Annotated in this window: 45 protein-coding genes (1 of these 45 running past the window's edge); 17 read left to right on the top strand and 28 right to left on the bottom strand. The window is 38.8% G+C overall.

The genetic code is table 11. The features are described from left to right. The first annotated feature begins 509 nt into the window (after positions 1-509). The 3 genes from ACT29I_RS21670 (at position 510) to ACT29I_RS21680 (ending at position 7,509) form a co-directional block, all read left to right on the top strand. Positions 510-2,663, top strand: coding sequence for a T9SS type A sorting domain-containing protein (locus ACT29I_RS21670; RefSeq protein WP_444794393.1), 2,154 nt, complete (start codon positions 510-512; stop codon positions 2,661-2,663). Between the two features lie 215 nt (positions 2,664-2,878). Then, complete coding sequence (locus ACT29I_RS21675) at positions 2,879-5,812, top strand: glycoside hydrolase family 2 protein (RefSeq protein WP_444794394.1); 2,934 nt, start codon at positions 2,879-2,881, stop codon at positions 5,810-5,812. 77 nt (positions 5,813-5,889) lie between these two features. Then, on the top strand, positions 5,890-7,509 hold the full coding sequence (locus ACT29I_RS21680) for an apiosidase-like domain-containing protein (protein ID WP_430933346.1): 1,620 nt from the start codon (positions 5,890-5,892) through the stop codon (positions 7,507-7,509). 98 nt (positions 7,510-7,607) lie between these two features. On the opposite strand, the gene ACT29I_RS21685 is transcribed toward ACT29I_RS21680, so the two are convergent. The 3 genes from ACT29I_RS21685 to purB all read right to left on the bottom strand — a co-directional run bounded on the left by ACT29I_RS21685 (position 7,608) and on the right by purB (position 12,076). Then, a complete protein-coding gene (locus ACT29I_RS21685; protein ID WP_430933345.1) occupies positions 7,608-8,759 on the bottom strand; it encodes a WD40 repeat domain-containing protein in 1,152 nt (383 codons plus the stop codon). Positions 8,760-8,826: 67 nt separating this feature from the next. After that, positions 8,827-10,647, bottom strand: coding sequence for an ABC transporter ATP-binding protein (locus tag ACT29I_RS21690; protein ID WP_430933344.1), 1,821 nt, complete (start codon positions 10,645-10,647; stop codon positions 8,827-8,829). Positions 10,648-10,729: 82 nt separating this feature from the next. Beyond that, a complete protein-coding gene (gene purB / locus ACT29I_RS21695; RefSeq protein WP_430933343.1) occupies positions 10,730-12,076 on the bottom strand; it encodes an adenylosuccinate lyase in 1,347 nt (448 codons plus the stop codon). Between the two features lie 190 nt (positions 12,077-12,266). On the opposite strand from purB, the gene ACT29I_RS21700 reads away from it, so the two are divergent. The 5 genes from ACT29I_RS21700 to ACT29I_RS21720 all read left to right on the top strand — a co-directional run bounded on the left by ACT29I_RS21700 (position 12,267) and on the right by ACT29I_RS21720 (position 16,200). Then, positions 12,267-13,058 (top strand): EI24 domain-containing protein, encoded by a 792-nt coding sequence (locus ACT29I_RS21700; protein WP_430933342.1) that lies wholly within the window; start codon positions 12,267-12,269, stop codon positions 13,056-13,058. A 74-nt stretch (positions 13,059-13,132) separates the two neighbouring features. Then, the gene (locus ACT29I_RS21705) at positions 13,133-14,527 is read left to right on the top strand and encodes an NfeD family protein (protein WP_444794395.1); all 1,395 of its coding nucleotides are present in this window, start codon (positions 13,133-13,135) and stop codon (positions 14,525-14,527) included. 168 nt (positions 14,528-14,695) lie between these two features. Beyond that, the gene (locus ACT29I_RS21710) at positions 14,696-14,905 is read left to right on the top strand and encodes a hypothetical protein (protein ID WP_430933339.1); all 210 of its coding nucleotides are present in this window, start codon (positions 14,696-14,698) and stop codon (positions 14,903-14,905) included. Positions 14,906-15,268: 363 nt separating this feature from the next. After that, on the top strand, positions 15,269-15,511 hold the full coding sequence (locus ACT29I_RS21715; protein ID WP_430933338.1) for a hypothetical protein: 243 nt from the start codon (positions 15,269-15,271) through the stop codon (positions 15,509-15,511). A 110-nt stretch (positions 15,512-15,621) separates the two neighbouring features. Then, positions 15,622-16,200, top strand: a complete 579-nt coding sequence (locus ACT29I_RS21720) for a DNA-3-methyladenine glycosylase I (RefSeq protein ID WP_430933337.1) — start codon at positions 15,622-15,624, stop codon at positions 16,198-16,200. Between the two features lie 69 nt (positions 16,201-16,269). Here ACT29I_RS21720 and ACT29I_RS21725 read toward each other — a convergent pair whose 3' ends face one another. The 5 genes from ACT29I_RS21725 to ACT29I_RS21745 all read right to left on the bottom strand — a co-directional run bounded on the left by ACT29I_RS21725 (position 16,270) and on the right by ACT29I_RS21745 (position 23,459). Beyond that, a complete protein-coding gene (locus ACT29I_RS21725; RefSeq protein ID WP_430933336.1) occupies positions 16,270-16,884 on the bottom strand; it encodes a fumarylacetoacetate hydrolase family protein in 615 nt (204 codons plus the stop codon). A gap of 122 nt (positions 16,885-17,006) precedes the next feature. After that, positions 17,007-17,774: an exonuclease domain-containing protein gene (locus ACT29I_RS21730; protein WP_430933335.1), complete on the bottom strand. Its 768-nt coding sequence runs from the start codon at positions 17,772-17,774 to the stop codon at positions 17,007-17,009. A gap of 338 nt (positions 17,775-18,112) precedes the next feature. Then, positions 18,113-19,672: a hypothetical protein gene (locus ACT29I_RS21735; RefSeq protein WP_444794396.1), complete on the bottom strand. Its 1,560-nt coding sequence runs from the start codon at positions 19,670-19,672 to the stop codon at positions 18,113-18,115. 165 nt (positions 19,673-19,837) lie between these two features. After that, positions 19,838-21,496, bottom strand: coding sequence for an alpha-amylase family glycosyl hydrolase (locus ACT29I_RS21740; protein WP_444794397.1), 1,659 nt, complete (start codon positions 21,494-21,496; stop codon positions 19,838-19,840). A gap of 238 nt (positions 21,497-21,734) precedes the next feature. After that, entirely contained in the window at positions 21,735-23,459 is a 1,725-nt protein-coding gene (locus ACT29I_RS21745) for a T9SS type A sorting domain-containing protein (protein ID WP_444794398.1), read from the bottom strand. A 294-nt stretch (positions 23,460-23,753) separates the two neighbouring features. Here ACT29I_RS21745 and ACT29I_RS21750 point away from each other — a divergent pair, with 294 nt between their 5' ends. Further along, positions 23,754-24,140, top strand: a complete 387-nt coding sequence (locus ACT29I_RS21750; protein ID WP_444794399.1) for a BlaI/MecI/CopY family transcriptional regulator — start codon at positions 23,754-23,756, stop codon at positions 24,138-24,140. A 78-nt stretch (positions 24,141-24,218) separates the two neighbouring features. After that, positions 24,219-26,111: a M56 family metallopeptidase gene (locus ACT29I_RS21755; protein WP_444794400.1), complete on the top strand. Its 1,893-nt coding sequence runs from the start codon at positions 24,219-24,221 to the stop codon at positions 26,109-26,111. A gap of 37 nt (positions 26,112-26,148) precedes the next feature. On the opposite strand, the gene ACT29I_RS21760 is transcribed toward ACT29I_RS21755, so the two are convergent. Further along, complete coding sequence (locus tag ACT29I_RS21760) at positions 26,149-26,532, bottom strand: DUF423 domain-containing protein (protein WP_430933329.1); 384 nt, start codon at positions 26,530-26,532, stop codon at positions 26,149-26,151. Positions 26,533-26,540: 8 nt separating this feature from the next. Continuing rightward, positions 26,541-26,759 (bottom strand): putative signal transducing protein, encoded by a 219-nt coding sequence (locus ACT29I_RS21765; protein WP_430933328.1) that lies wholly within the window; start codon positions 26,757-26,759, stop codon positions 26,541-26,543. A 175-nt stretch (positions 26,760-26,934) separates the two neighbouring features. On the opposite strand from ACT29I_RS21765, the gene ACT29I_RS21770 reads away from it, so the two are divergent. Continuing rightward, positions 26,935-28,629 carry an RluA family pseudouridine synthase gene (locus ACT29I_RS21770; RefSeq protein WP_430933327.1) on the top strand — a complete coding sequence of 565 codons (1,695 nt, stop codon included), beginning with the start codon at positions 26,935-26,937 and terminating at the stop codon, positions 28,627-28,629. A 34-nt stretch (positions 28,630-28,663) separates the two neighbouring features. On the opposite strand, the gene ACT29I_RS21775 is transcribed toward ACT29I_RS21770, so the two are convergent. The 3 genes from ACT29I_RS21775 to ACT29I_RS21785 form a co-directional block, all read right to left on the bottom strand. Continuing rightward, on the bottom strand, positions 28,664-29,575 hold the full coding sequence (locus tag ACT29I_RS21775) for a spondin domain-containing protein (protein WP_444794401.1): 912 nt from the start codon (positions 29,573-29,575) through the stop codon (positions 28,664-28,666). Positions 29,576-29,868: 293 nt separating this feature from the next. Continuing rightward, entirely contained in the window at positions 29,869-30,600 is a 732-nt protein-coding gene (locus tag ACT29I_RS21780; protein WP_430933325.1) for a lysophospholipid acyltransferase family protein, read from the bottom strand. A gap of 86 nt (positions 30,601-30,686) precedes the next feature. Next, positions 30,687-30,926, bottom strand: a complete 240-nt coding sequence (locus ACT29I_RS21785) for a YkgJ family cysteine cluster protein (RefSeq protein WP_430933324.1) — start codon at positions 30,924-30,926, stop codon at positions 30,687-30,689. A gap of 181 nt (positions 30,927-31,107) precedes the next feature. Here ACT29I_RS21785 and sfsA point away from each other — a divergent pair, with 181 nt between their 5' ends. Next, complete coding sequence (sfsA, locus tag ACT29I_RS21790) at positions 31,108-31,800, top strand: DNA/RNA nuclease SfsA (protein WP_444794402.1); 693 nt, start codon at positions 31,108-31,110, stop codon at positions 31,798-31,800. Between the two features lie 36 nt (positions 31,801-31,836). Here the strand turns inward: sfsA and ACT29I_RS21795 are convergent, their stop codons facing one another. The 11 genes from ACT29I_RS21795 to ACT29I_RS21845 all read right to left on the bottom strand — a co-directional run bounded on the left by ACT29I_RS21795 (position 31,837) and on the right by ACT29I_RS21845 (position 45,348). Beyond that, positions 31,837-32,970 carry a DUF4857 domain-containing protein gene (locus ACT29I_RS21795; RefSeq protein ID WP_444794403.1) on the bottom strand — a complete coding sequence of 378 codons (1,134 nt, stop codon included), beginning with the start codon at positions 32,968-32,970 and terminating at the stop codon, positions 31,837-31,839. Positions 32,971-33,067: 97 nt separating this feature from the next. Continuing rightward, positions 33,068-33,739 carry a hypothetical protein gene (locus tag ACT29I_RS21800; protein ID WP_444794404.1) on the bottom strand — a complete coding sequence of 224 codons (672 nt, stop codon included), beginning with the start codon at positions 33,737-33,739 and terminating at the stop codon, positions 33,068-33,070. A 3-nt stretch (positions 33,740-33,742) separates the two neighbouring features. Next, positions 33,743-34,627, bottom strand: coding sequence for an ABC transporter ATP-binding protein (locus ACT29I_RS21805; protein WP_444794405.1), 885 nt, complete (start codon positions 34,625-34,627; stop codon positions 33,743-33,745). 3 nt (positions 34,628-34,630) lie between these two features. Then, positions 34,631-36,172, bottom strand: a complete 1,542-nt coding sequence (locus ACT29I_RS21810) for a DUF6850 family outer membrane beta-barrel protein (protein ID WP_444794406.1) — start codon at positions 36,170-36,172, stop codon at positions 34,631-34,633. 1 nt (position 36,173) lies between these two features. Further along, positions 36,174-37,367 carry a DUF4876 domain-containing protein gene (locus ACT29I_RS21815; protein WP_430933317.1) on the bottom strand — a complete coding sequence of 398 codons (1,194 nt, stop codon included), beginning with the start codon at positions 37,365-37,367 and terminating at the stop codon, positions 36,174-36,176. Positions 37,368-37,371: 4 nt separating this feature from the next. Continuing rightward, a complete protein-coding gene (locus ACT29I_RS21820) occupies positions 37,372-40,143 on the bottom strand; it encodes a TonB-dependent receptor (protein ID WP_444794407.1) in 2,772 nt (923 codons plus the stop codon). 176 nt (positions 40,144-40,319) lie between these two features. Next, positions 40,320-41,942, bottom strand: coding sequence for an AMP-binding protein (locus ACT29I_RS21825; protein ID WP_430933315.1), 1,623 nt, complete (start codon positions 41,940-41,942; stop codon positions 40,320-40,322). A gap of 159 nt (positions 41,943-42,101) precedes the next feature. Then, on the bottom strand, positions 42,102-43,394 hold the full coding sequence (locus tag ACT29I_RS21830; RefSeq protein WP_444794408.1) for a DUF445 domain-containing protein: 1,293 nt from the start codon (positions 43,392-43,394) through the stop codon (positions 42,102-42,104). Positions 43,395-43,708: 314 nt separating this feature from the next. Then, positions 43,709-44,077 (bottom strand): DUF6616 family protein, encoded by a 369-nt coding sequence (locus ACT29I_RS21835; RefSeq protein ID WP_430933313.1) that lies wholly within the window; start codon positions 44,075-44,077, stop codon positions 43,709-43,711. Between the two features lie 97 nt (positions 44,078-44,174). Further along, complete coding sequence (locus ACT29I_RS21840; RefSeq protein ID WP_444794409.1) at positions 44,175-44,687, bottom strand: hypothetical protein; 513 nt, start codon at positions 44,685-44,687, stop codon at positions 44,175-44,177. Positions 44,688-44,976: 289 nt separating this feature from the next. Next, positions 44,977-45,348: a VOC family protein gene (locus ACT29I_RS21845; protein ID WP_430933311.1), complete on the bottom strand. Its 372-nt coding sequence runs from the start codon at positions 45,346-45,348 to the stop codon at positions 44,977-44,979. Positions 45,349-46,091: 743 nt separating this feature from the next. On the opposite strand from ACT29I_RS21845, the gene ACT29I_RS21850 reads away from it, so the two are divergent. The 4 genes from ACT29I_RS21850 (at position 46,092) to nhaA (ending at position 51,913) form a co-directional block, all read left to right on the top strand. Beyond that, positions 46,092-46,766, top strand: a complete 675-nt coding sequence (locus tag ACT29I_RS21850) for a hypothetical protein (protein ID WP_430933310.1) — start codon at positions 46,092-46,094, stop codon at positions 46,764-46,766. 1,249 nt (positions 46,767-48,015) lie between these two features. After that, positions 48,016-49,440 (top strand): RapZ C-terminal domain-containing protein, encoded by a 1,425-nt coding sequence (locus ACT29I_RS21855; protein ID WP_444794410.1) that lies wholly within the window; start codon positions 48,016-48,018, stop codon positions 49,438-49,440. 357 nt (positions 49,441-49,797) lie between these two features. After that, on the top strand, positions 49,798-50,529 hold the full coding sequence (locus ACT29I_RS21860; protein WP_444794411.1) for a nucleotidyltransferase family protein: 732 nt from the start codon (positions 49,798-49,800) through the stop codon (positions 50,527-50,529). A 13-nt stretch (positions 50,530-50,542) separates the two neighbouring features. Continuing rightward, positions 50,543-51,913: a Na+/H+ antiporter NhaA gene (gene nhaA / locus ACT29I_RS21865; protein ID WP_430933307.1), complete on the top strand. Its 1,371-nt coding sequence runs from the start codon at positions 50,543-50,545 to the stop codon at positions 51,911-51,913. A 161-nt stretch (positions 51,914-52,074) separates the two neighbouring features. Here the strand turns inward: nhaA and ACT29I_RS21870 are convergent, their stop codons facing one another. After that, complete coding sequence (locus ACT29I_RS21870; RefSeq protein ID WP_444794412.1) at positions 52,075-52,344, bottom strand: DNA-binding protein; 270 nt, start codon at positions 52,342-52,344, stop codon at positions 52,075-52,077. Positions 52,345-52,645: 301 nt separating this feature from the next. Next, positions 52,646-53,341, bottom strand: a complete 696-nt coding sequence (locus ACT29I_RS21875; RefSeq protein ID WP_444794413.1) for a phosphatase PAP2 family protein — start codon at positions 53,339-53,341, stop codon at positions 52,646-52,648. 114 nt (positions 53,342-53,455) lie between these two features. Between ACT29I_RS21875 and ACT29I_RS21880 the strand changes: the two genes are divergently transcribed. After that, positions 53,456-54,439 (top strand): diacylglycerol/lipid kinase family protein, encoded by a 984-nt coding sequence (locus tag ACT29I_RS21880; RefSeq protein ID WP_444794414.1) that lies wholly within the window; start codon positions 53,456-53,458, stop codon positions 54,437-54,439. Between the two features lie 74 nt (positions 54,440-54,513). Here ACT29I_RS21880 and yidC read toward each other — a convergent pair whose 3' ends face one another. Both yidC and ACT29I_RS21890 read right to left on the bottom strand, forming a co-directional pair. Continuing rightward, positions 54,514-56,376: a membrane protein insertase YidC gene (gene yidC, locus ACT29I_RS21885; RefSeq protein ID WP_430933303.1), complete on the bottom strand. Its 1,863-nt coding sequence runs from the start codon at positions 56,374-56,376 to the stop codon at positions 54,514-54,516. 37 nt (positions 56,377-56,413) lie between these two features. Next, a protein-coding gene (locus ACT29I_RS21890; RefSeq protein ID WP_444794415.1) for a CTP synthase crosses the window boundary here: on the bottom strand, positions 56,414-57,671 show its 3' portion. The gene runs 344 nt beyond the window's last position; the window shows 1,258 of its 1,602 coding nt (coding positions 345-1,602); its start codon lies beyond the right edge, outside the window; it ends in the stop codon at positions 56,414-56,416.

Raw genomic sequence — 57,671 nt, forward strand, 5'->3', positions numbered from 1 at the left:
CGCTTTGCAACTCAGAAACAAATACAGCAAGGAAACCATGTTACTTATATTTCGTTTTTGCTTGCTGAGTAGTAACTGCATTTTTACCCAAAGTCTTTTAAAAACACAAACTCAATTCACGGGAACGCGATAGCTATTGATAAACATTGTGATATTGCCATAGGGTTAGTTAACTATGGTTTGATATATCACAAAAATGGTTCCTGCTACCGGCGTTGAATTGCCAAGAATTAGAAAAGGTGGACGCTAATATTCTTCGCCATCTTCATCGTACTGAAAAAAACGTATTCCTGAAATAGAAGGAAGGTTACCATTTGATACAGGTGGGAATTTTCCATAAAAAAAAAGAAGAGTAGAAACTAAGTAAACGGATAGGTTTGTGATAAAAGAAGGTAATCCAGGGGATTGTTGATCCTTGTATGAAAATGCCCCGTTTAATTTATACAATATTTCAACCTCCCCTTGTCCCTGATAGCTTAACTTTATAACCTATCACAAAAAGTTAAAATATGAAGCTAAATATACTAGTAGGGGCTTTATTGTTATGTTTGTCTGTCAACATAAACGCTACAGATTACTATGTTGCAAAAACAGGGGATGACAGTAATCCAGGAACATTAGACCAACCTTTTTTAACAATTTCAAAAGCAGCGTCTATCATGGTTGCCGGAGACATTTGTTACATTAAGGAAGGAGTATACCGAGAAATACTTAGTCCAACCAATTCAGGTACTGAGGGGAACCCAATTACATATACCACTTTTGAACAGGATAATGTAGTAATAGATGCCACTGAAATACTCGATAACTGGACGAACCATTCAGGAGATATCTACAAAGCCAATACTACCCTGAATTTAGGGGTAGAATACAACGTTTTATTCTGTAATGATAGTATCTTAGATATTGCCAGATGGCCAAATAATGAGGATAACGACAGGTTATCATTCGATGGACACGAAGCAACAGGAGGCTCTGGTTCACATATTACAGCCAATGGACTGCCTTCTGTTGACTGGACCGACGGTTATGTTTGTTATTTGGGGGCCCATTCGGGGATGAGCTGGACCAGGGAGATCACTTCATCTGGAAGTGGTCAGTTTAGCTTTACAGGGGTAGATATTAGCAAATGGCCTTTTAATCCGCACAATCCTACCGTATACAGAAACGAAAACAGAGGTAGGTTTTATTTATTCGGAAAATTAGATGCTCTTGACTATCCGGGTGAATGGTTTTACGATGGTCAAGATCAAACGGTATATTGCATGTTACCCGGTAGAGCGAACCCAGAAGATGTGACGTTAAAAGCAGGTGCTAGGCTTTACACCATGCAAATTAACAAAGATTACATACATATTGATGGTCTATCCTGTTTTGGAGGAACAGTGGAGGTTAAGGGGAATTATTGTGTTATCAAAAACGGAAAATTCCAAAACTGCTTGCAATCGTTAGATGAACTGGATAATACTGATGCGCAAATTGGTAATGCTGCCATAAAGCTTGAAGGGAGCAATATTACTGTAGAGAATAACCTTATTGAATATGGTTCGGGCAATGGAATTTCAATGTTAACAGCCTGGAAAGGAAGTAAAAATTATACCATCCATAACAATGTGGTTCGACATTTTAATACAATAGGAGTTCATGCCAATCCAATACGTTCCAATTGCCCGGGTGCTACGATTACCAATAATACCATTTATTCCTGCGGAAGGGATGGCATTTATACCAGTGGTGCAAATTCAACCGTGGCTTACAACGATGTATTCGATTGCATGAAAATAAATAATGATGGTGGTGTATTTTACACAGTAGGCAATACCGATTTAAAAAACACAGTAATCCACCATAATTGGTTTCACGATTCTTATGGGCCTGATTATGCTGATGGCAGGGCAGCAGGAATTTACCTGGATAACAACAGTAAAGGTTACGATGTGCATCACAATGTAGTATGGAATATTACCTGGAACGGGCTAATGATAAACTGGTACAATACCGACATCAACTTTTACAACAATACAATATGGAAAGCCGGTCATGGTATGGGGCGATGGGCCAACGGTTATAACATGGAAAGAATCAAGGTTTACAACAACTATTCTGACACCAGCTCCGACGGTGCTGAGTGGATCGGAACCAATATTGGGTCAAATATTATCAATGGCAACCAACCATTTGTTTCTGTAGAGGATACTAACTTTGTTCCCTCTGCAGATTCATACTTGATTGATGCGGGCACCGAAGTTGCTGGGATCACAGATGGATTTAATGGCTCAAAACCGGATATTGGCGCATATGAATATGGCCAGGATAGATGGATTGCAGGGGCCGATTGGGCAAGAGAAGTTGTTGAAAAGGATGACCAAGATCCTGATAGTGGTATTTTTAATCTTACCTCCAACCATGGAACTTTAAAAATATTCCCTAATCCTGCACACCACGATTTTAGAATTGTTGTAGAAGAGGTTGTCACCGGAAATGCCCAAATTACGGTGTATGCGATAAACGGAAAGCCAATGTACAACAAAGTGATTTCAGATGCGTACGAGCTGAATAACGAAGGAGTTTATTTTTCAGATTTAAATTTGATACAAGGTGTTTATATGATCAGAATTTTAGGCAACAGCAAAATTTATGTTGGAAAGTTAATGATTAAATAATTCAAGTATGTTTCTCATATAATGTTAGATTTTAGTTAAAAGCCACTCTTTTATAAAGGTGGCTTTTAAAATATTTTACAGTTATATTAAACGATTATTGATGTGCTTAACCTCCTTTGCAAAGTAATCCTCCCCTTATTTGTAATTAATTTTTAACCCCAAGATTTTTGAAATAGCCATAACTTGAACTCATAAAATAATCTTAATTCAAAATAATGTTTAAAACAAATCTACTTTTTGCTTTGCTTGTTTTGGTAACATCCGTATTTACGCAGAATAAGCAACTACCATATGGTTACCCGGATTCAAACCGAAAAAAAGAATGTATCAACACGGGTTGGAAATTTCATTTAGGAGATCCCGGAGCCAGTTTTTACGCTGAAGAAACCGATGATTCAAAATGGGAAAACATCAGCATACCCCATACGTTGAAACCAACCTCGTTAACCTTGGATTTTTGCAACGATGCAAAAGATCAACCAACTTTCCATAGAACCGTTGGTTGGTACCGAAGAGATATTCTGATAACTTCCGGTGCAGATAAAAAAGTATATCTTGAATTCGAAGGAGCCCACCAAGTTACCGATTTATGGGTAAATGGAAAACATGTGGGTCAGTTTGCGGTTACCGGTTATTCCCCATTTCACTTCGATATCTCTGAATTTGTAGTAAGAGGAAAAGCCAACCAGGTTACCTTATTGGTGGATAACCGAAGAAACGAGAATATACCTCCCGATGCCGGCCCGTTCGATTATGTCAAGTTTAGTGGTTTGTATCGTGATGTTTATCTGGTAGAAACAGATCCGGTACATATCACTTACAACTGGGAAAAAGCCAATGCGGGTATTACCATAACTACCCCCAGTGTTGACCCGGTCAATATGAATGCGACCATCAACATAAAAACATTTGTTCGCAACGAGAATAACACCGCAAAAAAGTGTGAAGTCATTAACAGGGTGATTGATGATAAAGGCATCGTGGTACTCAAGTTGGTTTCGGAACAAAGAGTAGAAGCAGGTGCTGATGTTGAATTCAACCAGATTGGCGGGATCGAAGACAACCTGCAATTATGGGATACGGAAAATCCTTACTTATATCGTGTTAACACCGAAGTAAGCGTGGATGGCAACAGCGCAGATTGTGTTGAAAACAAACTAGGCATCAGGACTTTTAGGTTGGATAATGAATTGGGCTTCATGCTTAACGGAAAGCCGATTGATTTGATTGGTTTTAACCGTCATCAACATTATGGATACCTCGGCGATGCTGTGCCCAATTCTTTGCATTATAAGGACATGCTTCAATTTAAACAGTTAGGCTTTAACGTAATGCGTACCGCTCACTACCCGCACGATAATGCTATTATGGAAGCCTGTGATGAATTGGGCATATTGGTTTACGAAGAAGCACCTACCTGGATTACTATGAACAACACCAAACTCTGGTTCCAGAACCTGGAGACAGCTGCCCGCATAATGGTTCGTAATCACCGCAATCACCCTTCCGTTGTAATTTGGGGTGCAGGTATCAACCATCGAGGTTATGTCCCCCAGGTACACTACGCCATCAAACAAGAAGATCCAAACCGCTTGACCGCATCGCAAAGTGCCCGCTGGACAGGCTGGCAAGCATCAGGTTTAACGGATATCAATGCCAATATGCTTTACGGTCCGTTTGTTTGGGACAGGTCGGAAACCATGCTTGCTATGGAAGGTCATTCTGGGCCAAAGGAAGTAGCCATTCACAAACGCGATCCTAAAATGACTGGAATCATCTCATGGACAGCCCATGCATATTATACCTTCCATCCTACTCATGCCAAATACAAAAGCATGAAGGACAGAACCAGAAGTGGGGCGATGACTATTTTCCGTCAACCTAAAAAAGGACTGCTTTGGTATCCATCGGAAATGAGAAAAGAACCTTATTTGCATATTGAACAGGATTGGAAAAGTGGAACCAAGCAACTAGACGTTTTTTCGAATGCGGATGAAGTAGAATTATTCATAAATGGAAAACCGTTTATGAAACAAAAGCCTTCACGCGATTCTGTTTATTTCGGGTTAGATCATCCTCCTTTTCATTTCACAATATCCAATTATGAAGATGGAGAATTAAAAGGAGTTGGATATAAAGATGGCAAAGAGTATGTTTCAAAAACAATACGCACACCTGAAAAAGCCAGAAGCCTTCAGCTAATTATTGATACGGTTGGCCGCAAATTCGAAGCGGATGGTTCAGATATTTTAGTGGCTTATGCCAGGGTGTTGGATAAAAACGGAACCTGGGTAAAGGATTCCATTGGAGAGGTAAAATTCTCCATTGCGGGTCCTGCTGCAATTTATGGTGATGATGCCGACATAAATGCCAACCCTATGTTTATTGAAACAGGAGAAGCACCAGTGTTAATTCAAGCGGGAACAACCCCCGGTGAAATAAAGCTAACAGCCAAAAGCAAAGGTTTAAAATCAGCTACAGCCACATTCTATTCCGTTGCTAAAGAGAACGATATGATACTTGCCAACGCTAAACCCATATACGATTTCGAAAGAATAAGGGTTGATATGGGCGCTAAAGACCAGTTGATTCAATTTGGCTGGATACCTTGGAATGCTGAAGACAACAAACCATCTTCTATTCAATTGGATGCCTTCGGAGGCATTGATGCCAGTATTAAAACAAATTCGTCCAATGGAGTACTTCGCTGGTTGGGCGAGATGAACGTGATTGGGAAATACGGTTTTGCGTATGGTGAGGGTGTAATCGGCATCGACAAAGAAGGTATAACTCTTGAGTTTGCTCAATTACCCAAAGGAACTTATAAACTGACCACCTGGCATCATGCCCCGCGCACAAACAGCGACCTTATGGATACCAATGTAGATAAACTCAAAAAGCTACAAATCCATAAATTGCCGTATGGCAAAGAAATCAGCATTGAGACAGGGGGCTCCTCTGAACTTGTTAAAGCTAAAACGACAGAAGGTAAAGACATGCAATTTGTTCCTGCTGCAACAGCTGAAACCATTATTGTTTCAGATGGAACAAACCCGGTAGCAGTTGTGTTTAAAGATGCCCAAAGCAACAAAGGGGTTTGGTTAAATGCCTTTGAACTATCCGAATGGTCATCAGACATTAGTCAATAATTAATCAGTCATTGTTAAAAGTAAATTCACCATTGAGCGCAGGCAATAACCAATGACTTTTAAAATTTTATACGTATATGAGAAAAACAATAATATTCCTAATAATTTCTTTTGGAGTGCTTTTACACCCATCAAAAGCTGAAATTTTAAAAACCAACTATTCTTCGAGAAAGATGACCTCCATTAAAAAATGGGAAGTTATCGACATCGCTTTCAAAGGCAAATCCAAAACACCTTTTGTAACCGATTTTTACGCCACTTTCACTTCCCCTTCAGGTAAAAAACAAAAAGCACCCGGCTTTTACAATGGAGGTAACGAGTGGTTGCTTCGTTTCTCTGGTTCCGAAACTGGAACCTGGAGTTATATCACCACATCGCAGGTGAAATCATTAAACGGTAAAAAAGGAAATATAACCATTCTTGACAAAACTGCAGATGGTGCAAAAGGAGGCATTGTAATCCCCGAAAAGGATATGCGTCATTTTTACTACGAAGATGGTTCTCCTTATTTTTTGATGGCTTTTGAATGCGATTGGCTCTATGCTTTGGATTACCATAACGAAGAGGGGTTACCTAAGACCAACCATCTTTTAAATCTGCTTCAACAAAATGGATTAAACCAGGTAGTGATGAACGTTTTTTCGTTCGACGTAAGTTGGAAAAAAGATGAATTATTGTTGAAACATCCCGAGCACGAATTTGGTGGCCCCAAAAATATCTTCCCATTCTTGGGGGATAACAAAAACCCTGACTATTCCTCGTTAAATGTGGACTTCTTTAAAAAATTTGACCGTACAATCGATCTAATGAACCAAAAAGGAATCATATCTCACCTGATGATTTACGTTTGGAACAAGCTGGTAGCCTGGCCGGAAATGAATTCCGAAGCTGATAATATGTATTTCGATTATGTGGTGAAACGTTATGGAGCCTTCCCCAATATCATGTGGGATGTTTCAAAAGAGGCCTTGTTCTACGGTAGGGCTGATGACAAATATATATTGGAACGAATTGAGCGACTGAGAAACGCCAACTACTTTAAACGTCTGGTAACAGTTCATGATTATGGTTTCTGCAAGCGCCATCCTGAATCTGTGGACTATATTTCACGCCAGGATTGGACTTATGCTTTGTACACTAACATGCTTAATGATTTTAACAAATACAAAGACAAACCTGTTTTCAATATTGAGCATGGCGGCTATGAAGAATCTCCTTATGTGGTTTTCCCTGGCAGTTACATCAGTGCCGAGCAATGTTTAAAGCGTAATTATCAATGTGCTTTTGCAGGGGTTTATTCTACCTACTATTGGCAAGGAACATCGTGGAATGCAATAATATATAATCCTTTTGAGCAGGAAGATAGTTTCTATAAGCCAAAATTCGAGTATTTTAAACACATGACTCAGTTGTTTACGGATTACCCATTTGGCGCGTACAATCCTGTACCCTGGCATAATCAGGCAGGTTACTGTTTAAAACACAAGGATAAAGAGGAATATTTAAACTATGTACCCAAAGAAACCTACCAATATCGAAAAGAATATATGTTTAAGGATAAAAAGCCAGTATACTTTAAGTGGTTTAATACTTTAACAGGGGAGTATTCACAAGAGACTAAATTCGATAAAAAACAGGAGTTTATCAGTCCTTGGTATGGCCAGGCTGATGCAATATTGATTACATGGAAGTTGTAAGATTTAAAGAGACCATTTTTTTTGTTAAAAGATGGTCTCTTTAGTTTGCCTTTACTATCATTATACACCACCAAAAAATATTGTCCCCAGCAGAACCCTCAATTACCAATTACAAACGTTTTCTGCAGTTCAAGATACTTTAGGTAATATTTATCCCGTAATTGAGATTTCAGTTTTTCGGCCCTGGCCTTTCTGGCTTTAAAGCCATCTTTCGGTTCACCCTTCTTTCTGGGCAAAACCAATTTACTTGCTGTAATTTCGGTGCCAATCTCTTTCCCAAAATAAAAATCCACAAATACTTTATCGGGGACAGACCATTCAATAATATTTCCTTCCTTATCGCACGAGTAAAACCCATCTCCTTTGGTATTCCATGCTACATCCAGCACAGGAAATTCATGGTACACATATGTATGTATTTTTTCTCCGGTTGCAATATTAAACAGTCCGATGGTATGATCAAATGACGCCATTAGCAGGTATTTTCCATCTGGACGCACTTCTATGGAACTAATAGGTTCGGTGTGTCCCAGGTACATTTTGATTGGTTCACCGGTTTCTGCGTCCCAAAGCCTGGCATTCCCATCATGCGAGGCCGAGATAATATGATTGTTTTTGTTTACAAATTCGAGGCACGAGATGGGGCGAGAATGTGCCAACATCAAATGTTTTCTTACCGCAGAATCCGTATGCCATATTTCAATTGAGCTATCCAGTGCCCCAGTAGCCACTAACTTGTTGTCATTGCTTATTGCAACGGCTATAATGCTTTTTTTGTGGCCTGTTTCTACCGTTTTTATGGCTTTAAGCTGAGAAGCATCCCAATAACGATATTTTTTATCGTACGAAGATGCCACAAAAAAAAACTCCCCGGGCGTATAATCGCAAGATGTAATGTTGGTATGCGTTCCGGTGTATATTTTTTCCGGCTTCTCCCCTCCTATTTTCCATAATTTGATGCTTCTATCTCCAACGGAATAAAAAGTATTCTCTACCGCAGAAAATTTTACGCTGATCACTGGTTGATAATGTGCCTGGACTTCGAAAACTGTCTTTTTGCTCGCCAAGTCATACACTGCAACCAATTTATTTTCTGCGCCAATCAACAGTTGGGTATTATCCCTATTAACATCGATGGTGTTGGTTCTATATTCACCTTTTTTAATTAGATCCACGAAATATTCGTCATCCTGCGCCCAAACCATATTTGCAGTGCATAGAAGTACGAATATTACAAAAAGGGTTTTCATCCTAACTCAAATGGTTTTAATGGCTTTAGATTTCAAACTCAGATTAATAAAAAGACAAACATGGCCATTACCTTACCTGCAACTGATGCAGTTTACTATACGTACCTCCATTTTGCAACAGTTCTTCGTGCGTTCCTTTTTCCACAATCTCACCTTCGTTAAATACACAAATCAGGTCTGCATTTCTAACAGTTGAAAGCCTGTGCGCAATCACAATGGAGGTTCGTGAGCTCATCAGGTTCTCCAATGCCTCCTGCACCAGTTTTTCAGATTCTGTATCTAAGGCAGAAGTAGCTTCATCTAAAATCAGGATATCCGGGTTTTTTAACACGGCACGGGCAATGCTGATTCGCTGCCGTTGACCGCCGGAAAGTTTACCACCCCTATCTCCCACCAACGTTTGATAACCATTTTCGGTAGCCGAGATAAAATCGTGTGCATTGGCCACTTTGGCAGCCTTTTCCACCTGTTCCTGTGTCGCATTTTCTACTCCAAAAGCAATATTGTTATAAAAGGTATCATTGAACAGAATAGCTTCCTGGTTTACATTTCCCATCAACCCGCGTAAATCGTGCACCTTCATATTTCTAATGTCAACACCATCAATGGTTATGCTGCCTTCCTGGATATCGTGAAAACGTGGCAATAAGTCCACAAACGTAGTTTTACCCGATCCCGACTGACCAACCAAGGCCACCATCTTACCTTTTTCAATGGTCAACGAAACACTCTTAAGCACCTGGTGCTCGTTGTAGCCAAAACTTACGTTTTTATACTCTATTTTTTTATGGAAGGCTTTTACCTCTTCGGCCCCATCTTGCTCCATTATTTTATTGTCGGCCAATAAAATTTTATCGATACGTTCCATGGCAGCCAATCCCTTTTGGATATTAAAAAATGCCGTGGAAAACTGCTTTGCGGGATTAATGATTTGATAGAATATACCTAAATACGCAATAAATGCGGCCCCATCGAAAGTAGCGTTTTCACCAGTGGCGATATACGAGCCAAACCATACTAGTATTACAACCACAATAGTACCCAGAAACTCGCTTAGCGGATGTGCCATCACATATCTGCGACGCACCTTGTCCATAATCTTTCTATAGTCTTCCGCTTCTTCCTCGAAACGTTGTATCATTTTTTTTTCCGCATTAAAAGCCTTAACAATGCGCAAACCCCCAACGGTTTCCTCAATGGTTCCTAATATGCTCCCCATCAACGACTGCGAAACCCTGGACTTAGATTTTAACGACTTGCCCGTTTTTCCGATAATCCAGCCTGCTATTGGCAACATTACGAACACAAAAAGAGTTAGCTGGTAACTAATGCTAAGCATAAAACCAATGGATACAATAATGATAATCGGATTCTTTATAAACATATCCAGCGACGACATGATTGAATTCTCCACCTCGGTAACATCACCCGTTGCACGTGCCATTACATCGCCCTTTTTTTCATCGGAATAAAACCCTAGTGGCAATGCAATCAGTTTTGTAAAAATCTGCATACGGATATCTTTCACAACACCGTTTCGAATAGAAACCGTCTGGTGCGAAGCCAAATAAGCAAAGCCAACTTTTAACAGGGTGGCAAAAAGTAACAAGGCACCAACAAAAGGCATTACCGACATCATACCATACTCGTTCTTAAATTCGGTAACGTAGTAATAAAAGTTATTCACCAACGCATCCTGAGTAAGTTCCCAGGCAACCAAATCACTCACCTCTTTGGTTTTATCAAAAAGAACCTGAAAAATGGGGATTGAAAACAACATGGCCACACTCCCAAAAATGGAATGCAACACGTTAAATATTAATGTCAACACCAGATGGTGTTTATAGGGAGGGATAAATCTTTGTAAAACTTTAAAAAAATCCTTCATTCTTGAATTTATGCATTAAAAAAAGTCAGCTGCTAAAGTAACTTTAACACAGCTGACTTCAAAGAAAATTGTTCCGAAACGCTTACATTCCGGTATAAGATTGAGGAGAGATAGAACGAAGTTCGTCCTTGATATCCTCCGAAACGTCTAACGTATTAATGAACTCGGCAATGGTTTTAGCATTTATTCCTTCGTTGGTGCGGGTTAATGCTTTTAATGCCTCGTATGGGTTTGGATAGGCCTCGCGACGTAAAATAGTCTGAATAGCCTCCGCAACCACAGCCCAATTGTCTTCCAAATCTTGCTGTATGGCAACTTTATTCAACAATAGTTTACCCAAACCTTTTTGTAACGATTTGATAGCAATTACGGTGTGGGCAATAGGCACCCCAATGTTTCGTAGCACTGTTGAATCCGTTAAATCGCGTTGCAACCTGGAAACCGGTAATTTAGCCGACAGGTGTTCGTATATTGCATTGGCAATACCCAGGTTACCTTCTGCATTTTCAAAGTCGATAGGGTTTACTTTATGTGGCATAGCACTGGATCCCACCTCTCCTTTTTTAATCTTTTGCTTAAAGTACTCCATCATGATGTAAGTCCAGAAATCTCTGGAAAGGTCCAGCATAATGGTATTCAGGCGTTTTAAATTATCAAAGATAGCTCCTAAATTATCGTAATTCGAAATCTGCGTGGTATATTGCTCCCTATCTAATTTTAAAATATCGTTCACAAAATGGTTTCCGAAATCAATCCAGTTTATCTCCGGGTAAGCCACTTTATGCGCATTAAAGTTTCCTGTTGCACCGCCAAACTTGGCCGAACAAGGAATGCCTTTCAACAATGACAATTGTGTTTTTAAACGATCCACAAAAACCATCATCTCCTTACCTAAACGCGTTGGCGAAGCAGGCTGACCATGTGTTTTGGCTAACATTGAAATTTCTTTCCATTCCTCGGCCAATTCTGCCAATTGATCGATTAACTCTTCCAGCAACGGATAATAAATATCGTTAACGGCATCTTTCAACGAATAAGGTATAGCCGTGTTGTTAATATCCTGGGATGTTAAGCCAAAGTGAATAAACTCTTTGTACTTCTCTAGTTTTAGAACATCAAACTTTTCCTTGATAAAATACTCAACAGCCTTAACATCATGATTGGTGACACTTTCAATTTCCTTGATACGTTCCGCATCTTCCAATTGAAATTCCTTATAAATTTTCCTTAAATCATTATAAAGCTTTTTGTCAAATTCAGACAACTGCGGCAATGGTTGCTCACAAAGTGTTATAAAGTATTCTATCTCAACCAATACACGGTATCTGATTAATGCATATTCCGAAAAATAAAGTGCCAACCCATCCACTTTACTTCTATATCTTCCGTCGACCGGAGAAATTGCCGTTAATAACTGTATGTCCATCATCAATATTTATATTTTAAGCTGCAAAATTAGCAAAATTTGGGTAACGGAAAATTAGAACTTTATGATGAAGTTTAAAAAGGTTTTAAAATTCAATTTTTTATTCCGCCTTCCGGGTCAGTTTTCTTTCTTGTAGCTGCGTTTTGCCAAATCATATTCTTTAATAATTTTGTAGGGAACTAAAACCGCTAAAATGACTTTTAAAAAGGGATTCGCATTAGGGATAAATAGCTATTCACGGGCGTTTAATTTTCTTAAAAAAAATAGGTTGACCTGGTATTTTCTGTTTCCTCTATTGCTTAATATTGTATTATTTATTTTGGGATATACTTCCACTATGAATTTAAGCACCAGATGGTTCGTTTATGTTACCGATTGGATCAAGATGGATAGTTGGGAATTCTGGGGATCGGGCTTTTTAAGTTCCACCATCGAATTCGTTATGTTTATCGTGATTCGGATCATGTTCTTTTTAATGTTTGCCTTTATTGGCGGATACATTGTTATCATACTCCTCTCACCCGTATTTGCATTTCTCTCCGAAAAAGTGGAAAGCATTTTAACAGGGGAAGATTTTCCCTTCAACTTTAATCAATTGATAAAAGATATATGGCGGGGCGTACGATTGGCGCTTCGAAATTTGGGGGTAGAGCTGCTTTTAACAGTGGCATTATTTACACTAAGCTTTGTTCCTATTGTAGGATTTTTTACCGGATTAACTTTGTTTTTTATCTCCGCGTATTTCTATGGCTTTTCTTTTATCGACTTTTCTTTGGAACGAAAAAGAATGGATATCACCGAGAGTGTTGCCTTTGTGCAAAAGAATAAGGGCCTGGTAATCGGTAATGGAACGATTTTTTCGCTGGTATTGTTAATCCCATTTATTGGAGTACTCATTTCCAGTTTCGTGTCAATCGTTAGTGTAACAGCAGCCACTATTTCCATAACCGAATCGATGATCAACAAAGATTTAAACGCTTCATAAATAAAAAGTGATTATTATTCTTTCATTGTTCTTAAAATAATTACTTTTAATTGAAGAAACTTAATAGAATTAAAATGAAACGACTCACATATATTATTGCACTTTTTCTTGTTGCGACGGTAACTTTTTCCCAGAATGATACTATTCCGAATCAAGCCATTGTGTACAAGTTTGATATCAAGCGCGAGATCGGAAGCACATCATGGATTCATACCCAATATGCCTTTGAAGAAGCCAATGATATAGGCGCGGACATGATTCTTCTCCATTTGAATACCTACGGAGGCCAGGTAGTCTTTGCCGATTCCATCCGAACAAAAATATTGAACAGTAAAATTCCGGTTCACGTTTTTATAGATAACAATGCGGCCTCGGCCGGAGCACTTATTTCCATTGCTTGCGATAGAATCTTTATGCGTCCCGGCGCAAATATTGGAGCGGCAACCGTAGTCAATCAGTCAGGTGAAAAAATGCCCGACAAATACCAGAGTTACATGCGCTCCACCATCAGAGCCACAGCGGAAGCACATGGTAAAGACACTATCGTTACGGGAACAGATACCACTTATGTTTGGCGAAGAGATCCGCATATTGCAGAAGCCATGGTGGACGAAAGCATCTATATCGCAGGAATAATAGACACAGGTAAAATACTGACATTCACCACCCTTGAAGCTATTAAACATGGTTTTTGTGACGGCACGGCCGAAAGTATAAATGATGTAATTGAAAAACTCGGATATCGTGAATTCCAGATTATCACCTACAAACCTACGTTTTACAGCGGCCTGAAAGGATTTCTGACCAATCCTATTTTTCATGGTATTTTAATATTGGTGATTATTGGAGGATTATATTTTGAGCTTCAATCTCCGGGTGTAGGTTTTCCGTTGCTTGCATCGGCCATTGCAGCCGTACTTTATTTTGCACCTCTGTATATAGATGGCCTGGCTGCCAATTGGGAGATTATCCTGTTTATCATTGGTGTGGTCCTGATTGCACTGGAAATATTTGTGATTCCCGGATTTGGGATTGCAGGTGTTTCAGGAATAATCCTTGTGTTTACAGGTCTTACCTTAAGCTTAGTAGACAATGTAGTGTTTGATTTTTCTAATGTACCTGCAAAAGAGTTGTTTATGTCACTCATCATTGTATCCGCCGGAACGTTTCTTGCCTTTATTGTGGGCATCCCATTGAGTCAAAGACTATTCACTACCGGACCATTGGCTAAGGTTGCCTTACAGACCACCCAGGATATGGATCTGGGTTATATCAGCGTAGATGAGGAACCTCAAAACCTTGTTGGCTCAGTCGGAATTGCTCAAACTACATTGCGCCCTTCGGGAAAGATAGAACTGGACAATGAAGTATACGATGCTGTTGCGGAGATCGGGATGATAGATAAAGGAGAAAGAGTCAAAGTTATAAAATATGCGTCCGGTCAATTATATGTTGTCAGGGACGTTTAAAAAAACAGCTTTAACAAAAAATTGTTTGGGGTTGATAAAAAATATTGAAAAAAAAATTTAAAAACAAAACTTTTTAATGTAGATTCGAGTAATATTTATATAGAAAATTGACTAATTTGAGAATCGTAATATAATACACGTACAACATAAAGTATAGGAGGATTTGTTATGAAATCGAGAAAAGTTGAAACAAGAAAACCTAACGTTTCTTCATATGAGGATTTTGAAGAAAAAAAAGGAAATCGTCCTAGTCCTGTTAACAGAAACAAGACTACGAAAATCCAGGAAGAGTTAGCCGATGACTTCGGAGAAGTTCTCGGGGAAGGTTTTCATGGTTTGGATGATGACTATTACTTTGATGAAGAGGATTTGTATTAACAGATGATCACATCAAAAAGCAGAAGGTTTACCCTAAAATGCTTTCTGTAAGTCATGAAACTGGCCATTTTAATAAGATACCGGATGAAGATTTCAACCGGCTTAAAAAGACTCTTATCCCATATTGGTCTTAAGGCTAAATATACCCGCCATTGTGAACTTTGGCACACCCGACTCAATTTATTTAACATTCCAAATTATTTTTATTCTTATACTTTTAACCCGAAAATTATTATTTTGAACCGAGCATATTATGCTGATTTGGTTACTTCAAATAACACTTTAGAATTGTATTTTATAAATCGGCCTCACCCGGCCCCAATATATAAAGGGTGATTAGTGAAATTTAGTGGCTTAATTATTATGAAATCAAAACAGAATTTTAATAAGAAGAGTGGTAAGCGCTCCGCTAATAATGAATTTGATGACAAAATCGGATTAAAACCGGTTAAATCTAAATCAGGAAAAATCAGCAAGAAAATTTCTATTTACGACGATTTGGATGATGATTTTGATGAAAACGATCTTGAAAATCTTGATTATGACAAAGTAGACTTTGATTTCGATCAAGATTTTGAAATAGAGGACGAAGACGATGAGTATTAGCAGGAGCTGGTTTGTCTCCAAATAATATTCATTGTATAAACTGATGCGGAACAGCAAGCCCTAACTTGGCCAAGCCAAAACCAAGCAGGACTTGCTGTAAATTAATTGCTATGGACAAACACGAAACGTGTCAATGGGGTACCACATCCGAAATAATGCTACAATATCACAATACGGAATGGGGTGTGCCCGTACATGACGATCGTAAACTATTCGAGTATTTAATACTCGATGCTTTTCAAGCCGGCCTATCTTGGAGTACAATTTTAAACAAACGGGAAAACTTCAGGAAAGCTTTCGATCATTTTGATTGGAAAAAGATAGCTCTTTATTCGGAAAGTAAGGAAGCAGAACTGCTTCAGGACAGTGGGATTATACGTAACAAACTCAAAGTAAAAGCGGCCATAACCAATGCCCAAGCTTTTATGAAAGTAATTGAAGAGCATGGTTCCTTTGATGCATATATCTGGCGTTTTGTTGGTAACAAACCCATTGTTAACCAGTTTAAAACCATGAGCGATATCCCTGCCGTTAGCCCTGAAGCGGAAGTCATGAGCAAGGATCTTAAAAAAAGAGGTTTTAAGTTTGTGGGCCCCACCATTATTTATGCCTTTATGCAAGCTGCCGGCATGGTCAACGATCACATTATCAACTGCAAAAGACACGAGGAGGTAAAAGCATTATATTAGAAAATCGAAAAAACAACAATGTCAATCCATGATTGTCATTAAATTGCAACAGACAAGATATTACTATTATCATTTAATCAAGAAATCCATCATTTTTTCATTTTCGAGGAAAACTTCGAAGCGCTCACCTATATTTACTTTTCCAACACCAGCAGGAGTGCCGGTATAAAGCAAATCCCCAATCTTAAGGGTAAAGAATTTGGAAACATAGGCAATAATGTCATCCACCTTAAACAACATATCCCCGGTATATCCTTTTTGCCGTTCTTCCCCGTTCACCAGCAACTTAAAATTCAGGTTTTGAATATCTTTAAAGCGATGCTTCGATATAAAGTTTTTAGAGATACCAGCCGACCGGTCAAATGCTTTGGCCCGCTCCCACGGCAATCCCTTGGTTTTTAATTTACTTTGTAAATCGCGTGCGGTAAAATCAATGCCCATGCCAATTTCCTCATAATATCTGTGTGCAAACCGGGCAGCAATATTCTTACCCAGACGATTTATTTTAACCACCATCTCTGTTTCGTAATGAAACTCTTCCGCAAAGTCGGGCACAAAGAAAGGTTCGTTGTTTCGCAGCAATGCAGTATCCGGCTTTAAAAAAATAACCGGCTCTTCAGGAACTTCGTTTCCAAGTTCTCTGGCATGATTGACATAATTGCGTCCAATACAAATAATCTTCATTACAATATTTGATCACTAGATTTTTAGATAAGATATGACAGATATGTCTACAAGGCTAATTCACATTAGTCACACTCAAATTACCAATACTCATTTAATTTGAAACATAAAGAACCAACCAATTACCTATTAAACGCTCTTAATTTAATATTGGTAAATACTTTTTTGGTGTACAGCGGAAAGTCACCTTGCATTATCCAACCGTAATACCCGGGGTCCGTATCTAAAACATCTTTAACTTTCCTGCCTTTGTGCTTTCCAAAGTTAATACATTCGTCTCCGTCCTCATCAAACACCAATCTACCCGCAAAATCTGCATGCTTGTTGTAGGAAGAGAACTCGGCCAAATAATCAATATCATTTTTCAAATCGGGATACCTGTCCAACTGAGCCTTAAGCACTTCATAGGTAGCACGCGTGTCTGCCTCGGCACTGTGTGCGTCCTCCAATTCTTTTGCGCAGTAAAACTTGTATGCGGCTTCTAAAGTCCTCTTTTCCTTTTTGTGAAAAATGGTTTGCACATCCACAAATTTCCTTTTTTTCATTTCTATATCTACACCGGCCCTGATAAATTCTTCGGCCAACAATGGAATATCAAATTTATTGGAGTTGTATCCTCCCAAATCACATCCCTCAATAAACTTAGCCACTTTTTTTGCCACTTCTTTAAAAGTAGGACAATCTTTTACGTCCTCATCATAAAAACCGTGAATCTCAGATGTTTTTTTGGGGATATGCATCTCGGGATTAATCACATACCGTTGTGTTTCTTCCGAACCATCCAGATTGATTTTTATGGCGGCCAATTCTACAATTCTATCAGTAGATACGTTTATTCCGGTAGTTTCTAAATCCAGGAATACTATGGGATTCTTTAAATTAAGCTTCATTCTTACAATTAAAAAAATTAAGTACCAAGTATTAAGCCGCAATACTATTACATCTCTTTATACCTGACACTTCCAATAAATATAAACTGCCTGATTCATAAATTATCTGATATATGAATTTCATGTACGGTAATCCCGACAGCGAACAAGTAGGATTAAGCACAAAAATAAAGGAAATGTAGTTGTATACAACTTTTCCCCCAATAATTCAAGAATTATTTCTGTCTCCGACAGCGGCTAAGCCTCAGTAAAAACTTTTTTTTAAAGTTTAACTTCACCTAGGTCAGGGTTAAACTGAACTTGATTCTTGTGAAAGTAGATATATGAATAGTTCAGGTTCACTTGCTTACTTTTTCCGATTTCGACTTTTTCTTTGGCAAAATAAATTCTTTATCCTGCGGTATATTATCAAACCATGCTTCCGGGATATTTAAGGGAGTTGAAAGCAACAACGAGTCTTTGTTATAAAAATTTAGCAAATACTTTCCTGGCTCTAGAGCAATCGCAAATTTAGCTGAATCTGCAGATGAGGCGTATCGGCCGACCAAATCACCGCTGATAGAATCATGTAACGCTGCCCTTAAACTATATGGGGGTACTATGTTTCCGGAATCAGTTTGTAGACTAGCCTTACAACGCAAAATCATATTCGGCGCACTATGCTCGTTAAAAACCAACTTATAAATATCTCTTTCCCCGTATCCTTCTGGCCGTATTGCCGCTACGTAGGCATACCTTGCGCCATTGGTGTGCGTAATGGTATAATTGTCATAAGCATCATTGACAGGATATCCCAGGTTTATCGGTTCGCCCCATTCGTTTTTATCTTCATCCCAATCGGAATAAAATAAATCATACCCTCCCATTGAAGCACTTCCGTTGGAAGAAAAATACAAGCGCTTTCCATTTTCGGTCAATACCGGAAAATCTTCGTTTGCCGGGGTATTAATTCTTCCTGGAACTGCTCTTGCTGCTCCATACGCTCCATTAGGTAATTTTAACACATAAAAAATATCCGTGTTACCGGTTTCTGTTTCGCCTACAAACAATAACGTGTCCGTTGATGAAGATTGCCAAACACCAAAAGCGCCTTTCTTTCGGCTCCACCGGTCATCAAAAGGTTCCATTCTTGAAAATTTATTGTTCCCAAGATAGCTGGCGTACCCTATTTGTTCTATCCAATCCCTATTATGGTGAATAAAAAGGGTTTTACCATCTTTTGTTAATCCGGAAACAATTTCATCGTAACCTGAATTAATGGAACTACCGATGGTTTTGGCTTTGCTCCATTCTAAATTATGATTCTCGGAAACACAAATATTATAATAATAAATGCCAATTTTGGAATGGTAACGCTTGTTGTTGGAGTACATTAAAAGTTTATCATTTCCAGCAACCATGGGATTCAGCTCGTCCTTATCGGTATTTATTTTTTTTCCAACATTGATAAAACTAACATCTACAGGCTTGTTTTTGTAGGCCTGAGCATTGATTAACCACTCAGAATACTGTTGAGCCTCCTTGAATTCTTCCGAGTCGGATTTTGTCTTCTTTTTAACTTCCTCAAACTGTTCTAACGCTAATCGATATTTATCGGAGTAAAAAAGTGCTTTCCCGTACATCAGTACATCTGGTACCGATGGATCTTTCTTGACCAATTCAGTAGCATAGGGCAAGGCAAGCGCCCTGTTCAGGTTTGATTTTAAATAGGAATCGGCTAACTTTGCCAGCAAGTTCTCATCATCGGGATTTTTCTTTAGTTCCCTCTCAAAACCTTTGATAGCCCTATCGTAAGTCTTCAACTTATAATAATAATTTCCATTTTTGCTTTTGCTCTGTGTATGCACATCTTGCATCACCACAAATAATAATAACAACCCCAGTAGAAACTTGCCCATATACCAAATAGTTAAATTCGGTAACTAAAATATAATGTTTTACGCTAAGGTCATTAATTAATCAGAATTAATTTGAGCTCCATGTAATTTAGTATCATTTCCAATGTCAATCAGAAGAGGGCACCCAAGTTTATGGATGCCCTATCATATTGTCCTTGTTCAATTTTATAGAGACAGCAGCACTATGTCAAATTCAGTTTCTATAGTTACTTTGTTATCTTTAACTTTAGCGGTCGCACCCGAATAATTATCCTTTACAACTGTACCGTTTTCAAAAACATCACTAACCGAAATTTCCTTTTTCCCAAGCGGTAATTCGAGTCCGACCACAACCTTATTGATATATGCACCATTGTTATATTCTCTTTTAAAAACATATGGCTCCTCCGAAATTTGCGTATGAACACCCGCTCCAACCGAGGGATTGGCAGCCCTGAATTTCCCAAGCTTTTGATAATGCGTAAGTAAATCATAGGCACCAACCCCGTTTACAACCGTGTTGGCCAAAATATCATTCCAATTCATAAAAGAACGTAAGGTCGCATCGCCAACCGTTCCTTCTATAATTAATGAGCGATTGGTTTCATCGCCATAGTATATTTGTGAAGCTCCCGGGCAAAGTAGTAAACTGTTAGCTCCTTTAAAGGACATTTTTCTTTCCTTATCGAACGAATGACTGTCATCATGCGAAGCCAGGTAGTGCAATAATGATTTACCTTTCAACTCATTATTCAATATTTTGGAATACTTCGAGAATATAAATTCATACTCTTTTAAAGCATCGCCTTTTAGTTCAAAATTGATTAACGCATCCATACCATTGGCAAAATAATCAACCTGAACCCCTCCATTATCAAACATTCTTCCGGTTGAGGCACCATAGTTATACACCTCACCTACCGTATAAAACTCATTGTCATCTAACACCTGATCGGGATGTGCAGCTTTCCAGTCGGCAAATGCCTTCTTGGCCACCTCGTACAACTCTCCCCAAATGGATTCTTCGGTGTGCTTGGCTGTATCAATCCTATATCCATCAACGCCATATTTACGCACAAAATCAGTCAACCATTTCATGATATAAAATCGTGGTGCGCGAGGATAACCCGTCTCTGCAAAAAAGGCATTTAGTTCCTCCATTTCTTCTTCCAGACGCCCTTCCTTTGTCCACTTATCAATTAAAACGTCGGGCAGATTAACCTCTTTGTCACTTTCTGTTTTTACATCGGGTAGGTTTTCCACCAAAGTACATGTTACGGTAGATTCATAAGTCTTGTACTTACATTGTGGTTTGGTTCGAACCCAGCTATCTCCATACACAGGATCTTTGTCTGTCACAGGTCCGGTATGGTTGATCACCACGTCCATCACTATCCTTATTCCTCTTTTATGGGCAACATCCACCAACTCGGCAAAATCCTCTTCGGTACCCCAGTTAGGATCTATACGGGTCCAGTCCTTGGCCCAGTAACCATGATAACCATAAGTATTTCCGGTACCCTCGTCAACACTGCCATGGACTTGTTCGGCAATAGGAGAAAACCAAAGGGCGTTCACCCCCAAATCGTTGAAATACCCTTCATTTATTTTATTGATAATCCCTCTAAAATCACCGCCCATAAAACCTCGCAAAACGCCTGTTTCTTCATCTCTTTCAAAATTGACATCATTGGTTGTGTCTCCATTATTGAAGCGGTCAGTCAATAAAAAGTAAACGTTGGCATTCTCCCATACAAAAGGAGCTTCTTGCACTTGTTGTTGTTTTTGCGCACAACTACTCAATAATAAGATAGCTAGCCCAATAAGTAGATTTCTTGTAGTCATCGGTTTTTTTTTGATTTTATTTATTCAAAGGTAACAATATCCGACTGCTCTCAAAACCGCTACACTACTACAATACATACACTTACAACAGGATCATCTTATTTCAACCGTTTGCGATAAATGCCATTTTTTTTGAAAAAACATTAGGCAAGTAACGAAAAAATGCCGAATCGGCGCCTTTTTCTCCATTTCGGCTTATATTTTCCGGAAGCTTTATACGCTTCTTTTTAGCCAAATTTTAGTGTCGTACCTGTATTTTTTTAGTGATCGTAATACTTCCGGATGTTATTTGAACAAAGAACAATCCATTGGGTAAAGCACTCAAATCAAACTTCCTTTCGTTACCAAAAAAATTAAATTCCGTCACCTTTTTTCCTGATAAATCAAAAAAGCGGATTGTTTTATCCGTTACGTCAGGGACCGATATTGTAATTTGTCCTGTAGTTGGATTTGGGAAAATACCAACCTGACGGGCATACTCTTCCTCTATCCCGTTTTCTTCTTCCACCATAAAGGTTTGCGTTACTTCGGGTGCTGCATTATATTGGTCATTACCTTCTTGCATCGCTTTAATAACTACTTCGCCAACCTCTTCCAAAGTCACTTTTTTACCACTTAAAGTTACACCTCCCGATACCACTTCGAAACTTACCGACAACCCTGATGTTGCCGTGGCACTAATGTAAAATGGATCATCACCAATTGTTTTGGTTGTAATTGGATCGAATGTTATCGTTTGATCCTCCTTAGTCACACTTATATAAACGGCATCTGAAAAAGCAGGTGCATATTGCGCATCTCCTTTCTGAACCGCCTGAACAACGATTGTTCCATAACCTGTTACTTCCAGCATATCGCCATCAATGGCAGCATTATCGGAAATCACCACATATTCCACGGGTAAACCTGAACTTGAAGCGCCTGACAACTGAATTTTATTACCATACTGCTGTTCTGCCACTGAACTTAAAGTTACTGATTGTAGTTCTTTTTCAGAATCCAACAAAAGTCTTATCATCACCGGATCATGATCGGATATGGTAACTTCTTCCGAATATTCATTATTTAGTAAACTATTAAATTCAGGATATAATTCGTTGGATACACTGATATGATCTATCCCATCTCCGGCAACATCGAGAAAATGAAGATTATCGTTTGCGTACCATATGTTGTATGGACTGTTCGTTGAACTGGTTTCATCATTATAATCACCCAGCATAATCAAATTATCATCACCATAATGGCTGATCAAGGCATTATATAAGTAATCGCCATCATCCTCTCTCCTTTTCCAATCTTCCGAATAGGCTTTAGCATGAATATTAATAAAATTGACCACCTCACTCTTGCCATCCACGGAAACAATGGCTTCCATAAAATAGGGTAACCTACCACTACTCCAAAACATGCTTGCAGTTCCATCGTACCCTTCAATGGATTGCGTAGAATTATCCTGATAAACATCACCAAACATGGCGAACCTATTTATCACTCCCACTGTGTTTGTATTAAAAATATAACACACACATTGCGAAGGAAAATCATTAGAGGGCGTATTCCACGAAAAGCTGTACCTGTCGGAAACAATGCCCCAATATTTGTTTTCCGATGATTCGGTGTTTAATTGTTCGATCAGCTCGGTTAAGAAATATCCGTTTACTTTGTCGGAAACCACTTCCTGAAGGGCATACACATCCGCATTCATGGCTAAAATCTTGTCACTAACATAAGTTAACTGTTCCTCAAAGGTTCTCGCATTACTTGATTTATAAGGAGCTCCAAACCATTGCAGATTCCAGGTAACCACATCCAAGGTTTTATCCTTTCCCAAAGTATTAGCATCCTGTGGGTCCGAATTTGCAATAACCGAGGTGATGTAAAAACATAACAGAAAAGAAGTGGACATCCACTTGAACAGACTTCTTTTGGCTGATAATATATTATGTAACAGTATCATCATAATCATTAATTTAGCACTACAAAATTACAACAATAACAACATAATACCTTAAGATGGCCTTATGAATTTACGTGAAACTGTTTTTAATCGAAAAAAAAATATCCTCTAAACTTTTTAATAACCAACACCTTTCAATTACCTTCCTGATATATTAATACAATACTTACAACCCCAAAAACCGTCCAATCGGTCGAATATGTTCCGAATGCAACAAACAAGAAATCAAAAGAAAATTTGCAATTACGACAAATGTCGTATATATTTGTACGACAAGAGTCGTAACAAATAAAGAAGATGGAAAAGATAGCACCTACAGCAGCGGAATTGGAAGTTTTAAATATCCTATGGAAGACAGAACCATTAACCGTAAAGGAGATTCACGAGTTAATATGCAAAACTAAAGATGTTGGTTATACCACCACATTAAAGATCATGCAAAAAATGACTGCAAAAGGACTGTTGAGAAGGGAACCCAATGGAAAAAGCCACCTGTACTTTAGCAATTACGAAAAGGAAGAAACCAGAGGACGTTTGCTGGATCGTTTTGTGGATTCCGCGTTTGGAGGGTCTGCCAGTTCATTGGTAATGCAGTTATTGGGTAATAAAAAGACTTCGAAAGAAGAATTGGATGAGATAAAACAAATTATTGAACAAATGGAAAATAAATCATCTTTGAAATAGAACGATAAATAATTCATTTCGTTCGCCTAAAAAAACACGAACTTACACTTTACTCATTTCAACTTAACCTGATTTGTCATGAATTCAATGCAAAGCATATTTTCACCAGCCATAACTGAAGCCCTTGGATGGACAATTATTCATGCGTTGTGGCAAGGATTTATTATTTTAATCGGTTTACTTATTCTATTGGCCTTATTAAACAGACACAGTGCCCAGGTAAGATATTTTATCTCGTTTACCGCATTGGTTATATTTTTGGGCTGGTCAGTCTCTACGTTTGTACACGCTTACAGTTATGCGCAGGAAAAGCAAATGCTTAAAAGCGAGTTATTAAGCAACCCCAATTATTTTAAAAATGCAAATCAAAACATGGGTCAGGAAACAACAGCATCTGTAATGACCTCAAACTACAACATTAAATTAGTGAAGGTAAGAGCCTGGTTCCAGCGAAACTTTCCCTTATTCTTAAGCATTTGGCTTATTGGAATAGGACTATTCACGGTCAGGCTGCTTGGAGGATTGGCCTATAACAGGCGGTTACGAACCCTTCAACTCCTTCCTTTTGAAGAAAAATGGATGGAAAAATTAAAAGGATTTGCTACTGTTTTAAATATTTCAAGAGAGGTCGAAGCGTATAAATCGCCTCATACCAATACTCCACTTACACTTGGATTTTTAAAACCTATCATTCTATTTCCGGTTAGGGCATTCTCCGGTTTAACCGATAAAGAAATAGAAGCCATTATTGCACATGAACTGGCTCATATCGTACGTAACGATTACTTGTTCAACATTATTCAATCGGTCATTGAGATCTTATTCTTTTATCATCCCGCCGTCTGGGCTATTTCGAAACATATTAGAGCAGAGAGGGAGCATGCATGCGACGATATCGCCATTATTATTACGGGCGACCAGGTTACCTATGCCAAAGCGCTTACCCAAGCTCATATTTTCAGTTATCAGCAAGAGAATCTTTCAATGGCTTTCAGTAAGAAAAAAGGAAGTTTGTTAGAAAGAATTAAACGTATTCAAAAGCGAAGAGTTATGAAAACAAATATTTCAGAAGGTCTTATAGCGGCCTGTATTATCATCAGCAGTATACTTTTGGTTTCGTTTTCAGTTGGGAATCAGTATAACGAGAGTATTTATCCTGTAAACCAAAATAAAGAAGCCGTAAAGGAAGCGGTTACACCCAATCCACCTGCAACACCATTGCCTCCCCAAAAAGCAAAAGCACTAAAAGATAGTATTTTGCAAGAAGTTGAAAAAAACGTGGAATTGGCCAGGGAAAAAGAAGAGTTGTCGGAGGAAATAGAACGAGCCATCGAGATAGCACTTTCGGAAAAAGATCAATCACTTTCCTCCGAGATAATGCAAGAAATTAATCTCGCATTACAAGAAATCAACTTCGAACATATTCAGGCTGAGCTCAAGGATGCGCGAATAGAAATTGATGCAGCCATCAGCGAAATAAATTCCGATTCTATCCAAAAAGAAATACGAGCAGGCCTCAAAGTAGCCAGGGAAGAAATAAGACAGGCTATAAAGGAAAACAAAAAGACCATGAAGGAAATACAAGATATGGAAGATGTCGAAGCCATCACCGAGCTATCATTGGAAGCTGCAGAATCGGGTTTGAAAATAGCAGCTGAAGTGCTGAAAAATATGGATATTGAAGCGATTGTTGAAACCTCGTTGGAAGCGGCCAATGTAGCCATTGAGTTGGCAGGTCGACAAATCAAAAACATGAACCTAGACTCCTTGATTGAAGCAGAGATAGAAATGGAACTGAAAGCTGCCGAACGGGAAATTGAAGGAGAGGAATTACGCCGGGAAAGAGAAGATATTGTAAGAGAAAAAGAACAGCTCAAAAAGGAAATGGAAGAGCTAAAAAAGGAAATGACACAAAGGAAAAAAGAACTCAAAAAAGAACTGAAGGAGATGGAGAAGGAGCAAAAAGATTAGTCGACCGCCTGCAGAAAATTAGCCATTGGTCATTGACTTAAAACTTGTTGTAAATATTAACCAGTAAAAGAGCCCAGCCCACAATCAGCAACAGCCCGCCCAATGGAGTAACGGGGCCCAACCAGCTCAATGAAACATTCCAAGCCTTACTCATGGCTAAAAAATAAATGCTCACCGAAAACAAGAAAGTACCCATTATAAAGGACCACGCCATCATGTTTTCCATTTTAGTAGAAAACGAAAAATAAAAACCGACCAGTAACAGCACCACGGCGTGGTACATTTGATATTTGACACCGGTTTCAAAACTTTTTAAGGCTTCTATACCCAATACTTTTTTTAAGGCATGTGCCCCAAATGCACCTAAAACAACCGATAGCAGACCATAAGATGCACCGATCAACAGAACTATTTTCTTCATTAACGCACCTATGGATTGGTTTCTTTATACGAATTTATAATTCCCTCCGCTTTCTCAAAATCGGCCTCATCCACAAATAAATCGGCATTGCCCGGCAAACCGGAACCAAAACCTGCACTCGCAGCCTCTTCAAATTCGTTTTTAACTAAACACTCAATTCCTGCATCTACCAAAAGATCTTTGTAAATTGCAATATCAACCCTATGTCCATATATGACCTTTTTCATCTCCCAATAATTTTTATAGTTAAGTAAAAATAAAATTCCTCTAGTTCATTTTTAAGGTATGTTATTTATTTGATATATGCAAAAGCAATGCGATGGAGTATATCTAACTTTTTACGATAAATTAGCGAATTGATCCTATTCCTTTGTATTTTTGCCAATATTTTACCCGTAACGAATGCAAAAAGAATATACCACAGGTAGCTGTTTCACTAAATTTATCGAAGATATAAGTCACATAAAATTACCAGATAAATTCACGTATCCATTTTACTATGAACCGCACGCATTGTGTGTTAAGGCAGCCAATCAACTGCAACACCTCCTCCTCACCCAAAAAAAATGGCATCACGATTTTGGCCTGGATCATTTTGTTGAGGGAAGCAATATCGGTAAAATGTTTGGTGTTTTGGTGGTTCAAAAAAAAGATGGACAACTAGGTTTTCTATCTGCGTTTAGCGGTAAGCTGGCTGAAACAAACCATCTCCCGGGTTTTGTACCTCCGATATATGACTTACTGGATAAGGATGGTTTTTTTAAGATTGAGGAAGATCAAATAAGTAAGATCAATCATAAAATTGAAGCACTGGAAAATGATGCTGCATACCTCGAGTGCGAAAAAATTAACATCAACGAAATAGAAAAATCCGAAAAAGAATTGCAAGAATTCCGGCAATTCATGAAAAATGCCAAAAATGCCCGTAAGGACCGAAGAAACATTGGAAAACATGAGCTGAGCCAAACAGAATTTGATAAGCTGGCGGAAGAGCTGAAACAAGAAAGCCTAAAACAACAGTACGATTACAAGCAACTCAAAAAACAATGGCAGGAAAGAATTACCCAAAACCAAAATAAGCTTCGAATATTTACCGACAAAATTGATTCTCTTAAAGAAGAAAGAAAGGAACGTTCGGCTGCCCTGCAGCAAAAACTGTTTGACCAGTACCAATTTCTAAACAAAGATGGCGAAACAATGGGTGTTAGTGAAATATTTGCCAATACTTCGCTAAATGTTCCTCCGGCTGGTGCCGGGGACTGCGCTGCTCCAAAGTTGTTTCAATTTGCTTTTCAGCATAAACTAAAGCCCATAGCGATGGCCGAATTCTGGTGGGGTCAGAGTCCCAAATCAGAAATCAGGAAACACAAAAACTTTTATCCTTCGTGCCGAGGAAAATGTGAACCGATTTTGGGGCATATGCTTAAAGGGATACCTATGGACGAAAATCCCATACAATCACCAACCATCCATGAGGATGAACTGGAAATTGTTTTTGAGGATAAGGATGTATTGGTCGTTAACAAACCGGCCGAGTTTTTATCGGTGCCAGGCAAAGAAACGGGAGACTCCGTTTTTTATAGAATACAGCAAAAATATCCTGAAGCAACAGGGCCATTATTGGTTCACCGTTTAGATATGTCAACTTCGGGATTGATTTTAGTGGCCAAAAACAAGGAAGCGCATAAAATATTGCAAAAACAATTCTTGGACAGAACCGTTCAGAAAAGATATGTTGCGTTGTTAGATGGAATTATAGAACAAGATCAAGGTCTTATCAAACTGCCTTTACGGGTCGATTTAGACGACCGTCCCCGACAATTAGTCTGTTACGAATATGGCAAACGTGCCATCACCAAATTCAAGGTAATCGAAAGGAAGGATGGAAAAACAAAAGTTCATTTTTTTCCTATCACTGGCCGAACACACCAACTCAGGGTTCATGCGGCACATCCCCAAGGATTAAATATGCCTATTGTTGGGGACGATTTATATGGTATAAAAAGCAACCGGTTATATTTACATGCGGAATACCTGGAGTTTAGCCACCCTGTAACCAACGAAAAAATTAAAATAAAAGCGGATGCGGATTTTTAAACTCCTCATCGTATCAAATACCACTAAATGGGTGCTACTTGATAATCAATTTACGCGTAACCGTTTTATTAGCATTGGTTGTCAGTCTTAAAATATAGATTCCTTCCGATAAACCTTCAACGTTTAAATCCCAAAGAGACTGTTGTTGATTTCCAACTATCGATTTAACCTGCGATCCCAAAGAATCGAAAATATCAACCTTCTTAAAGGATTTCAATCCTCCGCTAATAGAAACCTTACCGTGAGTAACGGGATTTGGAAAGATTCTGATATTTTCAAGCACATCAGTACCGACTACCTCTGTTGAAGTCAATAAAGTAACAGTAATAGTCCCCATTTTATTTCCATTGATAGGCGGCCCATTAATCATTAATATATTCTGAAAAGGATTCGTAACCATATCGCCAGAAGTGTAATCTGTTCCGCTGTCAGTACCTGCATCGTAGGCAAATATGTCCATGGTAACTGATTCTTTCCACGCTCCCTCAGCGTCCAACAAGTTAAAGCTGTTCAATGCTATAAACCAGTCCGGACTTGGTGCAATCATGGAAACCAAGGTCAGCAAAGGAAAATCCTCACTTACCTCTAACATGGAAATCATCATATCTCCGGTTGCGCTCCCTAAATTAGGCCCGTCGATATATTGATCCGCCTCGCCACTTGATATGGCAGTATTTACTTCACCATTAAATACAGTATTATTTCCTAGTTCGGCCACGCCTTTTAGCCCTGGCGACGCTACACTTCCTATTCCCACAAAGGTGTTGGCTGATTTGTGTGTGGCCCCCACCAGCTTCGACCAATGTACATTTCCAGGCACACTGGTATGGTGCGTTTCGTTCCAAACACTTGTAAAGGTAACATCATAAGTGGCAGCAGACTGACCTACAACCGGTGCTATTGAAAGCACTAATAACAAAACAGTAAAAAAGGTAAAAGCTTTCATAGTATGTTGTTTTAAAAATAATTGGTCGCATTAACATGAAAACACTGACAGTTTACGATGTTATTTCAAGTATTAATTCAGTTGTTCATCCTTTGCCATACAGCTCTTGAAATATCATATTTTTTATTGGTATAATTTACGAAACGCAAATTGTTAACTTCGTTGTTTGATATATAGGAGTATCCTTATTGCTTTGCCTGCACGTTGATAGTGTTTTGAAACCTGGTATACGTTGCTTTACCACAATTTAAAATCTTGTCCTTATTTGAAAACAGATGTAAATAATAGAATTGCTAATTAAACTCTTTGATAGGCCCAATTAACACCTCTTTGGTAACATCCATTAAAGCCCGAATATCACCTTTGTATTTTGAAGTGTCTATGCAGGGATTTATAGTAAGATTCACTTTCCCGGGCAGTACATTAAAAGTCCCCCCTCCGTATACTTTATGGGTATCTTTTATCGTTACCGGAAGAATAGGTAGCTCAAGTGCTTCGGCCATTTTAAAGGCTCCGGTTTTAAAAGGCCTAACGCTGTTACTCCCGCTCCGGGTTCCTTCAGGAAAAATAACCACCGAAGTTCCGTTTACCAGTTTATTTTTGGCTTCCTTTATGGACTCGAAGGCAGCTTTGGGTGAAGACCGGTCGATGAAAATATGCCCCACTTTAGCACTGGCCGGCCCTATAAAGAAAGCATGGCGAAGTTCTTTTTTCATCACCCATCGGAAATCGATACCCAGAAACCCGTAAAGCGCAAAAATATCATAGGCACTCTGATGGTTAGCTACAATTACATACGACTGTTCCTTCTTAATATTTTCTTTACCCTCCACTTTTACACGCATCGGTGTAAAAAACGCAACAGTTTTAGCCCACATCACACCACTTAAGCTTCCTGCCCCGGGTGAAATAAGTACCGCAAGCAAACCGGCCCCAATCGAAAAAACAATACTTGCAATCGCAAATACAGGGATAAAAATAATCCACTTATAAACCTGGTAGAAGAAGTTTCCGATAGCATTCATGTTCAAATAAGTATTAAGATGTAAGGATCAAGTATAGAGGCCTTTCAAAATCTCCCTTACTCATTTTTCGTTACTTTACACTTAAATTATTCTAGTTCACTTAAAATTTTAATGGCCTCGCCCCTATGATTACCACAAAACTCAGGCTCCGCTTTGAATCCACCACAAACATCAGGTCGTTCCTTTTTGCCAAACAATTCGCATTTGAAATCATGAGTTAAATGCGCACAAGCCACTCCCGCTGGTTTCCCGTCTGGCATTTTAGGCAAAGGCGATGATATTGAAGGAGCTATGCAACAGGCCGCACATCCTACTCTACAATCCATAATTTTTGACCGCAAAAATATATTAATTTATTTTGACAACAATATCATACCATCTTAAAAAATATTAGAAATGGTATTTGGCCAAAATGTATTTTGCAAAGTTTTTCGAACGGTCGCCATAAACAGATGAGTAACGCTAAGAGAACAATAGTATATTTGCTCCTGAACAAAATCATCAACTATGAAATTCGAAACAAAACTGGTCCCTGGCAAATTGATAAAGAGATACAAGCGATTTTTAACGGATGTACAATTGGAAGATGGGTCGGTGGTAGTGGCGCATTGCACCAATTCGGGAAGCATGAAGACATGCATTGAGGAAGGAGCTCCCGTTTATCTTTCCCGCGCCGCAGATCCTAAACGAAAAACCAAATTTACCTGGGAAATGATTTTTATCAACAACCAGTGGATTGGCATCAATACAAGTATCCCAAACCAACTTGTTTTTGAAGCCATCAGAGACCATACAATTACCGGTATCGACCAATATTCAAACGTAAAAAGGGAAGTTCAGTTCGGAGATAGCCGTTTTGATGTTTATGCCGAAAATGAAACGGAAAAATGTTTTATCGAAGTCAAGAACGTGACCATGAAGGTTGGTAACAAAGCCCTGTTTCCGGATGCGGTAACTACCAGAGGACAAAAGCACCTGAAGACACTGATCGAAGTAAAAAAGGCCGGGATAAGAGCTATTATGTTTTATGTGATTCAAAGACAAGATATCGACTCCTTCGGAGCGGCAAAGGAAATAGATCCCGACTATGCTTTGGCCTTAAAAGAGGCATATGAACATGGTGTTGAGATATTTCCATATATAGCAGAAGTAAGTCCAGCAGGTATTGAGTTAACACAGAAACTATCTTTTGAAATATAACCGAAGATACCAACGGCAAATGCCGCAAATCCTATCCTAATCTGTTATAATTAAAGCGGGAATAAAACCGAAAAAACCGGTCAACATGATCCAAATCAATGAATAAATTCCATAAGGTTTTTGCCGATAATACATCAAGAAGCAATAAAGAATTGTAAAAAGCACATTTGTGACGAGAACCCCAACTTTTGCGAAATGTATAATAGGACTTACATACTTCGAATTCGGGGACGTAAAAGATATTTCGAACGGTAAACCATATGATAAAACATAATCCGTCGAAGGTGGAAGCATCAGAGAAATGCTGTCAACCAGCTGCTTACTTTGAGCTTCTAAAGCATAGGACTCCTTGCCCAACGATGAAATTACACTCACTGTCCAAAACAAAGGATTAGCCATAACCGTTAAACGATCCGTATCTAAATCGAATTTTGGGGTTTTAAGCTCCTGAATCCTATAACCATCCGTGGTGATAAGGTACATTCTGTTTTGATCGTCGAACATAAAGGCGTAAAAACTTTTATCTTCAGGTTCCATTCTCACTATATATGCCACCTTCATATCTTTGGGCAATCCTATATTCTTGAGCATCGGTTTGCCACGTACCATTTTTAAATGAAAGACCTGGCCTATATTATCCAGAATTAAATAACCTTCATCATAGGCTTTTCGGGTAAAACTGCTCCCATACACTTCTCTAGCCGGAAATACAAAATCACTATGCACAAAAGCTTTCATAAATAAATCGCTTTTTTTGCGGATCACCATATTGGTTTCAGGGTCAATAAACTCGATTTTACTATTTATACGGAATACATCTCCAGGCATCTTCAACTTTACCCTTCCAGAAGAAGACTCCAGCAAAGAATAAAGAGGAATACCAGGGCTTCTTTTTTCCGTTGGATTATAGCTTAAATAAAATATTTTCTTTCTTGCCTCCTTTCCATTAACTGCCTTCCCGTTAATACTTTCGGGAAACCTTGTGTCGGATAGAAGTTGCTTGATATAAAACATGGGTAAAATACTATCGAACTCCGATTGTGTATATATCATACCTGTATTGACATTCTTACGGACAGTATTATGCTTCCCTCTAACATCAATAGTGCAAAAGGCTTTCTCAACAGAACTATAATATGCAAACGGAAGATCCATACTTTTGTCTGTCATCAGATGATAGATCCCCGGTATTATCCATGCCAAAAGCAGAGTGGACAGAATTATAATCGTATATTTTATTATTTTCATTCCTAAATCTCCCGATACATTAATTATGTTTGCCCTGCTTAAAGCGGTAAACCGACAAAAAACCAAACGGAATTACAATCACTGTTAATACCAGGAGCAACCCAATAACAGGTTCTTGTGCAGCCGGTAAGCTTGAAATAAAACTCAACTTCACGGTGCCTGCTCCTATCAGCACATTAAAAACCCTTCTGGACCAGGTAGGTTCCAAACAAATCATGGCCACAAATGAATAAGCAACCAACCCTGCAATATACCATGGTATAGACGTTACAATATAATTGACCATTATTTCTAAGGGGAAGTTTATTCGTGTAAAAACGATTATTCCTATGTTATCAACCGTAAAAATGAACAACAACACCCCCAATCCATAACTATACATTAAGGCTATGATTCGATTTTCGTTCAGCGGCAAATGCAATGTAAGTTTAATACGCTTTTGAATCATTTCAGGTATATACTGCGCAAGACCTAGACACAATCCTGCCGCCAGCGGATAATATTTCATATCGGTATACGCAAACTGCTTACGATTAACTATCACATCTATCAGGTGTTCCATTCCGACAAACCGAAAGGAACGTCCCAGTTTCAAGAAGGTATAAGTCAATAAAATAATTCCAACCCAAAAAATGCCCCAAACGAAAAGCTCGGTTTTCTTCCATTCCTTATATAGCAGTGCTTTTTCCATAGTTTAATATTTTCCGGTTAGGCCGATAAAGGCTTCCTCCAAAGTAAGCCATTCTTCTTTTATTTCTTTTATATTTAAATTACGTTCCTCCGTTATTTTTTTAAGTTCGTTCTGCCCAAGCATGGTATAAACTTCAGTTCTGCCTTTTATGGTAACAGGATGTAACAATTCGGGAAACTCGTTTAACATAAAGGGTTTATCGCAAGCAAAACGAAAGCGACGAAACTTCGACAACAGTTCGCGCACAGGCATTTGCAGAATAATTTTTCCATAGTCCATGATTAAACAATCGTCAATCAGCCGCTCCATATCCTGGATAATATGCGAGGTAACAAAAACTGTTTTATTTTCGGAACGGGCATATTCGCTAAGGTAATCAACAAATAACATACGATACCCTGGATCGAGTCCCATGGAGAAATCGTCCAAAATCAGCAGTTCCGGGTCTTGCGCCAGGATAAGCCCCAGTGCCACTTGCGATCTTTGTCCACACGACATCTGCGAAAGCTTTTGTTTTACATTGATGGTAAGTAGGTTCATCAATTCATAATATCTGTCTTTTTTCCACTTAGGATAAAAGGCAGAGTAGAACTTCTCAATTTCCCTAATGGTCATAAAAGAATATTGAACATGCCCTTCAATCAACAACCCCACCTTTTGCTTGGTTCCTGGAGACAGCCTGGAAGAATTCTCACCAAACATCAAACATTCCCCGCTCCGGGGTTTTAGATATCCGTTTAATATGTTGATGGTAGTTGTTTTACCCGTTCCATTTTTCCCTAGTAATCCTACGATTCTTCCCTCCGGAACGTTAAAATTAAGGTTTTCGTATATACAGCGCGAACCATAAAAATGCGTCAGGTTATTGCATTCGATAATGTTGTTCATAGTTTAGAAATTAATGCCCACATTAAGCTGACAGCTATTAAACTGAATAAGGTCTGAATTTTGATTAGAATATTCTGCGGATAAATTTAACGCTTTCTTTTCTGCAATATTAGTTGTATACTTTATCGATATAAAATAGTTTGAATAATCGGCTGTTTTATATTTCCAATTGGGTAATATTAGTGATTCTTTTATGGTCGATTGTCTTATATCGGAATTCCCCTGTCCGTCCGGTATACCTATAATTTCTTTATTACCAAATAAATACGAGGCATATCCCAAAGAGCACTCCAGATACGAATGTCCAAACAAAACTTGAATCGAAGGTTGAACTTTCCAACCGGTCCTTTGCCAACGCATTTCGCTACTGCTTAGGTATTCCTCTTTAAACTTTTGTTTTTCGATGTGCGCTCGTCCAAATACCATGATCTGATCACTTATATTTGAAGATAAAAAAGCAGATAAGTGCAGGTTTAGCCTATTGAGCGAATAGTTATCACTCTCCGTCAGAAGGCGCTTATCGCTTGTATCCGTTTCTTCATTAACTATGATGCTTTCATATACACGTTCCGTTCCAACTCCATTGGTAAAATGGGCCAATCCATCAAACTGCAAAAACAAATTCTCATATTGTTTTGTCCAACCTAACTTCCCGATTAAAAAATGTTGCTTATAAATACTGGGGTACGTATGCGCAAAATACTGTTCCGTATTACTATTGAGCCACTTAAGAGTATAAAAAAGTCCTTCCTTTTTAACCGGAACGAATTGGACACCGGCCTCAATCGCATTTGAGGAATAATCCGTTTCAAGGTAGGCGTTTGTGCCGGAAAAGACCTTATCGTAAAACCCGAGTCCTTCCAGAAAATAGAAATAATCTTTTTCGTTATCACCGCCGTAAATTCGCATGTTCAAATTTTGCTCATAACGGTCAACTCCCACATGAAGTCCCAACCTGTACTTTTTTACACGGAACGAAACGCCAGGTTTAATACTTATAATTGAGGTATTGGTTTTAGGTCGGGGATCATTTTTCCTATAATGTATTCTAGCCAGGTAGGATCCTTCAATGCCCCACGAGAAAATATCATACTTCCGTTCGATCCCTCCTTTAAAAAAATATTCTTCATGATAACTTGTTCCTCCTGTAGAATCGGCAATTAGATAAGGCCCAATTCTCCCGGAATAATTAATATTGTTCCAAGTTACATTATCTTTTGATCCGTTTTGATAATATACCTCACTATAAAATGTAAAGCTTTCCTTTTTAGTGTAACTATGTATTGCCAAGCGATATTTATTTGTTTTATTTCCTTTTTGTACGTTATATAATTTTCCATCCTCATTATAGTAATAGCTGCCCCCCATGGTTTTAACGTTTACTTGATGCAATCCATCCATTAAGGCGGGGTTAGCGAACTGTGTTGAATCCATTGCCTTGTTCCAAAACGAAACATAAGCCAAATCCTTTACCTGCTGACCCTGTATAGAAATACAGACTATTCCAAGAATAGCGCGAATGATATAAGCAATATTTTTAGGCATGTTATAAACCCGGCATAGGAGTTACTGTAGTTTCAAAATCCACTGCGGAATTGTTTGTATCCATATATACTTTTCTTCCGTTTACTTCCCTGGCCACCTTTCTGCGCACGCATTTGCCATAGCGTTCGTCTCCCTCATCGCCGCAATGCGTATAACTTGCATCAAGTGCCGGAGAAATGACCTTTAAACTAAAGCTACTAGGCGTACTCATTTCAACCGCATCTATAATTACATCGTTGGGAACTTTATAACGAATCAAAGGTTTACCGATAGCTGTTTGGCCTTCAATGACATTATTGGTTAAAAAATCGTCCATTGCACCCTCCTGTTTAAAAATAATATACGATTTTAAACCTCTGTTATGCGGTGTCCAAATGGTTTTAGAAGAAGAGTAACTCTTAATCAAATTTTCCACTTCAGGCACATCCGAATCTAAACTATGATCATCCCACCATTCAAAATCGGCCATCGTCAAATCAAATGAATTAGGATTTTCTGTCGTGTGATCAATTCCTAAGTCAGCCAATATAATGGTTTCGCCTGGTTGCACGGGGTATGTGGTTCCATCTCCCGGAATAGTGTAGATATGGTTTACCACAAATGCTTCATCCCTGCTAACAATTGATTCCCAATCATAAACATCCGAAGAAGTAAGCACATGTGACTCACTGAGCGATATTCCATCGGCATATAACACTTCATCGGAATTGTTGACTATAGAAAAATATTTGTCGCTTCGATAAGACTTGTCCTCCGGCGTTCGCGAACCGGTAAAATATAATTCCTTAAAAACCCATGTGTTGCTATTAATACTCACAGACAATTCTAGAGAGAGCGATTGAGATTTTCCGACTATACTTAAATTCTCTTGTGTACCTACCAGGTTTGCTGTAGTTGTAAATGATTCGCTACCAGCAATGGTTGTGTATTCTTTTTCCGCAAAAGCAGAAACATTATATACGCCTTCGGGTATTTCAATCTCCCATTCTCCCTCTGTACCTGTTAATCCATCATAAACTTTACCTGAGTTTTGATTTATTAGACTCAACGATACTCCATCCTTATTTACACCACCTAATTCGTCTGGGAAAGAAACCTCAACGCTTAGCATAGTAACAGGCGTTTCTTGGTCCTTACAAGAAAAGAATAATAAAACCGACATCAGTACAAAACCTACACATCTCAACTTATTCATAATTTTATTTTATTTTATATTTAATTTCTGCTCCAAAATAAGGGCTTTGGGGTCCGAATGCGGAATTAGTACTTCTTTGATAGTATTTACCATTATTGGATGTATATGGCGTATAATAACCCAAAAATCGATTTACATAAAACGCAATTTTAATCCTATCACCTATTTCTTTAGTCATCTTCATATGCAAATCCATTGAAAAGGGAATGGTTTGTTTTTGATAAAATATGCTTGAGTAACTTCTATTAAGATGCCTTAAAACATAATCCTGTTCATCTCCTTCGAGATATGGATATTGCTGGCCCTTTTTATCAAAATAAAATACCGGATGTTCCAACCTATAGGTCCTTTCATAATCTGAATACCAGATTAACTGTGCATTAATCGTGTAAATCAACCTTAACAAGGGTATATGCGTATCAAATCTCACATTACTATTAAATTGTCCCTTTTTCAATCCTCCGATATTATAAACCCCTACATATGGGTATTCTTCATTATTCAAGATAACCGAAGGACGGGACTGCACCAATTCTGATGTGCCATACTCCGTTTTAAACCAGGCTCCGTTAATACTTATATTTGTTTTTAAAGGATTTATCTTTGGGAACTCAATACTATATTCTACACCTTTTTTATCCACTAACGCCGCATTATTGTCAATGTCAATATAATAAAACCCAGTATCTTTTTCAAAAGTAAATTCATTTAAACCAGGTGGTTCTGTCAGCCCCTCAGAGGAAACAGAAGATGCATCATACTTATTATAAATTAGTGCATAATAATTATCATTGCTTGAATAACCGCTTGTGCTACGCTCATGAAAAACAGTTGACTTTAGTTTAAAATTGTTCCATTCAATCCTTAATGACAATTCTTTCTTTTTGTTTCGGGAAGGTTTTAATGCATAGTTTGTTCTATCCATAATATAGGTACGAGTGTAAAGTGTCCTCAAATCGGGATTTTGCGAAAAATAGTTTAACTCTATAATATCAATATAAACAGGATATGTGTACATCAGATAACTCATCGGAAGTTTTGTGTGATTTCCGTATCCTGCACCTACCCATATGTTCAAACCATTATTTATCCATTTGATCTCAGGTAATTTAATGTTTAAATTTAAACGCGGATCTATATAAATTTTTCCTTTTATGGAATAGTCTTCGCTTAAATTAATGAGTTGATTGCTCCGAACACCTATTTGGTTAGTAAACTCCCAATTTCCTAATGCTAACATTATTTTATCCTCGGCATAATAAAACATTTTTTGGAGAGCCGGAATAGATCTGAAATCTCTGGGCCTACCGGTTAATGTTCCGACGAACGGTGGCCGTGAAGAATCGTAAGTTTCCCCTTTCCCATTGTTTTTAACCGAAGTATAACTCCCCCCGAGGTTGAGCAAATGGGACATTCCTTTTGTATATAATTTCTTACTAAATTCAATATTAACAAATACATCCACCGGTTTACCCTCAATTTGCAAATCGGCTTGGTACTGGCTTGGCAAATAAATCCCTTTTGAAACTCCTTCTGTGGTGGAAATTGGTTGGGGAGTGGGACCATTTAAGGCAATAAATTTATCTCTGACAATTTTATCCTGCGTTTGTGAGGCAGAAAAATTAAAAGCCAACTTATCCAGCCATTTGCTGTTGGCATAATATGCTGCCTGTAAGCTGGCGCTTATCTTCTTATAGTCACTTTTAAACAAATCATTTACCCCGGAATTAATTTCCGGATCCTCTTTTTCTTTGTCCAATGTATTTATTAAACTCACACCTATTTTTGTGGTAAGTGTTTTATTATCAATAATAAATTTCCTTTTATGTCGCAAGGACGAGGTTATTCTTTGATAATTATTTAATGAATTCCTGGGATCGGATACATAATTCAAATAATCAAAACCTATATTTAACACGCCCCCTTTTTTAGGTAATGCGATCCCTTTTCCAATGGCCAGTAGTTTATTATTTATATCCGTTTTTGCCCTAACTTCCAACGGACTTACTCCTTCTTTACGTTGTATTACGACTACTCCGGAGGTAAGGTCTCCATACTTCGCCGAAGGTATACCTGTAATCACTTCAACACTCTCTATTTCATCGGTACTAAACTGCCTCAAGTCTAAACCGTTAGCAGTTGAAGTGTTTTGGGAAATACTAATATCGGTACCGTAAGGTTGCTGCATATTCCCATCATCCGAAATTGGAATACCATCAATAACTATACTTGTTCCGATAGCTGTATTATTATCCGAATCTACTTGCCTTATGCTAATGTAATTGGGTTGTGATAAATCTGGCTCTTCAATTAAGTTACCGGGAAGTAGTTGCAGTAGGTCACTTAAACCCGATGGCTGAATATGCTGAATGGCGGTTTGCTTGATTTTATAAGAAGAATACAAATCAGAGTTTACGTTTGCAATGACTTTTATATCGGGCAACGAAAGACTTGTGGGTTTAAGTTTAATAAATATCCTTTCCTCCCGATTAACAAAAATAATGGTATCCAATTCCTCAAACGAGAGACTACTGAATACTAATTTAACATGTTTCGCACAAGGGGCTGTAATTTTAAACATACCACTTTCGTTACTCATGCTCCCCGAAATACCGTCCTCTATCTGTATGGCGCAATAAGGTACTGGTTGATTTGTCTCTGAATTTACCAATTCACCAACAATAGAACAGGCACCTTGAGCGAATAATCCATCGCTCAGAATGCCCGTGAATAAAAATACTATATTTATACCTAACAATATTCGAAAACTCAGCATTACATGCCCAATTTATTTACAAACCTCACAATGAAATAATGAATACACCATAATAGTAAACCGATAACGATCCAAACAGAAATCTCAGATATTTATCTGTTTTTGTATAGCTTTACTTGCCCCAATGTATGGATGTAAAGATAATTAAATATCACTGAGTTAAAGCCAAACGCTTTCTATCGATGCGACAAACCCAACTCTTCGGCAGATATCTCGCGCATTTCCACTTTTCGGACTTTGCCGGTTACCGTGGTTGGGAACTCGTTTACAAACTTCCAATATTTAGGAATTTTAAAAGTAGCAATCTGACCTTTGCAATAGGCTTTTAATTCTTCTTCTGCTATTTGAGTACCGTTTTTTAAAATCACCCAGGCCATCACCTCTTCGCCATATTTAAAGTCAGGAACACCGATCACCTGAACCTCTTTAATGGCATCATGATTATGCAAGAACTCTTCAACCTCGAATGGTGAAATATTTTCCCCTCCCCTAATGATCATATCCTTGATACGACCAACAATTTTCACATATCCATCTTCATCCATTTCGGCAAGGTCACCCGTATGCATCCAGCGTCCTTCATCAATAACGGAGGCAGTTGCTTCCGGATTGTTCCAATATTTTAACATCACCGAATAGCCGCGTGTACATAATTCTCCCCGCGTTCCCCTTGGTGCAATTTTCCCTGTTTCCGGGTCTATGATTTTTAACTCTATATGGGGATGTACCTTACCAACAGTAGCACACCTTCTGTACTCATTGTCGTCGACGAAGGTTTGCGTGCTTACCGGCGATGTTTCGGTCATACCGTAACAGATCCCTACCTCCTTCATGTTCATTTGTTCGCGGACGGCCCTCATGGTGGATTCAGGACATGATGCTCCGGCCATGATTCCTGTGCGCAACATCGAAAAGTCAAATTCCTTGAATCGTGGGTGGTTCAACTCGGCAATAAACATCAACGGAACCCCGTACAGCGAGGTACATTTTTCGTCCTGAACCGTTTGCATTACCACCTCGGCATCAAATGCTTCACCTGTCAACACCATACATGATCCATGTGTAATACAGGCCAGATTGGCCAGTACCATACCGAAACAGTGATAGAGAGGAACCGGAATACAGACTTTGTCCGTTTCTGTGTATTTTAATCGCTCACCAATAAAATAACCATTGTTCAAAATATTATGATGCGATAAGGTAGCTCCCTTGGGGAATCCCGTTGTACCCGAAGTATATTGAATATTGATGGGATCATCGAACTGAAGTTCATCTTCAATAGAGTTCAACTCTTCAGTTGTGATTTTTTTACCCGCCCCCAACATAGTTTGCCAATCATGGTCAATAACCACGATATGTTTCAGGTAGATACATTCAGCACGTACTTCATTCAGGATTTCAATATAATTGGTCTTTCTGAACCCTTTGGACATGATCAACAGACTAACCCCGGACTGTTTCAGGGCATACTTCAGTTCAGACGCTTTATAAGCCGGGTTGATATTTACCATCACTGCCCCAATGCGGGCAGTAGCAAATTGAACCAACACCCACTCAAATCGGTTTGCCGACCAAATACCTACCCGGTCACCTTTTTTAACACCATAGCTCAAAATACCTTTGGCTACTTCTTCCACATCTTGCCAAAACTCTTTATAGGTAGCCCTGTAATTTTGATAGGGCACTGACAACGCTTCGCATTCCGGAAATCTTTCAACTGTTTCTTTTAGCTTTTCTGCGATAGTAACGCCCAATAACGGTTTATCTGAAGCACCGCTTTCGTATGATAATTTTGTCACGATAAGTAATGTTTGATTTTTAAAAAGGCCATAAATGTAATAAGGAATTTGCAAAACTTGATTAAAATCACGAAATCTTCGCGACTTTAATTCCACTTTATCAAGCATTCATCCAGACCAAAGCGAAAGCGATTAGCGTATATTTTGTGCTTACTAATTTTAAATAATATTCAAAATTAACCTCATGGATGCAATGAACACCCCTACCAAACCGCCAACTACAGCGCCGTTTAACCTGATAAACTGAAGATCGTTCCCCACTTTTTCTTCTATCTGGCCAACCAACTCGGTATCATCCAGCTTTGACAAACTCAGACGCACCATCTCGCCTATTTCGTGATGGTATTTACTAATTAGTTCACTGATGTTTAAGCGTAACCATCTATCTATTTTATCCTGGCTGTTTTTGTCTCCTTCCAGTTCTAGCAGCAGCTTATCCACATTATTTTCAATAAAACCTGAAATTACAGATTCCTTTTCATTTAATTGCTGACTTAGAGACTGCCTTAAATTGGACAAAAGACTTTGAATCATATGTTTCGCATCGGCATTATGAATCAGTTTCTCTTTCCAGCCGTCGACCATTTGTGTGGCTTCCTGGTCGCCTGAGATCAGTTTGTTCGAGAAATGCAAGATGTTATCTTCAACTTTAACACGTATTTGATGCCGGGGATCATTCTTGGCCTCTTCGATGAACTCGTTCATCGAAATCAGAATTTTATCGGTTATTACCTCACTGTCCATAACTCCCAGGCCACCCGCAATACCCAGAAAAATACCTTTAAACAAGCCTTCGCTCTTGTATTCGTCCAATTGCCTCTCTACCAGGTGAAGCAAGGCTAAGCGGGTAGAATTATCGTAAATGGTTTTTTGCGCCGAATCAAGAACCATCATCCATAACTGCTCGTGTTCGCCTTCCCTGATCGATCTTTTAATCCAGTTACCAAGCGGAGCGGATACATTCAGATCTTTTATTTGCTCCCTTAAGACAGATTGGATAAACCCGGCCACCTCAGGGGTGTCCAGCTCTTCGGTTAGTCTAACAAAAGTATCCTTTAAAAAACCGACCACCCGTCTTTTATTCTGAGGTAGGTGCAAAGCTTCAATGACATTTTTAACAATGGAGAATTCGGCAATTTTTTCCCTGATAATGTCCGGTGCCAGCCATTTGTTGGTAACCAGGTCTACCACACCTTCGGTTAGTTTCATACGATTACGAACAATTATATTGGTGTGTTTTTTAACCACCGGAATCGGTATTTCATGGAACAGTGCGCTTACCGCAAACCAATCGGCAAAACCACCGATGGTTGCCGCCTCAAAACCGGACAATAAAATATGCCAGTAGGGATTCACCAAATATTCAAATGAGAGAAGTAATTGTACGGTTATCAACCCAAAGATGGAGATTAGCAAGGAAATTATTCCTATTTTATTTTTATGATTGCCCATTTAATGCAAAGGTTTTGTTATCGAATCCTTAAACCATGTATAATGTAGCAATTATTCAAGTCAAAACCTTTAAATCCGATAAGAAATCACAATGAAATTAACAAATCCTATCCTTCCGGATTCCTGAGGGCAAACCGTTCCGCTCCCGGGTTTTGTTATGCCGGGGAGTGAATTCTGTCCCGTGCTTTATTTTTCGGGCATTTTGTCATATCCCATCAAAATCATCTACCTTAACGAGGACAAGCCAAAAACCTGTTTGGTTTTTGGCTTGTCCTCGTTAGTCGGCAATATTAACACGCTATCTTTAAAGAAAGTTATATGTTTTTTTCAATCATAACTTGTTCCTTCTTCAAATCAATCATCCGACCAATGACCGTCTCAGTGCCCAAGTCCTGCCCTGATACATTAATCTGTTCAAAGTAATTGTACCACCCGGAAGTTTCCACAATTTCCTGAAACTTCTCCAACAGATCACCTGACGGGAATTTAGTGATCGCAAAGAAATCGTAATCCGCTTTGTAAGGCGAGGAATCATCATTTGTGCCCCACGCATCCACAATTACCCCTTCCGAAATTAAATCGGCCATTGCGGGCCCAATTTGTACCACAAAGTCCTCACGCTTACGCTTTGATAAATCGTACCATGCATCTTTGGCCTTCCAAAATTCGATAAAAATTCTCATACTATCATTGATTAAAGTTAACTGAATGTTCAATAGTGTACAGGGATATGTTTAATCTGTTCCTTATATTTCTATAACAGACTAAGTTTTATTAAGTTCACCGTTTTCTCAAATACTTTTTAGGAATTTTAACACCGTTAGAGTCTCCTGTCCAAACCAGGTTTGCTATCCACCACCTCTCGCTATGGTATACAAGCTGGTAACTGTTAATCCCACGTTCTTCTTTTGATTCCGAATCTTTGGCATAAAAACTTTGAAACACATGCGCTATGCCGTTATATTCATCCACCGCTTTTCCCAATTCATATTCAGTAAACCCCTTTTGGTAATATTCGTCAGATAGGTGTGCTATAAATTCGTCCACGCTAACCGTTTCTATCGGGATAGGATGGTCTTCATCGTGATATACAACCGTCATGCGTGCAGTGGGTAAAAACAAGTTCCTGAACGCGTCCCAATTTCTTTCTTTACCTTCCTCTCCTGATATAATGTTCAGTACCTCCTTTACAATGCCTTTGATGGACTTAGTGGGATCAGAGTTTCTGCCCCTTTGTTGTGCTTTCAGCGAAAACGAAATCAGAAATATGACTACAAATACAATTTTTTTCATCTGTTCAGATATAATTTAGATTAGGGATAAGAAACCGAGGCTAATCCTAAGGTTTGTGTTATTCGTGCACTAGGACCATTTTGTTTAAACCCGGATATGTATTAAAGGTACGTAACGTGGATTTAAAATACCATGAAACAAGCGGTTGCTGAAACGAGGCATAACCTGTTCCGATTACTTTCGGGGGCACCACTCCGGTGAGTTGAAGAAACTTTGTGAAATGCCTTGTTTCGAAGTAGTTTATTTGCGTAACGCGATTTCTAATGCATATGGCGGGTAAACCATACAATTAACGATGCTGATCCACCAAAATGGGGTTTCCATCTGGATCCAGTATTACAAAACTTGCCGGCCCTGTTGTTGTTTCATCGGCTTCCGATTGAAATTCAATCCCCTTGTCTTTGAGTTGTTTTTGAATTTCGCGCACATCGGTAAAAGGGTTGACCTCTTGCGCGTTTTTGTCCCATCCCGGATTGAAGGTCAGTATGTTTTGATCGAACATGCCCTGGAAAAGCCCAACCGTTGCACTCCCGTTTTGCATGATCAACCAGTTTTGGTTGATATCGCCTCCAAAAACGGCAAAACCAAGTTTTTCGTAAAATGCCTTGGATGCATGAATATCCTTTACGGCAAGACTGATAGAAAATGTACCTAGTTGCATATGTCATAATTTTATGTGGTAGTAGCTGAACAATGAGGCGGGTACTTTGGTTCGGTCAGTTTAAATTATAAATCCGGGCCATGATCAACCCAATAAAAATACAAGTATCAATCCTTATACTACTGGCACATGGATGCGCCATCTCCATAACATGGTCGGCAATCCAATAACAGTCCCGAAACATTATCTGACGGCGTGGAAATGGACATTAACACCCAAGAAGCGGAAGCCTACATTAGGGTAATGATCCCTGTAAGTAAAGAATAAAAAGGTGACAAACAAGAAAAGATAGGTGACTGTTGCGAAATTCAATCTGACGCTTTAGAAATGAACTCTGACAGTAAAGAAATGGCATCTTACAGTCAAGAATCGGCAGGTAGCAGCGACGAAAAGACAACAGTCAACCGCCCGAACCCATATGGATTTCACGAAAAGAGACCTGTATAATACCGGGAGTTGTTTAACAATCAATAACTCCGAAATTATGTATGGCACCCTACGAACTAGTTCAAGAATTATTTTCTAAAATCATATACCGTTAAATTTAAAAATACTAAAACATCATACTCCAGTTCCACTAATCCCATTTATCAACACAATCCAAAGTCTTATCATCTATAACCAGACTTTCATCACATACATGAATAAACGAACGAATAATTTGAATATCTTATTGCTAATCTTAATATTAAATTAAGAAACTATTAAATAGCCTTTTATTCATTAACTAAATTATATTTACCATGAATGCCAGACAACGTAACAAAGTAGCTATGTTCAAGGCTGTCGACAAGGTGTTCAACACCTTTAACACAGAAATAAACTCCATTCCGGCACTTGGGGAACAAGTAAACCTATTCTATGCAACTTCCGGAAAAATACAAGAGGTCTATCAAATCCAACAGGGGCTTTCAAATAGCAACAGCGCTTTAAAAGTAAAAGAGGAAGCGGAATTGATTGAGGCCACCGTTGAAATGGCTGCTGCGCTTTTTGTATATGCACAGATTAACAGCATGCCGGATTTACAAGCCAAGTGTGCCGTAACACCTTCTCAACTCGAAAAAATGCCCGACGAGATGCTTCAAGCTGCCTGCCTCAACATCTACCGGGAAGCTGAAAAACTAAACGGTAACTTAACCGACTACGGGAAAGGGCCTGAGGACATAACTGCGCTTAAAAAGGAAATTGATGATTTTGTCAATATCGTCAGTGCCCCTCGTGCTGCCATAGTAACCCGCTCGCAAGCCACCACCGAACTGGACAAACTGATAAAAGATTGCACCAACCTGCTTACGGATAAAATCGATAAGCTAATGCTTCTTATTCAAAACAAAAACCTAAAGGTTTATAATACTTACAAAGCTGCCAGGGTAATCGTTGACCTAAGAAAAGGAAAAACCATAGTTGAGCAGGAGTAGTTTAACAAATAGCCTATATTAGCTGGTAACAAAAAATGAGGTTTCGTAATCGCTTAGGCGTTTTTTTATATTTTGAAGGGAAGGCTGCCCGAAAGGGCAGTCTTTTTTTAGTGGATGAAGAGATGACCATCCCGAATCGTTACTGCTGAATCAACTTGCTTTGAAATGGAATCGGCAGCAGCTTTTATGGAATCGGAACCGGAAGGCGCATGAACCATTTATCATGGGGTGTATCATATTACAGTCAGGTATGATATTTTAAATTCAGTTGCGGTCCGATTGTTAGGAATTCATCTCCACCAAACCAAACTCTAACACCCATACATTCAGAGACCTTGCTGACAAAAGTCACAACGTAGTACATTTACCTGTAAACCTCCCAGAAAGTGGGATTATATACCACGGTAGATTAAAAAAAACATCGATTAGAAATATTGCCAAAAACAAAAGCATCCTGTCAATCGGTCAGGATGCCTTTGTTTTTCAAATTCTTTTTGGTTACCTAATAACTTACTGAATTATTTTAGTAACCCAGCAATCACCTATTTTAAAGTGCGTTCAATTGTTTAATCAATTTAATTCTCTCCCTATGTACAATTACGATTGCTAAAGTTACTGCAACAACATAAATAATGCTCATAATGAATGATCTTTAAAAGTGAACAACTAGAAAATGTGATCTCAAAAGTATTAAAATTTTCTTACAATTGTAAAAATATGTAAATATTTTTATTTTTTTGACTATTCTTTAGTTATGTTCTAGTCATTAAAAGATCCTGAATACCTTGGCGCATAAAAAGCAATTCCGAAAAATAAATATCATTGATAAAAATCACTCTTTGATTCGGTATCAACAGTAATCTGTAATTATACCGACACATAATAAGGCTTACTTCAAGGTCAAAATGGTATTATAAACCGGATGCTTTATCCATCATTTTGATATACCACTGGTATTAACCCTGATGATGTATTAGAGATACGTAATGGGCATTTAAAATACATACAACAAAGCGTTACTGAAACGAGGCATAACTTGTCCCGATTACTTTCGGGAGCACAGCCCTGTTGAGTCGCAGCAAAGCAGTGAAACCCCTTGTTTTGAAGTAGTTGAATTGCGTAACAGGATTTCTGATGCATATTACGGGTTAAAGGCCATTCCCAGTGGCCATAGCCTGTTGTAAAAGAACTGTGGACTTTTTTCATTAGCTTTGAACACAGAATAAACAGACCATAAACACCATCATCAATGGAACAAGATAAATTGCAGCTTTTAATGAAAATGTTCACTCGCAACACCGGTGAGCAAGTGGAATCTATGAATATGCTACCCGTATCGGGATCGTACCGGGAGTATGTTCGTTTTAAAGGTGGTGGTAAATCCGCATTAGGCGCTTACAACTCCGATAAAAAGGAAAACATTGCTTTTGTCGGATTCTCGGAACACTTTCATGCCAAAGGATTAAATGTTCCAAAAATATTTGAAAACGATGCAGAAAATAATGTGTACCTGTTGGAAGACCTGGGCGATACCACCTTGTTTGATTTTCTGCAGAGAAACAGAACCGAGGACGAATTCTCGGAAGCGCTCATAGAAATATATAAAAAGACCATTGAAGAACTGGTCTTGTTTCAGCTCAAAGGAACCGAAGGATTGGATTTTGAATTGTGTTACCCTCGAAAAGCCTTTGACCGGCAGTCGATGCAATGGGATTTACACTACTTTAAATATTACTTTTTGAAGCTGGCCCAGGTGCCGTTCGACGAGCAAAAATTAGAGGAAGACTTCCAGTGTCTGATGGATTTCTTACTGGAAGCAGAACATCACTATTTTTTATACCGCGATTTTCAGTCCCGTAATATCATGGTAAAAAGTGGCGAACCCTGGTTTATTGATTATCAGGGAGGTCGTAAAGGTGCGCTGCAATACGACTTAGCATCTCTTTTGTATGACGGCAAAGCCGATATTCCTGTCGACTTGCGCGAAATGTTATACAACCATTATATCCAGACATTAAAAAAACACAAGGAAGTAGATGAAGCATCTTTTAAGAATCACTTTTTAGGTTATGTGTACATCCGGATTATGCAAGCTATGGGAGCCTATGGATTTAGAGGGTTTTACGAGAAAAAGGAACATTTTTTAAAAAGTATTCCGTTTGCACTTAAAAACATTACCTATCTGTTGACCAACCATCCTTTGCCCATAAATATACCGGAACTCAACACGGTACTGGATGCATTGACCCATAACGAAAAACTATTAAGAATCAATGCACTGACGGTTACAATCAATAGTTTTTCGTACAAAAGAGGAATCCCCTACGATATGAGTGGTAACGGAGGAGGTTTTGTATTTGATTGCCGGGCCATCCATAACCCGGGAAGATATGCAGCATACCAGCACGTAACCGGGAAAGACGAATCCGTTATTAAGTTTTTTGAAAATGAGCCTGAGATGGAAGAATTCCTGGGAAGCGTATTTCCCTTGATATCAAAATCGGTTGAGAAATATATTTCCAGAAACTTTAAACATTTGATGGTAAATTTTGGTTGTACAGGAGGTCAGCATCGATCGGTATATAGTGCTGAAAGAATGGCCAAATATATTCGGGAAAATTATCCTGTAACTGTTAAGCTTAGACATATAGAACAGGAAATCAAAAAAGGGTAAAGTCATGGGAAGCAAAAAATGTAAGGATTCAAATAAAAAAGATTTGGATTCCGAAAAACAAAAGAAACATAAGTATAAATGCAAGAAGTGTGACCTGACTGCAAACAAGGAAAAAAAGCTTTGTAAACCGATTAAAAACTAAAATTCCCTCGCAAAAACTATCGTTAGGTGATCGAAAAAGGTTACGGCATTAATTGTTTTCTACAATATGTATCGGTTCAATACAATCACTGTAAATTCTAGCTTGTCATTGGCATTTTTTTCTATTATATTAACGTCCCGTCCCCTTTTCAATATACGCTATATCATTAAATTTCTTATTATTGTAAAAATTAACACGAGTACAAAAGATAATTGATGAACGCACTTATTTTTGCCGCAGGCCTGGGAACACGCCTGTCACACATCACTAAAAACAAGCCCAAAGCATTGGTTGAGGTAGCGGGGAAACCCATGTTACAGCATGCCATTGAAAAGCTGGTTGGTATTGGTGTAACGCGCATAATTATCAATGTACATCATTATTCAGGTGCGGTTAAAGATTTCATATCTACATTATACTATCCCAATACTGAGCTTTTTATTTCCGACGAGAGTGCGGAACTATTGGAAACCGGTGGCGGATTGCTCAAAGCAGCTCCATTATTCGTTCCCGATAAAAACATTGTTCTATACAATGCTGATGTGTTAACCGGTGCGGATCTCAACAAGATGGTGGCCTATCACCAAAACAATGGTGGCATAGCCACTTTGATGGTAAAAAAAAGGCCTACAACCAGGTACTTTTTATTCGATAAAGACCATAGACTCTCCGGATGGGAAAACATTTCCACTGGTGCACGACGCATCACCCGCAAACAAAACGCTTACGAATCATTGGCTTTTTCCGGAATCCACATTATTAACCCAACATTAATACCCCAATTGGGCAACATACGCAAGTTTTCCATAACCAATGGATATCTTGATCTTTCTGCAGAAAACGCCATCTTTGGATGGAAAGATTGGGATGAATACTGGTTTGACATTGGCACACCGGAAAAATTAGAGTTAGCCAACAAGTATTTAAATCAGAAAACATTAGACTAACAATTATTATAAGATGACAAAGACTGAAAATCAAAAAGACTTGACTTACTTTCAGCGATTCTTCAAAGGTATTACAGGAGGAAGCGCACTTTTAATGATAGCCACATTTGCAGCCGTTGTTTGGGCCAATGTAGATCATGAAATTTACGAACACACCTGGCACGATGTGCTGACCATTGATGTCAACAAGTTTCATTTAAAAATGAGCTGGCACCACTGGATTAATGACGGACTAATGGCTATTTTCTTTTTTGTGGTAGGATTGGAGATAAAACGGGAATTCCTGGCCGGGGAGTTAAGTTCTTTTAAGCAAGCATCCTTACCTATCTTTGCCGCTGTTGGCGGTATGGTTGTTCCTATTATCTTTTTCTTCGCCTTCGGACTGGAAGGAGAGGCAAACAACGGCTGGGGGATTCCGATGGCTACCGACATTGCTTTTTCCTTAGGTATCCTGGGTATGCTAGGGAAGCGTGTTCCGCTTGGTTTAAAGGTATTTTTAACCGCATTGGCCATCGTGGATGATTTGGGCGCCGTTTTGGTGATTGCTTTGTTTTATGGAGGTGAACTTCAATGGACTTATTTGATAATAGCAGCTGTTCTATTAGGTATTTTGGCCATTGCCAACTTGCGCAACATTCAGGATTTACGCTTATATACATTCTTAGGTTTTATTATTTGGTATTTGTTCATTGTGTCGGGTGTTGAAGGACCGGGTTCCGGATTACATGCTACCATTGCTGGTGTGCTTATTGCATTTACTATCCCGGCCAGACCCAAGGTACATATCGATAAATTCTTACCCCGGGTAAATCATGGGCTCGAACATTTTGGCAGTATCGCCAAAAACGAACACGAAATTGTATTAACCGACGAACAACTGCATGCTGTAGACGAAATTGAATATGCGGTTCAAAAAGTAAGAAGCCCATTGCAGTATATCGAACACCAGTTCCATGGTTTTATCAGTGTGTTTGTGCTTCCGGTATTTGCCCTGGCCAATGCAGGGGTAGTCTTGAGCGCCGGGCATGATGGGGCAGAAGTTTTAACCATGGTTTCTTTCGCCATCGCTATCAGTCTGGTTTTTGGTAAAGTGATTGGTATTACCTTCTTTTCGTGGTTGGCCGTGCGACTAGGGTTTTCGATTAAGCCCAAGGGATCTTCCTGGTTGTCGTTTGCCGGTTTAGGTCTCCTGGGAGGTATCGGATTTACCATGTCGATATTTATTGCCAGTTTAGCCTATACCAATTCGGCTGAGATCTTGAATCAAGCTAAAATCGGAATCTTCCTGGGATCCATAGTTGCCGGTGTGGCTGGGTTCTATATATTGAAGTACTCTTTAAAAAGAGACGAAACAATGAGGAACCGAGGCGAAAAGGTGAAATAATCAATTATATAAACTGGAAAATGCCAAAATGAAGCTTTCCTGCGTTGGGACTTGCCCACAACACCTTCATATTTTGAGTTTAGTATGGGTTATGTGGTATAAATACCCATAAAAAAAGGTGCTTATTCAGCACCTTTTTTTGATTATCTTGGTTTCACCTATTAATTAATAGCGTGGACATCTTTTTTTCCTTCCAAGATGTCTTTTGCGAATTCTAATATTGTTGTGTCATCTAGTTCTACAACTCCTCCATCAGGCCCTGGTTCAATATGAATACCAACGCTTCTGCCCCTATCGTAATTTTTTCCTCCAAAATAATTCCGAACGGTCTCTACATTTAAGTCTAATTCATCTGCGATTGTTCTCATGCTGCCGTTTGGCAAACTGTCTTTAAGCTTTCTTAGCTGATTGAAAGTGATTGTAGTGCTCATAAGCCATATCATTTTAAATTCGAAGTTCTTTAAATATAGACATTAAATTTTAAAATTAAAACACATTTAACTTTAAAGTAAAAGGCTTGAAGCGAGAATTTTGTAAGAAGCCTTGATTTTAGGCGGTTTGTCCTGGCACAAAAAAAGTATATTTTTCGTACACTTTTTTTGTAGGCGATTATTTAAATATACATACCTGAAGAATACAATATTATTCTTAATATTTTTAATGTAAAAAAGTAATGGTAAAACAGGATTAACCACCGATTGTACCTCGGTGCCTACACGGTATATCATTCCGTCAATGCAACATTACCTTAGCTGCAATAAGCACCAGAATAAAAGTTAATATTCCTGTGAATAAGACCTGCATCACTTGAGGGCGTTTAAACTGCTCGGCTATACCACGGGCTAAACCTTTGTTATTGAAAAAAGTTAAGCGAACAAACTTAGGCAAAAGTGCCCCGTAAATTTTATATACTATATAACCGAGTGAAGCCCCCAACACAAATCCTCCCAGAACATCTCCCGGGAAGTGGACCCCTAGATAGATTCTGGAATAACCAACGAACACGGACCATACGAGAATAAATAATGAATAAAGCCTGTTCCTGAACAAGAGTGAAGTAAATACAGCAATACCCATGGTGTTGGTGGCATGTGACGATACAAAACCAAACTTCCCTCCCCGGTAACCAAACACGGTTTTTACCAGGTCCTTCAAGTCAGCATTGTGTGTTGGCCTTAATCGTTCAAAACCATACTTGAATATGTCCGTGGAGATTCTATCACAAAGTACCACCAAAATAATAACAGCTAGAATAGTGGTCCAACTTTGCCACTGTTGCCCTTTGACCATGGCATAAATAACCATAACATAAAAGGGAACCCAAACAAGCGTACTCGAAGTTAACCAAAACACGAGGTCCCAAAATTCAGTATGGTAATAATTCAATAATAATAGCAAGTTACTGTCTAGCTGCAATAGTGTTTCCATAGGAAATATCCGTTTTTCGTTCCTAAATCTAATTCTTTTTTGATATTAATTAAAGACAATCCGGTAATTCGGCATTGTTTTGTAATTTTGTATAGCTAAATACCATACGTAAAAATGACAAAAAGGATTCTTTTTCTTATTAATCCGGTATCGGGAGTTGGAAAACAAAGGACAATTGAGCGATATATCGAGTCGGAACTGGATTGCAACAAACTCTCCGTGGACATAGACTATACCGAATTCAGAGCTCATGCCCGCGAACTTGCCGGGAAAGCAGTTGGTCAATACGACGCAGTTGTAGCTGTGGGAGGTGACGGAACCGTGAACGAAGTGGCCTCAAAGCTGGTGGGCACCGATACGGCTTTGGCTATAGTCCCAACCGGTTCGGGTAACGGATTAGCACGTTTTATGCAGATACCCATGCGCATTAACAAGGCCATTCAAAGTCTGAATTATTTTCACGAGAAAAAAATAGATACCATGAAGGTCAACCAGTATTGCTCCGTAAATGTGGCCGGAATTGGTTTTGACGCACATATCAGCCATAATTTTGAAGGGAAAAAGTTAAGGGGCCCGTTAGGCTATCTGCAACTTATTACCACTGAATTTGCCGGCTACCAGTCGGACACCTACCAGCTGAAGATCGACGGAAAAGTTTATAGCAGGAAAGCATTTCTGATTAGTTTTGCCAACTCATCACAGTACGGCAACAATATACATATTGCCCCCAACGCTCAAATCGATGATGGATTGATAGATGTAAGCATCATTCGAGACTTCCCAATGTTTGATGCTCCCGCCATGATTTTCAGCCTCCTGGACAAATCCATCAACAAAAACGACAACGACGAGGTGGTGAGAGCGAAAAGGATTGAGATAGAACACCCCAGCGAGCTTAAAGCGCACGTCGATGGCGAACCTGTTTTGTTGGGAAAGAAAGCCATCATAGAAATAAAACCTTTATCCTTGAAGATTATTGTTCCGCCGGATCACTTGATCGAGAACTCCATACTGGACCCTATAAAGGAAATCATCCCGAATATACAGGATACATTAAACCTGGATAACATTTGGAATTTGAAGTTGCCGAAAACTTAAGAAAAGGATAAAAAAAGTTGGAAGCGATAACAGGATCACTTCCAACTTGTAACTTACCACCTTATCAATAAAGGCTATTTTCTTTTTTTCTTTTTTTGCTGCTGTAAATGCTGTTGTTTCTGCATTTCTTCCAATCTGGCCTGGAACCCGGACTTCTTTTTAGGTTTCTTTTGGTTAGCATTTAACTTGGCCAAAATGGCTTCTTCGTCTACAAACCTTCTAATCAAAATAGTTTGTAATATTGTAATCAAAGTGGACACGAAGTAATAATAACTTAAACCGGAAGCATAGTTATTAAAGAACACCAAAAACATCACCGGCATCATATACATCATACCTTTCATTCCCGGCATCTGACTGGTTGATTGCGTCATTTCCTGGTTCATCTTGGTATAAACAATGTTGGTGATCGACATCAACAAACAGAACAAACTAACATGGTCGCCATAAAACGGGATGGTAAACGGCAAGTCCCAAATGGAATCGTAGCTCGACAAGTCAGATGCCCATAAAAAGCTTTCGTGTCTTAACTCGATTGAAGCCGGGAAGAAACGGAACATGGCAAACAGGATCGGCATCTGCAACAACATGGGCAAACACCCACCTAACGGACTCACCCCGGCTTTGCTATACAAGGCCATAGTAGCCTTTTGACGCTCCATTGCTTTATCCGCAGGGATCTTCTCATTAATCTGGTCGATCTGCGGCTTTAGCACCCGCATTTTAGCCGTTGACATATAGGATTTGTAGGTCAACGGGAACAATACCAGCTTAATAATTAAAGTTAATAACAAGATGATTAAACCGTAACTTGCAATACCTCCTTCTAACCAGTTAAATATTGGAATAATAGCGTATTTGTTGATCCAACCAAAAATACCCCATCCTAAAGGAACAATCTCCTGAAGATCAAGGTCTTTAAATTTTTTCAACGTTTTATATTTGTTAGGCCCAAAGTAAAACTGGAACGACTTCTCGTTTAGTCTTCCACCTTTGTGGGGTATAACCAAGGATGCGGTATTGGTGCTCAATATAGGTGAATTATCTTCCTCCGCATATACATTCACATCCACCCTACCCCCGGCAAATTTATCTTTGGCAATCAAGATTGATGAAAAGAACTGATCTTTGAAAGCCATCCATTTTACCGGTGTTCTAAAATCTTCATCACCCGACTTACCTGAGATGTCGTCCACCACATCTTGATCGTATTTAAAATATACGCCGGAGTATTGAATTTCGAATTTACGTCCTTTTTCCTGGGCTATCACATCCATTTTCCAATCCAGGTCAAAGCCACCGCGGTTAGCCTGGATGATATCTTCGATATTATTCTGAATGATGTTAAAATCTAACAAATAAGCCTTGGCAGTCAGCTTGTAATCAAAAGACATAAACTGATCATCGCCCAAGTTTAGTTTAAACTTTAGGATAGAATCGTTACTTGCTGCTTCATCTATACTGAAGTAGAGGTTATTCGTGTTAAGAATACGGTTGTTATGAAAGAAGTTAAATCCAAATTGGTTTACATCTCCATCAAAAAGCACCAAAGGTTTTTCTTCGAAATTGGTATATTCCTTAAGCTCTACCGAATATACTTTTGCGCCCCGGCTGGAAAACTTAACTTTAATCCGTTCATTTTCCAAGGTATAAAACTTATTCTCCCCTTCAACAGCGCTTGCGAAAAGACCAAATTTATCGGCCAATTGTTTTTGGGCTGAACTATCGGCAACGGTTGTTGATTCTACCTTTGTTTCAACCACCACATTACTTTGCTCTCTAGCGGCTTCTTTTGTGGCAGAAGCCTCAACTTTCGCTATCGAATCCTGATATCTTTTTTGTGCTTCTATTTCTTCTTCACTGGGTTTATTGATCCACCAAAACAGCCCTAATATAGCGGCTATCAGAATCATGCCCGTAACGGAATTCTTATCCATTTTTACTTTGTTTCTTGATTTAAATTTTTAGTAGTTCTTATTTACTGATGGCAGCTTGTACGAACGACATAAATATAGGATGCGGTTTTAACACGGTACTACTATATTCCGGGTGAAACTGAACACCAACAAACCACTTCAATCCTGGCACCTCAACAATTTCTGCCAATCCGGTTTCAGGGTTGTATCCACTGGCTATCATACCGTTTTCTTCAAATTGTGCCAGATAATCGCTGTTAAACTCATATCTGTGCCTATGTCTTTCATGTGTCGTCTTTAAACCGTAAGCCTCATAAGCTTTGCTACCTTCTTTTAGGGCACACTCGTATGCACCCAATCGCATAGTACCCCCCATGTCGGTCACATTCTTTTGATCTTCCATCAAATCAATTACCGGGTATGGAGAAAGGTGGTCCATTTCCGTAGAGTTCGCCTTATCCAGTTTAATCACATTACGTGCATATTCTATAACTGCACATTGCATTCCCAGGCAGATACCCAAAAACACCATGTTGTTTTCACGCGTATATTTTACGGTTTCCAGCTTTCCTTCAATTCCGCGGTTCCCGAACCCTGGTGCTACCAAAACAGCATCCAGACCTGCTAACTTCTCCGCCACGTTTTCTTCGTTGATACTTTCGGAGTGAATCAGTTTAATCTCCGCTTTTCTGTCATTATAAGTACATGCGTGAATTAAAGCTTCAATAATTGATTTATAGGCATCGGCCAACTCAACATATTTCCCTACCAATCCGATCGTTACCTTTTTTTCGGCCCCTTTCATCTTGGCCAAATAATTTTTCCATTTTTTTAAGTCAGGTTTTTTGTTGACGGGCAATTCCAGTTTTTCCAGGCAAATTTCGTCCAACCCTTCTTCCTGCATTTTAACAGGCACTTCGTAAATAGTGGATACATCAATAGATTGAATAACCGCGCGTGGGTTTACGTTACAGAACAAGGCTACTTTTTTGCGGATATCGGCTCCTAAGTCGTGTTCGGTGCGTAACACCAAGACATCCGGTTGAACCCCGGCCTCAAGCAATGTTTTCACGGAGTGTTGCGTAGGCTTGGTCTTTAACTCACCGGAAGCGTTCAGGTAAGGAACCAAAGTCAAATGAATAACCAGGGCCCTGTTTCCTAATTCCCATTTTAACTGACGAACGGCTTCAACATAGGGTAATGATTCAATATCACCTACGGTACCGCCAATTTCGGTTATCACCACATCAAATTTGTGCTTGGTGCCCAAAAGCTTAATGTTGCGTTTTATTTCATCGGTAATATGAGGAATAATC

It is taken from the genome of Saccharicrinis sp. GN24d3 (assembly GCF_052400645.1).
In the GTDB taxonomy this organism is placed as follows: Bacteria; Bacteroidota; Bacteroidia; order Bacteroidales; family Marinilabiliaceae; genus Saccharicrinis.

Excerpts from the sequence above, each read along its gene's own strand:
- ACT29I_RS21670 (WP_444794393.1), top strand. The coding sequence starts at position 510 with ATGAAGCTAAATATACTAGTAGGGGCTTTATTGTTATGTTTGTCTGTC.
- ACT29I_RS21675 (WP_444794394.1), top strand. The coding sequence starts at position 2,879 with ATGTTTAAAACAAATCTACTTTTTGCTTTGCTTGTTTTGGTAACATCC.
- ACT29I_RS21680 (WP_430933346.1), top strand. The coding sequence starts at position 5,890 with ATGAGAAAAACAATAATATTCCTAATAATTTCTTTTGGAGTGCTTTTA.
- ACT29I_RS21685 (WP_430933345.1), bottom strand. The coding sequence starts at position 8,759 with ATGAAAACCCTTTTTGTAATATTCGTACTTCTATGCACTGCAAATATG.
- ACT29I_RS21690 (WP_430933344.1), bottom strand. The coding sequence starts at position 10,647 with ATGAAGGATTTTTTTAAAGTTTTACAAAGATTTATCCCTCCCTATAAA.
- purB (WP_430933343.1), bottom strand. The coding sequence starts at position 12,076 with ATGATGGACATACAGTTATTAACGGCAATTTCTCCGGTCGACGGAAGA.
- ACT29I_RS21700 (WP_430933342.1), top strand. The coding sequence starts at position 12,267 with ATGACTTTTAAAAAGGGATTCGCATTAGGGATAAATAGCTATTCACGG.
- ACT29I_RS21705 (WP_444794395.1), top strand. The coding sequence starts at position 13,133 with ATGAAACGACTCACATATATTATTGCACTTTTTCTTGTTGCGACGGTA.
- ACT29I_RS21710 (WP_430933339.1), top strand. The coding sequence starts at position 14,696 with ATGAAATCGAGAAAAGTTGAAACAAGAAAACCTAACGTTTCTTCATAT.
- ACT29I_RS21715 (WP_430933338.1), top strand. The coding sequence starts at position 15,269 with ATGAAATCAAAACAGAATTTTAATAAGAAGAGTGGTAAGCGCTCCGCT.
- ACT29I_RS21720 (WP_430933337.1), top strand. The coding sequence starts at position 15,622 with ATGGACAAACACGAAACGTGTCAATGGGGTACCACATCCGAAATAATG.
- ACT29I_RS21725 (WP_430933336.1), bottom strand. The coding sequence starts at position 16,884 with ATGAAGATTATTTGTATTGGACGCAATTATGTCAATCATGCCAGAGAA.
- ACT29I_RS21730 (WP_430933335.1), bottom strand. The coding sequence starts at position 17,774 with ATGAAGCTTAATTTAAAGAATCCCATAGTATTCCTGGATTTAGAAACT.
- ACT29I_RS21735 (WP_444794396.1), bottom strand. The coding sequence starts at position 19,672 with ATGGGCAAGTTTCTACTGGGGTTGTTATTATTATTTGTGGTGATGCAA.
- ACT29I_RS21740 (WP_444794397.1), bottom strand. The coding sequence starts at position 21,496 with ATGACTACAAGAAATCTACTTATTGGGCTAGCTATCTTATTATTGAGT.
- ACT29I_RS21745 (WP_444794398.1), bottom strand. The coding sequence starts at position 23,459 with ATGATGATACTGTTACATAATATATTATCAGCCAAAAGAAGTCTGTTC.
- ACT29I_RS21750 (WP_444794399.1), top strand. The coding sequence starts at position 23,754 with ATGGAAAAGATAGCACCTACAGCAGCGGAATTGGAAGTTTTAAATATC.
- ACT29I_RS21755 (WP_444794400.1), top strand. The coding sequence starts at position 24,219 with ATGAATTCAATGCAAAGCATATTTTCACCAGCCATAACTGAAGCCCTT.
- ACT29I_RS21760 (WP_430933329.1), bottom strand. The coding sequence starts at position 26,532 with ATGAAGAAAATAGTTCTGTTGATCGGTGCATCTTATGGTCTGCTATCG.
- ACT29I_RS21765 (WP_430933328.1), bottom strand. The coding sequence starts at position 26,759 with ATGAAAAAGGTCATATATGGACATAGGGTTGATATTGCAATTTACAAA.
- ACT29I_RS21770 (WP_430933327.1), top strand. The coding sequence starts at position 26,935 with ATGCAAAAAGAATATACCACAGGTAGCTGTTTCACTAAATTTATCGAA.
- ACT29I_RS21775 (WP_444794401.1), bottom strand. The coding sequence starts at position 29,575 with ATGAAAGCTTTTACCTTTTTTACTGTTTTGTTATTAGTGCTTTCAATA.
- ACT29I_RS21780 (WP_430933325.1), bottom strand. The coding sequence starts at position 30,600 with ATGAATGCTATCGGAAACTTCTTCTACCAGGTTTATAAGTGGATTATT.
- ACT29I_RS21785 (WP_430933324.1), bottom strand. The coding sequence starts at position 30,926 with ATGGATTGTAGAGTAGGATGTGCGGCCTGTTGCATAGCTCCTTCAATA.
- sfsA (WP_444794402.1), top strand. The coding sequence starts at position 31,108 with ATGAAATTCGAAACAAAACTGGTCCCTGGCAAATTGATAAAGAGATAC.
- ACT29I_RS21795 (WP_444794403.1), bottom strand. The coding sequence starts at position 32,970 with ATGACAGACAAAAGTATGGATCTTCCGTTTGCATATTATAGTTCTGTT.
- ACT29I_RS21800 (WP_444794404.1), bottom strand. The coding sequence starts at position 33,739 with ATGGAAAAAGCACTGCTATATAAGGAATGGAAGAAAACCGAGCTTTTC.
- ACT29I_RS21805 (WP_444794405.1), bottom strand. The coding sequence starts at position 34,627 with ATGAACAACATTATCGAATGCAATAACCTGACGCATTTTTATGGTTCG.
- ACT29I_RS21810 (WP_444794406.1), bottom strand. The coding sequence starts at position 36,172 with ATGCCTAAAAATATTGCTTATATCATTCGCGCTATTCTTGGAATAGTC.
- ACT29I_RS21815 (WP_430933317.1), bottom strand. The coding sequence starts at position 37,367 with ATGAATAAGTTGAGATGTGTAGGTTTTGTACTGATGTCGGTTTTATTA.
- ACT29I_RS21820 (WP_444794407.1), bottom strand. The coding sequence starts at position 40,143 with ATGCTGAGTTTTCGAATATTGTTAGGTATAAATATAGTATTTTTATTC.
- ACT29I_RS21830 (WP_444794408.1), bottom strand. The coding sequence starts at position 43,394 with ATGGGCAATCATAAAAATAAAATAGGAATAATTTCCTTGCTAATCTCC.
- ACT29I_RS21835 (WP_430933313.1), bottom strand. The coding sequence starts at position 44,077 with ATGAGAATTTTTATCGAATTTTGGAAGGCCAAAGATGCATGGTACGAT.
- ACT29I_RS21840 (WP_444794409.1), bottom strand. The coding sequence starts at position 44,687 with ATGAAAAAAATTGTATTTGTAGTCATATTTCTGATTTCGTTTTCGCTG.
- ACT29I_RS21845 (WP_430933311.1), bottom strand. The coding sequence starts at position 45,348 with ATGCAACTAGGTACATTTTCTATCAGTCTTGCCGTAAAGGATATTCAT.
- ACT29I_RS21850 (WP_430933310.1), top strand. The coding sequence starts at position 46,092 with ATGAATGCCAGACAACGTAACAAAGTAGCTATGTTCAAGGCTGTCGAC.
- ACT29I_RS21855 (WP_444794410.1), top strand. The coding sequence starts at position 48,016 with ATGGAACAAGATAAATTGCAGCTTTTAATGAAAATGTTCACTCGCAAC.
- ACT29I_RS21860 (WP_444794411.1), top strand. The coding sequence starts at position 49,798 with ATGAACGCACTTATTTTTGCCGCAGGCCTGGGAACACGCCTGTCACAC.
- nhaA (WP_430933307.1), top strand. The coding sequence starts at position 50,543 with ATGACAAAGACTGAAAATCAAAAAGACTTGACTTACTTTCAGCGATTC.
- ACT29I_RS21870 (WP_444794412.1), bottom strand. The coding sequence starts at position 52,344 with ATGAGCACTACAATCACTTTCAATCAGCTAAGAAAGCTTAAAGACAGT.
- ACT29I_RS21875 (WP_444794413.1), bottom strand. The coding sequence starts at position 53,341 with ATGGAAACACTATTGCAGCTAGACAGTAACTTGCTATTATTATTGAAT.
- ACT29I_RS21880 (WP_444794414.1), top strand. The coding sequence starts at position 53,456 with ATGACAAAAAGGATTCTTTTTCTTATTAATCCGGTATCGGGAGTTGGA.
- yidC (WP_430933303.1), bottom strand. The coding sequence starts at position 56,376 with ATGGATAAGAATTCCGTTACGGGCATGATTCTGATAGCCGCTATATTA.